Below are 57,671 nucleotides of genomic sequence, written 5' to 3'. Positions count from 1 at the left end.
AGAGCGTGCGCCCGGAGCGATCGGTGATCGTGCCCGAGATCATCACGGGCACGCGCGCACCGAGTTCGTTGAACAGCTCGCTCAGCGCGAACAGCGCGGCCTTGGCGTTGAGCGTGTCGAAGATCGTCTCGACCATGATCGTATCCGCGCCGCCCTCGATCAGGGCACGCGCGGCTTCGACATAGTTCGCCGTCAGTTCCTCGAACGTCACGTTGCGGAAGCCCGGATCGTTCACGTCGGGTGAGATCGAAGCGGTGCGGCTCGTGGGCCCGAGGACACCGATGACGAAACGCGGCTTGTCCGGCGTGCGCCGGGTCATCTCGTCGCAGGCCTCGCGGGCGATGCGAGCGCCTTCGCGATTCAGTTCGGCCACGAGATGCTCGAGGTGGTAATCGGCCTGGCTGACGCGCGTGGCGTTGAAGGTGTTCGTCTCGACGAAATCCGCGCCGGCTTCGAGGTACGCCATGTGCACGCCGCGGATGATGTCCGGCTGGGTCAGCAGGAGCAGGTCGTTGTTGCCCTTCAGGTCGCACTCGCCGGGGTGGTCGTGGCCGTGTTCGTGCGTGCTGTCGTTGCCGCCGGCGAACCGTTCGCCGCGATAGCCGGATTCGTCCAGCTGGTGCCCCTGGAGCATGGTGCCCATGCCGCCGTCGAGGATCATGATGCGTTCGGCGAGGCCCTTCTGGATCAGGGCGACGCGATCGGGATGGAGCCAGGGAAGGTTCTTCATGGGATATGTCTCCGCTCAGGGCTTGCGCGCGAGAAGACTGATGACTTCGAAATGCGGGGCGCGACGCTCGCGGCTCAGGCGCTCGCAGCTGACCACGTCCAGCCCGGCCTTCCGCGCCATGGCCGTGAGGCCGTCGCAGGTGAAACCGAGGTTGCGGTGGTCGAAGGGCTCGACGACGGCGCGGTGGTCGTGTTCGCCGAGCGTGGAAACGAGCAGGCGTCCGCCCGGCTTCAACACCCGGGCCACCTCGGCGAAGACCTGTTGCGGCTGCTCGGAATAGGTGAGGGCGTGCAACAGCAGGACAAGATCGAACTGCCGGCCGCCCAGGTCCAGCGCGTGCATGTCGCCGGTGCGCACGTCCACGTTGGTGAAGCTCGACAGGCGTTGGCGCGCCGCTTCGACGACGCGCTCGGAGCTGTCGATGCAGACGATGGAATGCGCATGCGGGGCCAGCAATTCGGCGGTGACGCCATCGCCCGAGGCGATGTCGAGCACGTCGCCCGTGGCGAGCAACTGCAACAGCGACCGGGCCAGTGTTTCCCACGTGCGTCCGGGTGAGTAATGCCGCTCCATGTCGCCGGCCACCGTGTCCGCCCAGCCTTCGGCGCGGGCGCGCTGGGCCAGTACCGTGGGCAGGCGTTCCGCGTCTTCGCGCAGCAGGGCGTCGCTCAAGGTGTCGCGCAGGGACGCCACCAGGGCGGCGAGGGTGGGGTCCGCCTCGGCGTTGGCGCGATAATAGGCGGATACGCCGGCCCGCCGATCGCGTACCAGTTCCGCCTCTTTCAGCTTCGCCAGGTGCGTCGACACGCGAGGCTGGGCGAGGTGCAGCACGGCCGCCAGTTCGGCGACCGTCAGTTCCTCGCGATCCAGCAGGGCGAGCAGGCGGACGCGGGTGGGATCGGCCAGGAGCCGAAGCACCGTGGAGGCCGTCGACAGGTCCATCCAACATCCTTATATCGCGATACAGAGATACCTAGGATGCGGCCAGTGCGCCCGGGCGTCAAGGCCATGTTGCAGTGCACGGAGGCACCGACTCGAACGACCGTTACAATGGTGGGCTTGTCTCCACCCCAAGACTTTGCCGCCCGTCAGGCCGGCGCGAGGAACACCATGGATTTTCGCTTTACCGACGACCAGCTGTCGATCCAGTCCATCGCCCGCGATTTCGCGCAGAAGCGGATCGCCCCCGTGGCCGCCGAACTGGATGCCAAGGGCGAATTTCCGCTCGAGAACATCCAGGAAATGGGCCAACTGGGCCTGATGGGCATCGAGGTGCCGGAAGCCTACGGTGGCGCGGGCATGGACCCGGTCTCCTACGTGCTGGCCATGGTCGAGATCGCCGCGGCCGACGCGGCCACCTCCACGATCATGTCGGTGAACAATTCCCTGTTCTGCAACGGCATCCTGAAGAACGGTACCGAAGAGCAGAAGCAGAAGTACGTGCGCGCCATCGCCTCGGGCGAAGCCATCGGCGCCTATGCGCTCACCGAGCCGCAGTCGGGTTCGGACGCCTCGAACATGCACACCCGCGCGGTGAAGAACGCCGACAGTGACTGGGTCATCAACGGCAAGAAGAGCTGGATCACCTCCGGCCCCGTCGCCCGCTACATCGTCTTGTTCGCCGTGACCACGCCGGGGATCGGCGCGCGCGGTGTCTCCGCCTTCATCATCGATACCGCGCGCGAGGGATTCCTCGCCGGCAAGACCGAGCCGAAGCTCGGCATCCGCGCGTCGGCCACCTGCGAGATCGAATTCCACGATTACGTGTGCCCGAAGGAAGACATGCTGGGCGAAGAGGGCAAGGGCTTCGCGATCGCCATGGGCGTGCTCGACGCCGGCCGCATCGGTATCGCGTCGCAGGCCGTGGGCATCGCGCGCGCCGCTTATGAGGCCACCTTGCAGTGGTCGCGCGACCGCAAGGCCTTCGGCCACCCGATCGGCACGTTCCAGATGACCCAGGCCAAGATCGCCGACATGAAGTGCAAGCTCGACGCGGCCCTGCTGCTGACGCTGCGCGCGGCGTGGACCAAGGCGCAGACGGATAAGAACGGCGGTCGCTTCGGCACCGAGGCCTCGATGGCCAAGCTGGTCGCCTCCGAGGCCGCGATGTGGATCACCCACCAGGCCGTGCAGATTCACGGTGGGATGGGTTACTCGAAGGAAATGCCGCTGGAGCGCTACTTCCGCGACGCGAAGATCACCGAGATCTACGAAGGCACCAGCGAGATCCAGCGCCTCGTGATCGCGCGCGCCGAAACCGGATTGCGTTAACGCCCGGTCTCCGTCGTCCAGGGATGGACGGCTCAGGCGGAGTGAAAGACCGCCTCGATGTTATGGCCGTCCGGGTCGAGCACGAAACCGCCGTAATATCCCGCGTGATAGTGCGAGCGCGGTCCCGGCGGACCATTGTCCCGGCCGCCGGCGGCGAGCGCTGCCTCGTGGAACGCACGCACCAGCTGTGTCGACGCGACGCGGAAGGCGACATGCACGGGCGGCTGGTTCGGCTCACCTTTGTAGATCCAGAAGTCGGGCTTGCCGCCCTCGCCGAAGCCGGCCACGTCGGTGCGGCCGGTGACGGACGCTGGGAAGATCGCCAGCAACTCGTAGCCGATCGCACCCAATGCCTTCTGGTAGAACGCCTTGCTGCGCTCGAAGTCGCTGACGGTGACGCCGGTGTGATCGATCATCTGGAACTCCTGATGGGGCGGGTGTTGCCGTCCACGCAGCTTATCCGTATTCCCGCCATTTCCTGAAACCGTCCATGGGGGCGGTGTTCGCGCATCGTTGGGATTCGTTCGGGGACGGCTCGGCTTCGCCCTCGCGTTGGGCTTGTGCGGCGAGGGGAGCTGCCGGGCGCCACCCTCGGCGCGACGGTAGTCGCCGTCCCTTGGGCAAGGATGCCGCTGGCGCGGCCGTGTTTGATGGCTGCGCCCCGGCGGGCTCGGACGGTCGGGCGGGGGTTTCCGATTCGCCTTCCTGGCTCAGCGGAAACGGCCGGCCATCCATGGCCGGCCCCCTGACGGGCCTTCTCCGCCCGCCCGTCCTCGGCTCCTAATGTCGCGCCGAGGGTGGCGCCCGGCAGCTCTCTCGACACGGAGGTGGGCTGGTGGGAAGAGCACCGCCCGCCACGTGTCGCGTGCCGCACCCGGGTGGGAAGCGGGCTGGCCCGCGAGTCCTCGATCCCTCCGCTGGCGAAGAAGGCGTTGCACTGATCGGGCGAAGCGTGTCACCGCTCGCTCGGCTGCGATGCACGGCCTCATTCGCTCGAAACAGGGTGGCGCATCGCGGGCCAGCCCGCTTCCCACCCGCGTGGGGGGGGCACACGGAGAGGGCATCCACCCCGGTCGCGGGCGTTGGCTTTTGCCGCACAACACCTCAGTGCTCGGAAGAGCCGTCGGCCGCCACCCTCGTCGCGACGTGTGGAACCGAGGAGCGCCGGGCGAAAAGGCCCGTAGGGGGCCGGCCTGGACGGCCGGCCGTTTTCGCTGAGCCAGGGGTGATCTCAACCGGTCGATGCAACAGTTTGATTGAGTACCTCGGCCGGGGTCTGGAAGTCCAGAGTCTGCCGCGGTCGCTGGTTAAGCTCTTTGGCCACGGCGTTGAGTTGGGCTTGGGTGTAATGGCTCAGATCCTGGCCCTTGGGGAAGTACTGGCGAAGCAAGCCGTTGGTGTTCTCGTTGGAGCCGCGTTGCCACGGGCTGTGCGGGTCGCAGAAGTAGATCTGCAGGTCGGTGGCTAGTTTGAAACGCTGGTGCTGGTACATCTCCGGGCCGCGATCCCAGGTCAGCGAGCGCTTCAACTGGGCAGGCAGACGACGGATGTGCTTGGCAACGGCATCCACGACGGTCGCACTGTCGCGGGCCGGGATTTTGATCAGCATCACGAAGCGCGATCGCCGCTCCACGAGCGTGACGATCTGCGAGTTGATCGTGCCCAGGAGCAAGTCGCCTTCCCAGTGACCGGGTACCGCCCGATCCTCCGCGTCGGCGGGGCGTTCGCTGATCGTCAGGGCCTGGGCGATCACGTTAGCGCCACCCTTGCGGCCCTTGCCGTGACGCCCCTGCGTCTGCGGGTAACGGACCGACCGTCGGGTGCGCAGCTGCGCCAGAAGCTGCTTTTTAAGCACGCCCCGGGTCTGGATGAACAGGCTTCGATAGATGGTTTCGTGGGACACCCGCATACTGTCGTCGTCCGGGTAACGGCGGGCAAGCCATCCGCTGATCTGCTGTGGCGCCCACCTCCGTCTTGATCAGACTACGGTGTTGCATCGACCGGTTGAGATCACCGGAGGGCGAATCGAAAACCCCGCCCGGCGCGACGGGCGCGACGGGCGCCAGCCATAAGACACGGCCGCGTAGCGGCATCCTTTCCCGAGCGACGGTGTAACCGGAGCGACGAGGGTGGCGGCCGACGGCTCTGCCCCACGCCGCCCGCTACCGCGGGATCGCCGACAGGGTCGGCTCCCACCGGGAGTACAAAGAAAAAGCCCGGCTTTCGCCGGGCTTCTCTTGTTACGGTCGGTCGGTTCCGCGTCGCGGGTCCGAGTCGAAGGCGGTGACGTCGCCTACGTTCGGGGCGTGAGGCCCGACGTTGGGCGAGGGGCTTCCGCCGTGGGGACCGTGTCCGTCCGGATCGCCGCCGTGGTGGGGCATCTTGCCGGACACCTCGTCCAGCTTGTCGCCCAGCATGCGGCGGACGCTGACGTAGAACACCGGGATCAGCAGCAGGCCGAGGAAGGTGGCGAACAGCATGCCGCCGATGACGCCCGTGCCGATCGCGTGGCGGGAGTTGGCGCCCGCGCCGGTGGAGATCGCGAGCGGGAACACGCCGAGGATGAAGGCCAGCGAGGTCATCAGGATGGGGCGGAGTCGCAGTCGCGCGGCTTCGATCACGCCTTCGCGCAGCGTCTTGCCGTCCTGTTGCTGTTCCACCGCGAATTCCACGATCAGGATCGCGTTCTTCGCCGCCAGGCCGATGACGGTGATCATGCCGATCTTGAAGTAGATGTCGTTCGGCAGGCCACGCAGCATCGAGAAGACCACGGTGCCGAGGATGCCCAGCGGCACCACCAGCAGCACGGAGACCGGGATCGACCAGCTCTCGTACAACGCGGCGAGGCAGAGGAACACGATCACGACCGATAGCGCCAACAGCAACGTCGACGAGTTGCCGGAGAGGATTTCCTGGTACGACTGGCCCGTCCAGTCGTAGCCGAAGCCCTTGGGCAGCTTGTCGTTGACGATGCCTTCGACGATGGCCATCGCCTGGCCGGTCGAGTACCCCGGCGCCTGGTTACCGACGATTTCCACCGCGGAATAGCCGTTGTAGCGGTTGAGCGTCGGCGCGGCCATCGTCCACTTCGAACTGACCACGCTGGACAGCGGGATCATGGCGTTGTCCAGCGCCGTGGAGGCACTGGCGACCGCCGACGAAGTGCTCGTGCCGGTCGAGGACGTAGCCAGGGTGCTGGGCGTGAAGATGTGCTGGAAAGCGTCGGTGCCCATGCGGTAGGGCGCGTCCGCCTGCAGCATCACGCGCTTCACGCGTCCGCCGTAGGAGAAGTCGTTGACATACACCGGGGCCAGCGTGAGCTGGATCGCCGTATAGATGTCGCTGACCGAGAGGCCCATCGTCTGCGCCTGCGTGCGGTCCACCTGCAACTGAAGCAGCGGCGCGTCCTCGAGCGTATTCGGACGCACGCCCACCAGGGCGGTGTTCTGCGCCGCCGCGCCGAGCAGCATGTTGCGGGCCTGGGTCAGTTCGTCGCGGGACTGACCGGCACGCGCCTGCAGGTACATGTCGATACCGCCGAACTGCGAGAGGCCGCGGATCGTCGGCAGGTTGACGACGAAGATCGTGGCGTCGCGCACGGCCTGCATCTTGCCGTTCGCTTGCTGGATGAACTCGGTGGCCGTGAGGTCACGCTTGTCCCAGTCCTTCAGGCGGATGAAGGTCATGCCGACGTTCTCGCCCTGGCCCACGAAGCTGAAGCCCGAGATCTGGAAGATACCGTCGACGGAGACATCCTTGAGCAGGATGCCGCGCATGTCGGTCATCACCTTCTCGGTACGCGCCAGGCTGGAGCCCGGTGGCAGCTGCACGATGGCCAGTGCGTAGCCCTGGTCCTCGTCCGGCACGAAGCTGGTCGGCAGGCGAGTGAACAGGAAACCGCACAGGACGGCGATCAGCACGAACACCATCATCCAGCGGGGAGCGTGGCGCACCGCACCGCCGATATGGCCGGAGTAGGTGTGCTGCACCCAGTCGAACACCTGGTTGAACTTGCGATAGACGACGTTCTTCTTCTTCTCGCCGTGTTCGTGCCGGAGGATCGTGGCGCACAGCGCCGGCGTGAACGACAGGGCGAGGAAGGCCGAGAAGCCCATCGACACCGCGATGGTCAGCGCGAACTGCTTGTAGATGATGCCCGATGCACCCGGCTGCAGGGCCGAAGGCACGAACACGGCCGCCAGCACCACGGTGATCGCGACGACGGCGCCGGTGATCTGGCCCATCGCCTTGCGAGTGGCTTCCTTCGGCGGCAAGCCTTCCTCGGACATGATGCGTTCGACGTTCTCGATCACGACGATCGCGTCGTCCACCACGATACCGATCGCCAGCACCATGCCGAACAGGGTCAGCTGGTTCACCGTGAAACCGAGCGGCGACAGGCCCAGGAAGGTGCCGAGCAAGGCCACCGGGATGACCAGGGTCGGGATGATCGTGGCGCGGAAGTTCTGCAGGAACAGCAGCATCACGAGGAAGACCAGGATCACCGCTTCGACGAGGGTGTGCACCACTTCCTCGATCGAGATCGTCACGAACTTGGTCGTGTCGTACGGAGCGAACCAGGTCACGCCTTCGGGGAAGCTGCGCGACAGCTCGTCCATCTTGGCGCGCACGGCATTGGCCACGTCCAGCGCGTTGGCGCCGGGCAGCAGCTGCACGCCGAACGAACCGGTGGACGTTCCGTTCCACTGCGCGTTGAAGCCGTAGGTCTGCGGGCCCAGCTCCACGCGGGCGACGTCCTTCAGGCGCACGACGGTACCGTCGTTGTTGGCGCGCAGGATGATGTCCGCGAATTCCTGGGGCGTGGTGAAGCGCCCTTCCGCCGAGACCGTGGCGCTGAAGCCCTGGCCGTTCACGGCCGGGTCGGTACCGATCGAGCCGGCGGCGAACTGCACGTTCTGCGTGCTGAGCGCGTTACGCAGGTCGCTGGCCGAAAGGCCGTAGCCACGCAGCTTGTCCGGGTTCAGCCAGACGCGCATGCCGTACTCGGAACCCAGCTGGCGCGTGCTGCCCACGCCCGGGATGCGGGCGATCTGGTCGAGCACCTGCGAGGAGACGATGTCGGTCAGGCGGTTGCCGTCGATGGCCGGGTTGGTCGATGTCAGCGCGATGAACATCAGGAAGTCGGGGTTGGACTTGGCCACCACGACGCCCTGCTGGGTCACTTCCGAAGGCAGGCGCGGCGTCGCGAGCGACACCTTGTTCTGCACCTGCACCTGGGCGATATCGGGATCGGTGCCGGTCTCGAAGGTCAGCGTCACGGTAGCCGTGCCGCTGGAGCTCGAGGCGGAACTGAAGTAGAGCAGGTGGTCGATACCCGTCAGCTGCTGCTCGATCACCTGGGTCACGGTCTTTTCGGTCGTGTCCGCGCTCGCACCCGGATAGGTCGCCGTGACGACGACCTGTGGCGGGGCGATGTTCGGATACGACTCGATGCCCATGTTCAGCAGGGCGATCGTGCCGCAAAGGCTGATCAGGATCGCCACGACCCACGCGAAGATGGGACGGTCGATGAAGAAACTCGGCATGAGAGAACTCCCTTACTGCTTGCCGGCGGGGGCGGCCGCGGCGGGACCGCCCTCGGCCGGAGCCGGGGTTGCCTGCGCGGGCGATGCCTTCACCGGAGCGTTGTCCCGCGCCTTCGGCAGGCCCTGGACAATGATCTGGTCGCCAGGCTTGAGACCGCCGGTGACCACCCAGTTGGTGCCGCTGAGACGGTCGGTCTTGACCGGACGGCGCACGGCGGCCGAGGGCACGGTGATGTCCTTGCCGGTCTGCGGATCCTTCGCGTGGCCTTCGCCCACGACCATGACGTAGGCGTCGTTCGTGTCGCGCAATACGGCGGCCTGGGGCACCAGGAACACGTTGTGCAGGTCGCCGAGGGTGGCCTTCACCGTCACGAACTGCCCCGGCAGCAGGCGCAGGTCGGTGTTGGCGAGCTGCGCGCGGAGGTTCACCGTGCCGGTCTGCGGATTCACCGTGGCCGAGGAGAAGTCGAGCACGCCCTGTTCACCGAAGTCGGAGCCGTCGGGCAGCTGGATGCGCACGGTGGCCTTGTCCGTGGGCGAGAGCGTGGCGGCGCCATTGGCGGCGGCACGGCGCATGGTGTCGAGGTCCGCCACCGACATGCTGAAGTTCACGTACACCTTGTCGATCTCGTCCACCTGGGTGAGCAGGGTGGTGTCGCTCTGGCCGACGAGGGCGCCTTCGGTCACCTGCTGCTGGCCGGCGCGACCATCGATCGGCGAGACCACGTCGGTGAAACCGAGGTTGATCCGGGCGGTCTGGACGTTGGCCTCGGCCTGCTTCACCGAGGCGAGCGCCGTGCGCTCGTTGGCTTCCGCCGTGTCGAGGTCCTGGCGGGACACGTAGTTCTTGCCGATCAGGCCGCGGGCGCGATCGGCCTGGGCCTTGGCGTTGACCGCCGTGGCGCGGGCGGAGGCGAGCACGGCGAGCTGCGAGTCCAGCTCGGCCTTGAGCGGCTGCGGATCGATCTGGAAGAGCTTCTGCCCGGCCTTGACGTCCGTGCCTTCCTCATAGAGGCGGTGCAGGAGGATGCCGGGCACGCGTGCGCGCACATCGGCGGTGCGGAAGGCCGAGACGCGGCCCACCTGGTCCTGGACCAGCGGAGTGTCCTGGGGCTGGGCGGTGATGACGCCGACTTCCGGCGGAGGCGGCTGCTGGGGAGCTTCCTGCTTGTGGCAGGCGGCAAGCGCCGCGGCGAGGCCGAGGGCCAGCAGGGACGAGCGCAGGGGCAGGGGATTCATGAGAACTCCGTTCCTTTTCCAGGTTTCTTGTTCGTTCGCGCCGGCTCATCCGGCAGGATGTCGTACGCGTGCATAAATACTGTTACCGCGTGCCTGGCCCAGTCGTCCTGTGCCTTTCGGCCTCTTGCGCGGACCCCGAAGAGGCGACGATCCCCTTCGAGCCCGTGCAACATGGACAGGAACAACTCCGCGGCGACGTCCGGGTCCTCGCGGCGCATGTGGCCGTGGTCCATCGCCTCGGCCATGCAGCGCGCGAGCCGTACCGCGACCGTGTCGATCGCGGTACGGAAGAACGTCCTCGCCGCTGCCGGAAAGCGCGGCGCCTCCGCGATCAACATGCGGCCCAGGGCCACGTGCGAATGGTCCATCACGTAGGTCTGGTGCGCCTCGGCCAGGGCATGGAGCATGTAGGCCAGGCCGCGGCTTTCAGGGGCAAGGCTCGCGTGGAGGGGCAAGACGAGTTGTTCGACGGCGGCGTGGAACAGGTTGTCCTTATTATCGAAGTGCGCATACACGGTCTGCTTGGACACACCCGCCTCGCGTGCCACGGCTCCCATGCTGACGCGGTAACCATCGCGCAGGAACAACGAACACGCCGCCTGGAGCACCCGCTGCTGATGGTCCGACGGCGGGCGGGTCTCCAGGTGCGACATTAGCTATACCTGCTGGACTATACCGTCCAGTTTAGAATTACCTTTCCCCAGCGTCAACGGGCATCCCGCACATTCGCGCCCGAATTGTTGCGATGCACGGAACGACCGGGGTGCACGGCAAGCCCGCTTTCTCGAAATGGGGCGACGAGGATGCCGCAACGCGGTGAAAAAACGGCAACGGCCGATGTCATCCGGTGTGGCTACATGACATCGGTGGGAGCTATGCTTTCACGGATTTTCCGACTCCCCACATCGACAATCCGCCCATGAATGCGATTCGCGCTGCCGAAAACGGCCCGTTCCATGCCGTTGTCTTCGATGAACTGAAAAAGCTCGACCACCCCGCGGAGCGCCTCGATGAGGCGCGCTTTTTTATCGAGGCCTTCTTCGACCGGATCGCCCCCGCCGACCATGGCCTGCACGCGCCGGCCCGCTGGGCCGCGCTGATCGCCGATCTGCTGGCCTTCGCCCGCGAGCGGACGCCCGGCAAGGCCAAGGTCAGGGTGTACAACCCCGGGGTCTCCGGTAGCCGCGCCGTGGTCGAGGTCGTCACCGACGACATGCCCTTCCTGGTCGACACCGTCTCCATGGTGGCCGCCGCTCACGCCGACATCCACGCGATCATCCACCCGGTGGTGCCCGTGGTGCGCTCGGCCGCCGGTGTCCTCCAGTCGATGGGAACGGGGGAGAAGACCGAGTCGATCATGCGTTTCGAGATCGATCGCATCGACGATACCGAACTGGACACCCTCAGGGCGAACGTCGAGACCGCCTTGTCCGATGTCCGCGAGGCCGTGGACGACTGGCGCGCGATGCGCGGCAAGATGATCCAGATCGCCGACGAACTCGGCCAGCGCGCGTTGCCGTATACCGCCGAGGAAATCCGCGAGGCGAGCGAGTTCCTGCGCTGGGTGGCGGACGAGCATTTCACCTTCATGGGCTATCGCGAGTACGAAGTGTCGGCCGATGCGGGCGACGAGGTGCTCAAGACCGTCGAAGGGTCGGGGCTTGGCATCCTGCGGGCCGCGGAGCGTTCGCTCGCGCCGCGTTCGCTACGCACCCTGGTCGCCAGCGAACTGCCGCGCTCCGGCTCGACGGACGCGATCATCCTGACCAAGACCAATGCGCGGTCGCCCATGCACCGCGCCGGCTACATGGATTACATCGGCGTCCTCAAGTTCGACGACAAGGGCCGGCCGGTCGCCGAGCAACGTTTCCTGGGCCTGTTCTCGTCCAACGCGTACATGGCCCATCCGCAGCACGTGCCGCTGGTGCGCGAGAAGTGCGAGGCGGTGATGAACCGCTCGGGGCTCAAGCGCGATTCGCACTCGGGCAAGGCCTTGCGCCACATCCTCGACACGCTGCCGCGGGAAGAACTGTTCCAGTGCAGCACCGACGAACTCTACGCCCTCTCAATGGGCCTGCTCGAACTGGCCCAGCGCACGCGCACGCGCCTGTTCATCCGCCGCGACAGCTACGGCCGGTTCTTCTCCTGCCTGGTCTACATCCCGCGCGACCGCTTCAATACCTCCGTGCGCGAGCGCGTGGAGAACGTGTTGCGCGACGCGTTCCATGGCGAGCACGTCGATTCCGCGGTGCTGATGGGCGAAGCCGCCCTGGTGCGCCTGCATGTCGTGGTGCGTCCGCGCATCGGCGACCACCCGGTCTACGATGCGACAGGGATCGAGGCGCAGATCGTCTCGATCGCGCGCAACTGGTACGACGAACTGCGCGACCGGCTGATCGAGACGGCCGGTGAGCAGCAAGGCATCATCCTGGCCAATCGCTACGGAAAGAGCCTGCCCGCCGGCTACGTCGACGAGGTGTCGCCGCAGGTCGCCGCCGCCGACGTGCGCGCCCTGGCGGGCCTCGATGGTCCCGACGCCATCAGCATGTCGTTCTACCACCCGCCGCACCGGCCGGAGGAACTGCGTTTCAAGGTCTACCGTTCCGGCTCCGACATCGCACTTTCCGAAGTGCTGCCGCAGCTGGAGAACCTCGGCCTGCGCGTGCTCACCGAGCATATGTACGAGGTGAAGCAGGCGGATGGCTCGCTCTACATCCAGGATTTCGAGGTGCAGCCGGTCGGCCGCCTCGCCTTCGAGGTGGAGCAGGTCGGCACGATCTTCGAGGACGCCTTCGAACAGATCTGGCGTGGCAACGCCGAGAACGACGGCTTCAACCGCCTCGTCCTCGGCGCCAAGCTCGGCTGGCGCCAGGTGGCCGTGCTGCGCAGCTACTGCAAGTACCTGCTGCAGACGGGCGTGGCGTTCTCCCAGGCGTACATGGAAGACGCGCTCAACCGTTACCCGGCCATCGCCGGCCTCATCGTCGAGTTGTTCAACGCACGCTTCGATCCTCGCCGGGAAAGCCTCGGCGGTGCCGAGCGCGAGCGTGCCGAGAGCCTGCTCTCGCACGAGATGCATGCGTTGATGGACCCGGAAACGCTCGCCGCGCAGCCTGGACTCATCGGCAACCTGGTGGCTTCGCTCAGCCTCCCGCGCGCCGAGCAGGTGACGGCGGTGGAAGAGGCGATCAACGCGCTGCTCGACAACGTGTCCAGCCTCGACGAAGACCGCATCCTGCGCAGCTTCATCTCGCTGGTCCACGCGACGTTGCGCACGAATTTCTTCCAGGCCTGGGACGGCGCGTTCCGCCCGTACATCAGCTTCAAGTTCGATTCGCACAAGGTGCCGGACCTGGCCAAGCCGGTGCCGTTCCGCGAGATCTTCGTTTATGCGCCGCGCGTGGAGGGTATCCACCTGCGCTTCGGTTCCGTCGCCCGTGGCGGCCTGCGCTGGTCCGATCGCCGCGAGGACTTCCGTACCGAAGTCCTCGGCCTGGTCAAGGCGCAGATGGTGAAGAACACCGTCATCGTGCCGGTGGGCTCGAAGGGTGGCTTCTTCGTGAAGCGGCCGCCGGTGGGTGCCGATCGCGATGCACAGCTGGCCGAGGGCATCGCCTGCTACCGCATGTTCATCAACGGCCTGCTCGACATCACCGACAACCTGGTCGAGGGCAAGGTGGTGCCGCCGCACGACGTCGTGCGTCATGACGACGACGACCCGTACCTGGTGGTCGCCGCCGACAAGGGCACCGCGACGTTCTCGGACATCGCCAACGCGATCTCCAGCGAGCATGGCTTCTGGCTCGACGACGCCTTCGCCTCGGGCGGATCGAACGGTTACGACCACAAGGGCATGGGCATCACCGCCAAGGGCGCCTGGGAGTCGGTGAAGCGCCATTTCCGCGCGCTGGGCCGCGATTGCCAGACCGAGGAATTCAGCGTGGTCGGCGTGGGCGACATGTCCGGCGACGTCTTCGGCAACGGCATGCTCCTGTCGGAGAAGATCCGACTGCTCGCCGCGTTCGATCACCGCCACATCTTCCTCGACCCGAACCCGGACGCGGCGAAGTCGTTCGCCGAGCGCCAGCGCATGTTCGCGTTGCCGCGATCCTCGTGGGACGACTACGACAAGTCGCTGATCTCGGCCGGCGGTGGCGTTTACCCGCGCAGTGCCAAGTCGATCCCGGTGTCGCCCGAAACGCGCGCCGCGCTCGGCATCCGTTCCGACGCCACGCACATGGCGCCGACCGACCTGCTTTCGGCGATCCTCAAGGCACCGGTCGACCTGCTCTGGAACGGCGGTATCGGCACCTACGTGAAAGCCACCAGCGAAACGCATGCCGATGTCGGCGACCGTGCCAACAACGCGCTGCGCGTCAACGGCAGCGAACTGCGCTGCAAGATCGTGGGCGAGGGCGGCAACCTGGGCATGACCCAGAAGGGCCGCATCGAAGCGGCGCAATCCGGCGTGCTGCTGAACACCGACTTCATCGACAATTCGGCCGGCGTGGACACCTCCGATCACGAGGTGAACATCAAGATCCTGCTGAACGACGCCGTGCAGCGAGGCGAGCTGAGCTTCGAGGGCCGCAACAAGCAACTGGCGGAGATGACCGACGAGGTCGCCCGCCTCGTCCTGTGGGACAACTACCGGCAGAACCAGGCGATCACCGTGATGGAGCACCAGTCGGTGCGCCGCCTCGGTTCGATGGCTCACTTCATCAGCACGCTGGAAGCCGAAGGCATGCTCGACCGCCAGGTCGAATCGCTGCCGACGGCCGCCGAACTGGCGGAGCGCAAGCAACGTGGCCAGGGCCTTACCCGGCCGGAACTGTCGGTGTTGCTCTCGTACGACAAGATTCGCCTGTTCCAGCAACTGCTGGATTCGGACGTGCCGGAAGACCCGTATCTGTCACGCGAACTGGTCCGTTACTTCCCCGTGCCGCTGCACGAGAAGTACGCCGAGCACATGCAGCGTCATCGCCTGAAACGCGAGATCATCGCCACGGCGGTCACCAACTCGACGATCAACCGCATGGGCGCCACGTTCATGATGCGCATGCAGGAGGACACCGGACACGGTCCGGCCTCCATCGCCAAGGCGTATACGGCGGCGCGTGAAATCCTCGACGCACGCGACCTGTGGGCGGAGATCGAGTCGCTGGACGGCACGGTGGCGGAAGACACGCAGATCGACGCCATCCTGCAGATATGGTCGTTGCTGCGCCACCTCACCCGCTGGCTGCTCAACCGGCCGGGCGGTTCGCTGGATATCGCGGCGAACGTCGATCGCTATGCGAGCGAGGTCACCACCTTGCGCAAGGCGTTGCCGGATGCGCTCACCGATACCGGTCGCGGCGATTTCGCCGCCAGCCAGGAAAAGTGGGAAGGCCTTGGCGTGCCGAACGAGCTGTCCATTCGTCTCGCCCGGGTGCCGGTGTTGCGTGCCGCCCTGGACATGGTCGAGGTGTCGAAGCAGAGCGGCAAGGACATCGCGACCGTGGCCAAGGTGTTCTACGAGTTGGCCGAAGCACTCGACCTTGAGTGGTTGCGTGGCCAGATCGAGGCCTTGCCGGTGGAAGGTGCGTGGCATGCGCAGGCGCGTGGATCGCTGCTGGATGAACTCAATGCCCAGCACCGCGCGCTCGCCTTGCAGGTCCTGGGTGTCGCCGGCGATCGCACGGATGTCAGTCCGGTCAAGGCATGGCTGGAGCGGGACGACGCCACGCTCAAGTACACCCGCGCGATGCTGGCGGAGATCCTCACCCAGAACGCGGATTATCCGATCGCCTCGGTCGCCGTCCGCCGTCTGGCGCAGTTGGCGCAGATTCCGGTCTGAGGCCGGGTCGTCGCCGACAGGGTCGGCTCCCACCAAGGCCCGTGCCCTGGTGGGCGACGACCCTTCGGTGGGAGCCCATCCCGAGGTTGGAGCCAATCCTGACGTTGGAGCCAACCCCGGGTGCCGGGTGGTACCGGGGGGCCGACTGCACCGGTGGGAGCCGACCCTGTCGGCGATACCCGCTGGCGAAAACCTCCACCGTCTTCCCGGCCTATCCGACCGGCCGCCTTAAGGACTAAGCTCCCGGCTGGATCCGCCAAGCCTTCCCTTATGCGCCTAGCCTTCGTCGCCAGCGAAACCGAAGTCGCCCAACGCGCCCGTGCGGCGCTCATCGACCGTTACAAGGGCGTGGAGCCCGGGGACGCCGATATCATCGTGTCGCTGGGTGGTGACGGCTTCATGCTGCGCACCCTGCATGCGCATCGCACGCTCGGCGTGCCGTTCTACGGCATGAAGCTGGGCCGGCTGGGTTTCCTGATGAACCAGCACGAAGTCGACAACCTGCCCGAGCGGATCGAAAAGGCCCACCCGGCCGTGTTGCATCCCCTGGAGATGCACAGCATCTGCTGCGATGGCGCGGAGCATCGCGCCTTGGCTTTCAATGAAGTGGCCCTGCTGCGGCAGACCAACCAGGCCGCGCACCTGCAAGTCAGCCTCAACGGCGAGGTGAAACTCGCCGAGCTGGTCTGCGACGGCATCCTCGTGTGTACGCCCGCCGGGTCCACCGCTTACAACCTGTCCGCGCACGGTCCCATCTTGCCCCTGGACGCCAACGTCCTCGCGCTCACCCCGATCAGCCCGTTCCGCCCGCGCCGCTGGCGGGGGGCGATCCTGCCCCATGCCACCCGGGTGGGCTTCGCCACGCGCGACCCGAACAAGCGCCCGATCAGCGCCACGGCGGACTTCCACGAGGTGCGCGATGTGCGCAGCGTGGAGATCAGGCAATCGCGGCGGAACGCGGTGCGATTGTTGTTCGACCCGGAACACAACCTGCAGCAGCGCATCCTCGACGAGCAGTTCGCGCCGTAGGCCTGGCGCGTCGGGTGCATTAGGATGGGAGCCGGAACGCGCTGGACAGCATGCCCATGACCACCCACGACGATACGCAGAACGCCCACGCCGCATCCTCCGTGCGCGACAACCGCCTGGTCGTCGCGATTTCCTCGCGGGCGCTGTTCGACATGGAGGACAGCCATGAGCTGTTCGAGCGCGAGGGGCTGGATGCCTACCGCGCCTTCCAGATCGAGCACGAGGACGACCTGCTCAAGCCGGGCGTCGCCTTTCCGCTGGTGCAGAAATTGCTCGGACTCAATGCGCTTTCCGGCGACGTACCACCCGTCGAGGTGATCCTGCTCTCGCGCAATTCCGGCGACACCGGGTTGCGTATCTTCAACGCGATCCAGCACTACAAGCTGGGCATATCGAGGGCGGCATTCACCAGCGGCGCACCGACCTCGGACTACATCGCGCCGTTTCGCGCGGACCTGTTCCTCTCCGCGAACGCCGAGGACGTAGGGCGCGCGTTGCGCGCCGGCGTGGCGGCCGCCACGATCCTGCCATCGACCGCGCCCCAGCGATCCAGCGAGCAACTGCGCATCGCCTTCGATGGCGATGCGGTGATCTTCGGTGACGAGGGCGAGCGCGTTTCAAAAGAGCAGGGGCTGGAGGCCTTCCATCTCAACGAATCGGAGTGCTGGGCCGAGCCGCTTTCCGGCGGCCCTTTCCGTGGGTTTCTCGCCGCGCTGCACCGGCTCCAGGCGGCTTTTCCGGCGGAAACCTCGCCGATCCGCACGGCTCTCGTCACCGCTCGCTCCGCGCCCGCGCACAAACGGGTGATCCTCACGCTGCGCCGCTGGGGCGTGCGCATCGACGAGGCGCTTTTCCTCGGCGGCCGTGACAAGGGACCTTTCCTCGAAGCCTTCGGCGCGGACATCTTCTTCGACGATTCCCCGGCCAACGTGGAATCGGCCCGCCGCCATGTGGCGACCGGCCATGTGCCGCACGGGGTCAGCAACACTTAGCAATCAGCTGCCAGCCATCACCTGGCCGGCTGCCGCCGGATCGCCGACAAGTCGGCTCCCACCAGTCCGCTTCAGACGATGTTCGTCCAGCGCCACCAGTCGGTCTTCTTCTCTTCGCGCACGAAGGTGAACAGGCCGGCGCCCAGGATCATCACGATGCCGACCAGCATCGGCCAGTCCAGGTGATCGTGGAACAGCAGGTAGCCGAAGAGAATGGCCCATAGCATCTGGCTGTATTGCGTCGGCGCCACGCGGTTGGCCGGCGCATTCTGCGTGGCGAGCATCAGCAGGACCGCTCCCGCCGCGGCCAGCAGGCCATAGCCCAGCACGAGGAACCACTGGTGCGCGTCCGGCCAGACGAAGTGCGGCAGCATCATGATGAAGCCCGCGATCATCGGCCCGATCACGCCCGCGCCGTACAGCGTGATGCGCTTCTCGGTCGCGCCGGCCATGCGCAGCGCGATGATCGACAGCGCGCCGGTGATCCCGCAGATGATCGCCGCGACGTGTCCCGTGCCCAGGTGGCGAAAGCCCGGCCGCAACACCACCAGCACGCCGAGGAAGCCCACGATCACCGCCGACCAGCGCCGCCAGCCGACGTGTTCGCGCAGGAAGACCACCGAGAGGATGGTCACGAAGATGGGCAGCAGGAAGATCAGCGAGAAGGCCTCGGCCATCGGCAGGGCGGTGAAAGCCATGACCGCGGTCACGTTGCCGATGGCGCCCGCCATGGCGCGAAGCAGCCACAGGCCGGGCATCTTCGATATGACGATCTCGCTCCAGCGGTCGCCGGGCTTCTTCAGGAAGGGAAAGGCGGCCATGGCCAGCACCGCGCCGAAGAACACCGCCTCGTACGCGGGAAGGCTGCCTTCCAGCGACTTGACGAAGGCGTCGCTCCACGCATAGGCGGCGTAACAGGCGAAGCCGAGCAGCACACCTTTGAACATGGCGGTCCGTCAGGGAGCGGGCAGGGTGGTCATTATGGCGCCTCCGGCGTGGAGATTCCGGCAACCGGTCCCACGATTGCTGCGGCCCGCCATGACCCCGCCACCGGCCATGGCTACAATCGTGGGCTTTCCGGCTGCCCAGGCAAGAGTCCCACGTATGGCCCACCGTCTCGATCCGCTCGACCTCTACGATGTCCGCTCGCTGCTCACCGACGAAGAGCGCATGGTCCAGGACACCGTCGGACGCTTCGTCGACGAAAAGGTCCTTCCGATCATCGGCGACTGCTTCGACCAGGGCCGGTTTCCCGCCGAGCTGGTTCCGGAGATCGCCTCGCTGGGCCTCCTGGGCGCCACGCTGCCGGAGGAATACGGCTGCGCCGGCATGAACGGGGTGAGCTACGGCCTGATCTGCCAGGAGCTGGAGCGGGGCGATTCGGGCCTGCGCAGCTTCGCCTCGGTGCAGAGCTCGCTGTGCATGTATCCCATCTTCGCCTACGGTTCCGAAGAGCAGAAGCGCGAGTACCTGCCGCGGATGGCCGCGGGCGAGATCATCGGCTGCTTCGGCCTGACCGAGCCGCACGGCGGCTCCGACCCGGCCAACATGAAGACGGTCGCGCGCAGGGATGGCGGCGACTGGGTGATCAACGGCGCCAAGATGTGGATCACCAATGGCAACCTCGCCCACATCGCGATCGTCTGGGCGCAGACCGACGAAGGCATCCAGGGCTTCATCGTGCCGACGGACACCAAGGGCTTCGCCGCGCAGGAAGTGCACAAGAAGATGAGCCTGCGCGCCTCGGTCACCTCGGGTCTGTTCTTCGACGACGTCCGCGTGCCCGACAGTGCGCGGCTGCCCAACGTGAAGGGCCTGAAGGGACCGCTGGGTTGCCTCAACCAGGCGCGTTACGGCATCACCTGGGGTCCGATCGGCGCCGCGCAGGCCTGCCTGAAGGAAGTGCTCGACTACACCGCGCAGCGCGTGCTGTTCAACCGCCCGCTGGCGGCGAACCAGGCCGTGCAGATCCGGGTGGCCGACATGGCACGCCGCATCACGACCGCCCAGTTGCTCTCCCTGCAACTGGGCCGCCTGAAGGACGCCGGGCGTCTGCAGCCCACCCAGGTGTCCCTGGCGAAATGGAACAACGTCCGCATGGCCCTCGACATCGCGCGCGACTGCCGGGACATCCTCGGTGGCGCGGGCATCACCACGGAACATTCGGCGATCCGCCATGCGTTGAACCTGGAATCGGTCATTACCTACGAGGGCACCGAGACCGTCCACCAGCTGGTGGTCGGCCGCGAACTCACGGGCATCAACGCGTTCTGACGCCGGCATGCACGGGCCCGTCATCGAAACCGACCGGTTGATCCTCCGGCCCACGGCGGCGGAGGATTTCGACGCCTGGGCCGAATGCATGGCCGATCCTGAAGTCAACCGCTTCCTCGGCGGTCCGCAGCCGCGCGCCATCGCCTGGCGCAACTTCATGACCATGGCCGGTTGCTGGAGCATCGAGGGTTTCGGCATGTTCTCGGTGATCGAACGCGCCAGCGGACGCTGGGTGGGCCGACTGGGCCCATGGCAGCCGGAAGGCTGGCCGGGCCATGAGATCGGCTGGGCGCTGCTGCGGGAAACCTGGGGCAAGGGCTACGCGACGGAAGGCGCGGCCGCCTCGATGGACTGGGCATTCGCCAACCTTGGCTGGAGCCAGGTGATCCATTCGATCAACCCGGGGAACCTCGCCTCGATCGGCGTCGCGAAGAAGCTCGGTTCCACCTGGCAAGGGCCGGGTGCCTTGCCGCCACCGTTCGAGGACGACATCGTCGATCTATGGGGGCAGACTCGCGAACAGTGGCTCGCCCGCCGTCGTTGATTCCTTTCTTTCCCTGAGGACATCCCTTGGCCCATTCCAATTCCTCCATGCCGACCATCTATGGCCTGCGCGCATCGGGCAATTGCTACAAGCTGCAACACCTGCTGGACATGCTCGGTCGTCCCTATCGCTGGATCGAGACCGACAGTACCGCCGGCGCCACGCGCACCGCGGAATTCCTCGCGTTGAACCCGAACGGCAAGGTGCCCCTGCTCGTGCTGGAGGACGGCCGCCGCCTCGCCGAGTCCAACGCGATCCTTTGCTATCTCGCCGAAGGTACGGCCTTCCTGCCGTCGGACCCATGGGAGCGTGCGCGCACGCTGCAATGGATGTTCTTCGAGCAATACAGCCACGAGCCGTACGTGGCCGTGGCGCGCTTCGTCTGCAAGTGGCTGCCCGGGGACCATCCGCGTCGCGGGGAGTTGCCGCAGCTGCTCGAGCGCGGCGCGCGGGCGCTGGATGTGATGGAAGACCATCTCGCCAGCGAATCGTTTTTCAGCGGGGGCGGCTTCGGTGTCGCCGACATCGCGCTGTTCGCCTATACGCATTGCGCCGCCGACGGTGGTTTCGACCTCTCCCGTTGGCCGAATGTCACCGACTGGCTGGCCCGCGTTCGTGCGCAGCCCGGTTTCTCGCCGATGCACGCCTGATCCCCACTTCCCCGAGTCTTTCCCATGTCCGCTCCGCAAGCCATCGCCGCCCGTCACAAGGGTTTCAACCGCGCCGAGATCGTCGATCGGAATTTCGTCGAGTTCGTGCAGTCGTGGCGAGGCGACACCGCCCGTGCGCCGCTTGACGACGAGCCGGTGCTGCCCGGAAGCGCATTGGATGCGCGTGGGTTTCGCGAGCTGCTCGAATCGCAGCTGATCAGTCGCCACCTCGACCTGATGGCGCGCGTGCTGCGTGTGCAGAACAAGGTGTTCTATACGATCGGCTCGTCCGGGCACGAAGGCAACGCGATGGTCGCGCGGGCCACCCGGCACACCGATCCCGCCTTCCTGCACTACCGCAGCGGCGGCTTCATGGCCGAGCGTTTCCGCAAGCTGCCCGGCATGGACCCGGTGATGGACTCGGCCTTGTCCTTTGCCGCGAGCAGCGAGGACCCCGCGTCCGGCGGCCGCCACAAGGTTTGGGGAAGCAAGCCGTTGTGGGTGCTCCCGCAGACCTCGACCATCGCCTCGCACCTGCCCAAGGCGCTCGGTACCGCCGTCGCCATCGAGCAGGCCAAGCGTATCGGGCATGCCTTGCCCGTGCCGGGCGACTCGATCGCGATCTGCTCGTTCGGTGATGCGTCGTCGAACCACGCCACGGCGCAGACCGCGTTCAACGCGGCGGCCTGGACCGCATACCAGAAGTTGCCCGCGCCCGTGCTCTTCGTGTGCGAGGACAACGGCATCGGTATCTCGGTGAAGACGCCGGGTGGGTGGGTGGCCAACAACTTCCGCCATCGTGCGGACCTCGACTACTTCCACGCCGACGGCCTCGACCTCGCCGGCGGTTACGCGGACGTCGAACGCGCCGTCGCCCATTGCCGCAACACGCGCCGGCCGACCTTCCTGCACCTGGTCACGACACGGGTGATGGGCCACGCGGGCACCGATTTCGAGATCGAGTGGCGTTCCGTCGAGGAACTGGTGGCGTTGGAAGCCACCGATCCGCTACTGCGCAGCGCGACCATCGCGCTCGCCTCGGGCCTTTACGATTCCGAGAGCCTGCTCGGGCTCTACGAGGGGATTCGCAAGCGCTGTTTCGAAGCGGCCGATGTCGCCGATCGCACCGCCAAGCTCGACAGCCTGGCCGACGTCATGGCGCCACTCGCCCCGTACACGCCCGATGCCGTTCGTGCGGAAGCGGCGCGCATGGGGGAGGCGACGGAGCGCGAGCGCGCGTTCGGCGGCGCCGACAAGCTTCCGGAAAACCAACCGCCACGCCACCTGGCCATCCAGATCGGCCAGGCCCTGCACGACCTCATGGCGAAGTATCCGGAAAGCCTGTTGTTCGGCGAGGACGTGGCGCAGAAGGGTGGCGTGTACACGGTGACCAAGGGCTTGCACAAGGCCTTCCGCAACACCCGCGTGTTCAACACGTTGCTCGACGAGACGATGATCCTCGGCCTTGCGCAGGGCTATGCCAACATGGGCATGCTGCCGTTGCCCGAGATCCAGTATCTCGCGTACTTCCACAACGCCTGCGACCAGATTCGTGGTGAAGCGGCCTCGTTGCAGTTCTTCTCCAACGGGCAGTACCGCAACCCGATGCTGATGCGGGTGGCCTCCCTGGGCTACCAGCGCGGTTTCGGCGGTCATTTCCACAACGACAACTCGATCGCCGCGCTGCGCGACATCCCCGGATTCGTGGTGGGTTGCCCGAGCCGCGGTGACGATGCCGCGACGATGCTGCGAACCCTGGCGGCCCTGGCGAAAGTCGACGGCCGGGTCACCGCTTTCCTCGAGCCGATCGCGCTGTACATGACCAAGGACCTCTACGAGGCTGGCGATGGCCAGTGGCAATTCGCCTATCCGTCACCGGGCGAGGCGATGCCGCTGGGCGAGGGGCGGGTTTACGAGGAGGGTGCGAACGACCTCGTCGTCTTCACCTTCGGCAACGGCGTGCCGATGAGCCTGCGCGCGGCGCGACGTATCGAAGCGGAACATGGATGGAAGGTGCGCGTGGTGGACCTGCGCTGGCTCGTTCCGCTCAACGACGCCTTCATCGCCGCGCAGGCCAGGGGTGCGAAACGTATCCTGGTGGTGGACGAGGGGCGCAAGAGTGCGGGCGTGGGCGAGGGCGTGATCACCGCGATCGTCGAGGCGGGGCTGGGGCACGTGCCGCTGCGCCGTGTCGTGGGCGCCGATACGTTCACGCCGCTGGCGGGTGCGGCGTTCCTGGTGTTGCCGGGCGACGACGATATCGTGGCCGCGGCCGCCGGGCTGGCTTGAGGCGATAGACGGCGAACCTCAGTTCGCGGCTTTTCCGATATCGTTGCGGCGGACCAGCACCGGTCCGGCGTGGCTGGCGCACATCGCCTGGTTGCGCCCGGCGAGCTTCGCCGCGTACATCGCCTTGTCCGCCCGCTCGACCAGTGATTGCACGGTATCCGCGGGCGTGCGCATGGCCACGCCGATCGAGACCGTCAACAGCGAGCCCTGCGCTCCCACGTGCACGTCGAGCCGATGCACGCGCCGGCACAACCGCGTCGCGACCTGCATGGCATCTTCCCTGTCCACGCCTTGCAGCAAGGCCACGAACTCTTCACCCCCGTAGCGGCCGAGCAGGTCGGGCGGCCTGAGTTCATGACGCAGGGCGGCCGCCACCGCCACCAGGGCTCGGTCGCCGGTGGCGTGGCCGTGCCGGTCGTTGAGTTCCTTGAAGTGATCCAGGTCGAAGAACAGCACGGCGATGGGACGCGAGGCCCCCTGTTCCAGCACACCCGTCGCCGCATCGGTCCAGGCGCGACGGTTGAGCAGTCCCGTCAATGGATCGCTGTCCGCAAGCTGGCGGGCGCGGTCGCGATCATGGCGGATGGTGAGCGCACGGTCGGACAAGCCGATCGACAACACGATGGCCTCGAAGGCGCCTACCGCGATCGCCGCATCCGGCAGCCACGGCGCTCCCGCGAACATGCCCTGCTGTTGGGCGCCGCATAGCGCGGTAAGGATGAGCAGTGGTGTCCAGCCCGCCAGGAAAAACCAGGCATGCCGCGAACCGCGCACGGCGGCGATGGCACCGGCCACGAGCAGGAGCAACGCGCCGAGCAACACCAAGGGTTGTAACAGCAGCTGGGCCATGCCCACCAGCATGCCGACGCCGGTCGCGCGAAGCACGATCAGCAAGGGCATCACCACCGCGAAGGCCAGGACGGGTGTGCGCAGCAAGGGCACGTATTCGTCGACCTTGGCGAAGCGCAGCATGAACAGGGCCGCGAAGGTCACCGACAGTGCCGTCACCGCCGCGCCGAGGGTGTCGGCCATGCCGGCCAGCGACTGCAATTCGAGCGGGTGGAAAACGAAGCCCGAGCGCAAGCCCTGGATCAAGGCATAACAAATTAGGTACGCGGCATACCAGCCGAAGGTCATGTCGCGCAGGATCAGCGTGAAGCACAGCGCCATCAGCGCCATGGTCAGCATGACGGCAAAACATCCGGTGGCGAAGACCATCCAGCTGCCGTCGTCCCGGAGGTAGTCCGGCCACGAGTCGATCGCTATCGTCACCGCGCCCGGCGGTTGTGCCGTGGGCTCGAATTTCAGCAGGAGTGGCCGTGACGCCGGAATCGAGGCGGGCACGTTGAAGATCAGCCGGCCGTGACCGTGCAAGGGCGGCCCGAAGTCGTCCAGCGAGGTGGTCGCCACCAACGTGTCGCCGTCGTAGAGCGACACCGCGCCCATGCCCGGATGGCCGACGCTGAGCACGCGTTCGCCCGTCGTCCAGGGGGGCAGGCCGCGTAAGATCACCCAGGTGCCGGTGGGCTCGTTGGGGAGGATCTGCATGCGCGCCGGGTCGAAGGCGGGCAGGGGGCGCTGGGCCGCCTCGCGGAGGATGTCGGCGGGAGTGTCGCCCGGACGCACCTCGCGCCAGTTGGCCGTGAGCGTGGTCGCGGTGGCGGTACCGCCCAGAAGCAGGCCGCACAGCACCGTCGCCTGGAACAGACGGTGGACCCACCCGTGCTGGCGGTTGCCGGTACGCATATACGGCACCATTCTGCCGTGGTCCATGGCCGCTGTCGCGCTGGCCGTTGGGCGTATCCGTTGTGGGTGCTGCTGTCGTGGGAGCCGCCGTTGTGGGAGGTGCTGTTGTGAGAGGTGTCGTTGTGGGAGCCGGCTTGCCGGCGATCTCGCGGCAGCGGGCCAGGGTGAGGCAAGCACCCATCGCCGCTGAAGCGGCTCCCACAGGAGAAGTGGTCCCCACAGGTGAAGTGGTTCCCCACAGGTGAATAAGTTCACACAGGTGAAGCGGTTCACACAGGAGAGGCGGCTCCCCAAAAAAAAGCGGCTCTCACAGAGAAGCGGCTCCGTGGGGGCGTTTCAGCTGGGCTGGGGGGCCGCTATGCCGCCGAAGCGTTCCAGCAACTGGGTCTGCGCGTCGCGGACCGGTTGGCCGGGGGACGGCTGCAGGAGGGCATAGCTCCCGTCGGGCTGCTGGACCCATGCCGAGTGGTTGTCGGTGAGGTAGAACTCCAGTTCCCGCCGCACCCGCTGGCGCAGCTTCTTGCCTTCGATGGGAAAGCAGGTCTCGACGCGGCGGTCGAGATTGCGTTCCATCAGGTCGGCGCTGGCCAGGTAGAGATCCGGTTCGCCGTCGTTGTGGAACCAGTAGACGCGGCTGTGTTCGAGGAAGCGGCCCACCACGGAGCGCACGCGGATATTCTGCGATACCCCCGGGATGCCTGCGCGCAGGCAGCACATGCCGCGAACGATCAATTCGATCTTCACGCCTGCCTGGCTCGCCCGGTAGAGCGCGCGGATCAGCTTGGGATCGGTGATCGCGTTGATCTTGCAGACGATCTCCGCCTTCTTGCCCGCGGCGGCGTGCGCGGCTTCACGCGCGATCAGGTCGAGCAGGCCTTTCTTCAGCGTGAAGGGTGCGTAGAGCATCCGCTTCATCTTCAGCGCCTTGCCCATGCCGGTGAGCAGGCGGAACAGGCGATGCACGTCGTCGCACAGGGCTTCGTCGGACGTGAGCAGGCTGTAGTCGGTGTACAGCCGCGCGTTGCCCGAATGGTAGTTGCCGGTGCCGAGATGGGCGTAGCTGACCAGCTTGCCGTTCTCGCGGCGCTGCACGAGCATCAGCTTCGCGTGCGTCTTCACGCCCACCACGCCATAGGTCACCACGGCGCCTGCCTGCTGCAGGCGCGAGGCCAGGGTCAGGTTGGATTCTTCGTCGAAACGCGCACGCAGTTCGACCACGGCGGTGACTTCCTTGCCCGATCGCGCCGCTTCCACCAGGGCGTCGACGATCTCCGAGTTGGCGCCGCTGCGGTAGAGCGTCTGCTTGATCGTCAGTACCTGGGGGTCCTTGGCCGCCTGGCGCAGGAAGTCGACCACGGGCGAGAACGATTCGAAGGGGTGGTGGAGCAGGATGTCCTGCTTTCCGATCACCGAGAACATGTCCTCCGCGTCGGCCAGCGCCTTTGGCAGGGCGGGTACGAAACCAGGAAACTGCAGGCGCGCGTAGGCCGGTTGCAAGGTCATCTCGAACAGGCGCGCGAGGTTCACCGGGCCGTTCACCTCGTAGAGCGAATCCGCTTCCAGCGAGTACTGCTTGAGCAGGTAGTCCACGAGGGGCTTGGGACAGTTGTCGGCCACCTCCAGGCGCACGGCGTCGCCGTAGCGGCGCGAGAAGAGTTCACCGCGCAAGGTGCGCGCGAGATCTTCGACATCCTCCGGGTCGATGGTCAGGTCCGCGTTGCGGGTGAGGCGGAACTGATACGAGCCCAGCACGCGCATGCCGGGGAAGAGATCGTCGGCATGGGCGTGGATGATCGACGAGAGCAGCACGTAGTTGTCGCCACCTTCGCAGACTTCCCCGGGCAGGCGGATGAGGCGCGGCAGGATGCGCGGCGCCGGTACGATCGCGAGGCCCGAATCGCGGCCGAAGGCATCGGTGCCTTCCAGCTGGACGATGAAGTTCAGGCTCTTGTTCACCAGGCGCGGGAAGGGGTGCGTCGGATCGAGGCCGATCGGCGTGACCAGCGGCGCCACCTCGTGGCGGAAGTAGCGGCGCACCCAGAGCTTCTGTTTATGCGTCCACTGGTTGCGGCGGACGATGCGGATGCCTTCGTCCGCCAGCGCGGGGAGGATTTTCTCGTTGAGGATCGCGTACTGGCGCTCGATCTGGCGGTGCGCCAGTTCCGATATCTCGGCCAGGACGCGGCGCGGTGGAATGCCGTCGGCGCCGATCATTTCATGGTCGAAAGCGATCTGCTGCTTCAGGCCGGCCACGCGGATCTCGAAGAATTCATCCATGTTCGACGAGAAGATCAGCAGGAACTTGAGCCGCTCGATGAGTGGCTTGGACTCATCCAGCGCCTGGTCGAGCACGCGGATGTTGAACTGTAGCTGCGATAGCTCGCGGTGGACGTAGAGACTGGAATCGTTGAGGTCGATCTCCGCGACATCCGGTGGCGGCGCCGTCCTGGCGGTGGCGCTCTTCGCGGGGGCGATCGACTCGTTGGGCGGGGTCATCGTATCCAGGGTGGCGTCCTCGTCGCGGATCGCGACGCCCTCATGGTACGCCGCCCGTGCGAGGGTATGACGGGGCTCTTACACCCGCATGACACGCGCCACGATGCTCAGACCACCAGCGGTTCGGGTTCCAGGGTCACGCCGAACATGCCCTCGACCCCGACGATCACCTTCTGGGCGAAGGCCCAGAGCTGCGGGCCGGTCGCCTTGCCGTGGTTCACCAGCACCAGGGCGTGCCGGTTCGACATGCCCGCGTCGCCGTCGCGCTGGCCCTTGAAGCCGGCCGCCTCGATCAGCCACCCGGCGGAGATCTTCGCCGTGCCTCCGGCGTGTGGCCACACAGGCAGGCCCGGATGGGCGAGGACGAGCGCCTCGGCCTTCGCCGCGCCGACGATCGGGTTCTTGAAGAAGCTGCCGGCGTTTCCGATCACCGCCGGATCGGGCAACTTGCGCGACCGCAGGCGCACGACCGCCTCGGCCACGTGATACGGCGTGGCGCGCTCGATGCCCATCTTCGCCACTTCCTCGCGAATGCCTGCGTAGTCGAGCGAGAGCGGGCGTTCACGCGGAAGGGAGAAGGTCACCGCCACGACGATCCACCGGCCCGGCTGCTGCTTGAAGCTGGAATCGCGGTACGAGAACGCGCAAGCGGCCTTGTCGAGCACGACGAACTCGCCCGCATGCGTGTCCCAGGCTTCCACGGTATCGATGAATTCCGCCACTTCAACACCGTAGGCGCCGATGTTCTGGATCGGCGAGGCGCCGACGGTGCCGGGAATGAGGATCAGGTTTTCCAGGCCCGCGTAGCCCTGGCCGAGCGACCAGCGTACGAAGTCGTCCCAGCGTTCCCCCGCCGCCACGCGTACCAGCACGCGATCGTCGCGCTGGAAGGTCTCGACGCCCCGCGTGGCCATCGCCAGGACGGTACCGTCGAAATCCCCCTTGATGAGCAGGTTGCTGCCTTCGCCGAGTACGAGGACCTTGCCTCCCCTCACGGCGGGATACGCCAGCAATTCGGGAATCTTCGCCGGATCGCGCACCTCCGCGAGCAGTTTCGCGCGTGCATCCACGCGCAGCGTGTTGCGGCCGCCGAGCGGCGCATCGCTGGCGAGGCTGAACCCGCCCATGTCGACAGGCGCGTTGTTCATGCCACGAGCCCCTGGCGCCGGATCTCGGCGACGGCCTCGGCGATCAGTCCGGGGCCGCGATAGACGAGGCCGGAGTAGAGCTGCACCAGCGTGGCGCCGGCCTCGATCTTTTCGGCGGCGCTGTCGCCGTCGAGGATGCCGCCCACGCCCACCAGGGGAAGCTTGCCCCCGAGGCGCGCATGCATGCCGCGCAGCACGGCGGTGGACCGGGCGAACAGCGGCCGGCCGGACAAGCCGCCGGTTTCGTGGGCGTTGGGATCGCCTGCGACCTCGGTGCGTTCGATCGTCGTGTTGGTGCAGATCACGCCGTCGATGCCGGAAGCGAGCAGCACATCCGCCATGGCGTCCAGTTCGGTGTCCGATAGGTCCGGTGCGATCTTGAGCAGCATCGGCTTGCGCTTGCCATGCTGGCTCGCCAACCGCTCCTGTGCATCGCGCAGCGTCCCGATGAAACGGCGCAGGGTTTCCTCTTCCTGGAGATCGCGCAGTCCTTGCGTGTTCGGCGAGGAGATATTCACGGTGATGTAGGTGGCCAGCGGATACGCGCGTTCCAGGCAGGCGAGGTAATCGTCGATGGCACGCTCGTTCGGCGTGTCCTTGTTCTTGCCGATGTTGATGCCGAGCACGCCGCGGAACGACGCCTTGTGCACGTTGCGCACCAGCGCGTCGATACCTTCGTTGTTGAAGCCGAGCCGGTTGATGATCGCCTCGTGCCGCGGCAGGCGGAACATGCGTGGCTTGTCGTTACCCGCCTGCGGGCGCGGCGTGACCGTGCCGATCTCCACGAAGCCGAAGCCCAGCGCGGCGAGGCCGTCGAGGTGCGCGCCATTCTTGTCCAGGCCTGCGGCGAGCCCCACCGGATTGGGGAAATCGATACCGAAGGCGTGTACCGGCAGTTCCGACGGTGGCTTCGCTATCCAGCCCGAGATGCCGCTGCGCTGCGCGACATCGGCGGCGTACAGGGTCAGGCCATGCGCGGTCTCGGCATCCAGTGCGAAGAGCAGGGGGCGGATCAGTTCGTACATCAGGCGTCCGGGTGGCCCGCGAAGACGCGGGTGTCGTAATCGTAGTCGACCGTGCCATCGGCCTGGGTCGCGTCGAACAGCGAGCGCAACGCGAACAGCATCGGTTCGTGGTTGGGATGCCCGGGCTTGGGTGCGTACGACGACGACATCAGGCGGCCCAGGAGTCCATCGTAGTCGAGCTCCTGGCCATGCGGGAACGACGCCATGCCGCGATAGCCATGGGCGAACCAGCGCGCCATGCTCTCGTCGTCGGCGTAGCGCTCCGCGATGCTGATGTAATCGACGCCGTATTCGTGCAGCAGCCGCTCGTAACCTTCCAGGAACGGCGTGCCCGACAGCCGGCGACTGTTCCAGAACACGGCGACCAGGCCGCGCGAAGGCAGGATGCGCGCGAATTCCTCGCGCACCCGTTCCTTGTCGAACCAGTGGAACGCCTGCGCGGCGATGACGAGGTCGACCGAGCCGTCGGGCAAGCCCGTTGCCTCGGCGGTGCCATCCACGGCACGGAACCGTTCTTCGCCACCGAGCCAGCGTTCGGCGGCCGAGCGCATCGCCGCGTTCGGTTCGACGGCGGTCACGCGATGTCCGGCGTCGAGGAACAGCTTGCTCGAGATGCCCGTGCCCGCGCCGATATCGGCGACGGCCCAGTCGGTATGGACGCCGAGGCCATGCAACCACTCGACCAGCGCCGGGGGGTAGTCCGGGCGATAGCGGACGTAGTCCTCTACGCGGTCGGAAAAACGTTCCGTGGAGCGAAGGTCGGTCATGGCCTCATCCGTTCGGTCAGAACTCGAACTTGATGCCCTGGGCCAGCGGCAGCGCGTCCGAGTAGTTGATGGTGTTGGTCTGGCGGCGCATGTACACCTTCCAGGCATCCGAGCCCGATTCGCGACCACCGCCGGTTTCCTTCTCGCCACCGAAGGCGCCGCCGATCTCCGCGCCCGAGGTGCCGATATTGACATTGGCGATGCCGCAATCCGAGCCCGACGCCGAAAGATACTGCTCGGCCGCCTTCAGGTCCTGCGTGAAGATCGCCGAGGACAGGCCTTGCGGCACGGCATTCTGTTCGGCGATGGCCTCGTCGAGGGTGTCGAAGGGCATCACGTAGAGGATCGGCGCGAAGGTTTCCGTTTGCACGACCTCGTCGGAGTTCTTCAGGCCCGTGACGATCGTCGGCAGCACGAAGTTGCCCTTGCGATCGGTGAGCGCCTTGCCGCCCGTGCGCACGGTGCCGCCGGCGGCCTTGGCCTGTTCGATGGCGGCGAGATACGCCTGCACGGCCTCCGGGCTGTTCAGCGGCCCCATCAGTGTGGTGGGAAGCGTGGGATCGCCGATCTTCTGCTCCACCTGCCCGTAGGCCTTGACCAGCGTGTCGACCACGGTGTCGTGGATCGAGGAATGCACCAGCACGCGGCGGGTGCTGGTGCAGCGCTGGCCAGCGGTACCGACGGCGCCGAACACGATGGCCGGGATGGCGAGCTTCAGGTCGGCCGACTTGTCGAGGATGATCGCGTTGTTACCGCCGAGTTCGAGCAGGCTGCGACCCATGCGCTTCGCCACGCGCTCGCCGACGATGCGGCCGACCTTGGTCGAGCCGGTGAAGCTGATCAGCGGGATGCGCTTGTCATCGACGAAGACCTGCGCGAGGTCGGTGCCGGCATCGTTGAAGAGGAAGAAGATGTCCGGGAAGCCGGCCTCCTTCAGCGCCTCGTTGCAGATCTTCATCGTGGCGATGGCCGAGAGCGGCGTCTTCGGCGACGGCTTCCAGATGCAGATGTCGCCACAGATCGCGGCGAGGAAGGCGTTCCACGCCCAGACGGCGACCGGAAAGTTGAACGCGCTGACGATGCCCACGAGGCCGATCGGATGCCACTGCTCGTACATGCGGTGGCCGGGGCGCTCGGAATGCATGGTGTTGCCGTAGAGCATGCGACTCTGGCCGACCGCGAAATCCGCGATGTCGATCATCTCCTGCACTTCGCCGTCGCCCTCGGGCTTGATCTTGCCCATTTCCAGGGCGACCAGCGAACCCAGGGCGTCCTTGTGCCTGCGCAACGCCTCGCCGCACAGGCGGACGGCTTCGCCACGGCGCGGGGCGGGGGTCGTGCGCCAGACCGCGAAGGCTTCCTGGGCGCGCTGCACGATCGTTTCGTAATCGGCGGCGCTGGTGGCCTGCACCGTCGCGATCACCTCGCCCGTGGCCGGATTGGTCGGCGACAGCGTGCCGGCGCCCGTGGTGGCGGCCCATTCGCCACGGCCGAGGTAGGTACCGGATTCGTTGGCGGCGAGGCCGAGCGCTGCGAGGATCTTGCCGGACATGAGGCTCTCCATGGAGAAGGGTAAAACGGCGATTCTAGCAAACGCTCCCTTCACCCCCCGTTGTGCGGCGCGGAAGGATGTCTGCGGGGCGTCGTTGCCCGGCGAGGTTATGAAGACCCTGCGATCACCGGCGCAAGTCCATGCTGGCTTTGACTTTCTTCACCAGGCGGGTGGCCCCATGTCCCGAATCTATGAGATTCCCTACCATCCCGACGAAAGCCACTCATGGACCGTGTGTCTCGACGGGGAGGTGCTATCCCGTTTTGCCAGCCGTTTCGATGCCCTGCTCGCGGCCGTGAACCGGGCGGCCACCGAAGGAGGCGACGCCACCATAGGGATCGAGGGTGCCGACGGTGTCTGGCGTCCTTTCGGGAGCGATGCGAAACGGCCGGCGCGCATCCCGCCCATGCCGGGGCCGGTCGGCAATGACAGCCGATAAGTGGTGGCCCATCGGACATTTTCAGCGGTGGACATATGCGTGCTCAATGTCTCAGATAGACGGGAACCGGATCGGCGCAGAGAAGGTCGAGCATCAGGCGGTCTACCGCGCCGAAGCAGTAGCCATGAAGATGGATGCCTGGTCGCGAGATCTTTTCGATCATTTCATCGAACGTGATGCCACCGATGTCCTCGATGGAGAGATTGCGGCCCGGAAGGTAGCGCTGGAATGCGGAGTGATGACCGACGTCGGCATGGTAGAACGTGCTTTCCGCATGCAACCTTCGTTGATTGGCCCAGTTTTTGCCTTGTTTGCTGCCATGGACGCCGCTGTAGAGATAGACATTTCTACGTCCGTCGACGATGGGCATGCGTCTTATTTTTCGCAGGGGGCTGAAAAGACTCATGGAGTTGACGGGCGTATCCGCGCCCCAGTGGGTATTTCCGGGATCGAGCGGATCGGGCCGCACGATCCAATGTGTCTTCAGTACCGGTTGCCCTGTCCGCGCGGAACGCCGAAATTTATGAGCTGGACGCTGATTGGCCGGAACGACTTCGATGTTGTAGCGCGGTAAATCCGCGTCCTGCGGCCCTCTTTGTCCACGACCCACATAGCGCACCGATGTCGCGGGAGGCTTCGCCGTCAGGGCGACGCCACCGGGAGTGATGCCGGCGGCCACTCCGAGCCAACCAAAGACAGCAGGGGATTTCCTGGCCCCTGCCGAAATCGAAACCGGTGTTCCGATCTCGGCCGCGACGGTGACCACATCGAGTACGGCAGCGGTCGCCGGCATCACCATGGAGATGGCGCCCGTAGGGCTCTGCCGTCTCTCCACCTGCCCGCTGAAACCACCGTTCATGCCCAGGCCTGCGACGACCTGGTCCCACCACGCGTTACCGCTGGGGTCGGTGCGGTTGATCGGGTCGCCGCCACAATAAGCGTAGCGATTCAAGCCGCCGTCATCGAAGGGGCTGATGGGATCGGGATTGAGGAAACGTCGCAGTACCGGGGAATACAGGCGACTACCGAGTGCATAGGCGCCGGTGCCGGACTCCGCGCATGCTCCGGTGTAGGCGCTGTGCGCGTGCTGTCCCGTCGCCGCGCTGTCGCCGAAAGCGCCGTATATGCGACTCATGGGTGGCTTCCAGGCCATGCCGCGCTCCGTTCCTTTTCAGCGGTGGACATGTGCGTGCTCAATGTCTCAGATAGACGGGAACCGGATCGGCGCAGAGAAGGTCGAGCATCAGGTTGTCTATCGCGCCGAAGCAGTAGCCATGAAGATGGATGCCTGGTCGCGAGATCTTTTCGATCATTTCACCGAACGTGATGCCACCGATGTGTTCGATGGATAGATTGCGGCCTGGTAGGTGGCGCTGGAATAAGGAGTAATCATCGACGTCCAATTGGTAGAGCCTGCTATCTGCATGCAATCGTCGTTGATTGGCCCAGTTTTCGCCTTGTATGTCGCCATGGACGCCGCTGTAGAGATAGACATCTCTAGGTCCATCGGCGATGGGTATCCTTCCTATTTTTCGCAAAGGACTGAGAAGACTCCTCGAGGTGACGGGCGTATCCGCGCCCCAGTGGGTATTTCCGGGTTCGAGCGGATCGGTCGTCACGAACCAATGTGTCTTCAATACCAGTTGCCCTGTCGGTCCGGAACGCCGAGACTTATGAGGTGGGCGCTCATCGGCCGGAACGACTTCGATGTTGTAGCGCGGTAAATCCGCGTCCTGCGGCCCTCTTTGTCCCCGACCCACATAGCGCACCGATGTCGCGGGAGGCTTCGCCGTCAGGGCGACGCCACCGGGAGTGATGCTGGCGGCCACTCCGAGCCAACCAGAGACAGCAGGGGATTTCCTGGCCCCTGCCGAAATCGAAACCGGTGCTCCGATCTCGGCCGCGACAGTGACCACATCGAGTACGGCAGCGGTCGCCGGCATCACCGTGGAGACGGCGCCCGTAGGGCTCTGCCGTCTCTCCACTTGCCCGCTGAAACCACCGTTCATGCCCAGGCCTGCGACGACCCGGTCCCACCACGCGTTACCGCTGGGGTCGGTGCGGTTGATCGGGTCGCCGCCACAATAAGCGTAGCGATTCAAGCCGCCGTCGTCGAAGGGGCTGATGGGATCGGGATTGAGGAAACGTCGCAGAACCGGCGAAAACAGGCGATGGCCGAGTACGTAATCGCCGGTGCCTGGTTCGGCGAGCTGTCCCGCGTACGCGGAGCGTGCCATCTGGCCCACCATCCCGATTTCACCGTAGGCGCCATAGATATGGGTGGCGGGCGCGACCTGCTTCACCGACGTTCCTTCCTGCGGGAGTACCAGGATTTAATGCACAGGATGGCGTCCGCGGCTATAGCGACAACGGTGTAGGCGCAGCTGCGGTTTCCGCGATCCGTCATGAGCTTAGGCGTCGGGGCGCCGGAATGTCCCCGGTCTCGTCTTTTGTCTCCCGACCGCCTCCGGTATCCTCACATCCTTGGCCCCGTAGCTCAGCTGGATAGAGCGTCCCCCTCCTAAGGGGAAGGTCGCCCGTTCGAATCGGGCCGGGGTCACCATATGAAGCCATTCTTGGCTTGGCCGGATTCCATATTCCGCCACCGATCACACCCTTCAAGCACAGCAAGCACATATCCTCCCGCCCGACTTCCAGGCGGGTCTTGGCGGAGACGCCCAGGGTATGACCGTTCCTTGCAAAAGTGTCTCCAATTGGAGACACTATGCCCATGAACACGGTGATCCAGACAGACGAGTTTACGGACTGGCTTCGCAGCCTGAAGGATCAGGTTGCGAGGGCGAAAGTGATCGTTCGCATCAAGCGTTTGGTTGCAGGGAATGCAGGTGACGCAAAGCACTTCGACGGGATTTCGGAGATGCGGATCGACCACGGCCCGGGATACCGCGTTTATTACGTCAGGGATGGCGACACGATCTACCTTTTGCTGTGTGGCGGCGATAAATCGACCCAGAAGAAGGACATCGAGAAAGCAAAGAAACTGCTGGCGGACCGATAGCCGCCAGCTACGCAGACACGAAATACCTAGTTACGAAATACCTAGTTACGAAGTAACCAGACCAAGGAACCACCATGCCCACCAAGTTCTCGGCGTTTGACGCTGCCGAGTATCTCGACAGTGAAGAGGCCATCGCTGCATACCTGAACGAAGTTCTAACCGAAGATGATCAAGATCTTCTCCTTTCCGCACTAGATGATGTCGCGCGTGCGCGGGGTATGACTCAGGTAGCGGATGCAGCTGGCCTTACTCGTCCCGGCCTCTACAAGGCACTTAAGCCTGGTGCCAAGACCGGGTTCGTGACCGTTCGCAAAATTGCCGGTGCACTCGGCCTAAAAATTGTTCTTGCCCCCTATGGAAAGAAGGCCGTCACGGCCAGGTCCAGGAAGACGGTCGGTGATGTCGTTCAGCGCACCGCAACAGCTGCACCGAAGAAAAAAAAGCTCCCCTCGCGGCCGGTGAAGACCAAGGCGCGCGCCTGACGGGCGCTAGGAACGTCTGACATCCCATAGCGTTTTTAGTACACCGTAAGCACAATCCACCCGGCAACCCGCATTCCAGAGCGGAGCCTAGCCCCCTCCCAAGGGGAAGGTCGCCCGTTCGAATCGGGCCGGGGTCACCATTCGAGGCCGGAGCCCATGACCCATACCTTCGACGCCATCATCGTAGGAGCCGGGCAGGCTGGGCCGGCGCTGGCCAACCGCCTCACCGGCGCGGGCAAGACCGTCGCCATCATCGAGCGGCATCTGGTCGGCGGCACCTGCGTCAATACCGGCTGCAAGCCGACCAAGACCCTCGTCGCCAGCGCCTATGCGGCCCGTCTCGCGCAGCGAGGCGCGGAATACGGCGTCCGTACCGGGCCGCTGTCCATCGATATGCCGACCATCTCTGCCCGGGCCCGCAAGGTGATCCTCGACTCGCGCAAGGGCAACGAGGACTGGCTGGCATCCATGCCGGGGCTCACGCTCATTCGTGGACATGCGCGATTCACCGGTCCGCGACGGATCGAGGTGAATGGCGAAACGCTGGAAGCGCCCCAGATCTTCCTCAATGTCGGCGGTCGCGCCAACGTGCCGGACTTCCCGGGCGTCGACCAGGTCGATTACCTCACCAACAGCACCATCATTCCACTGCAAGCCGTCCCCGGACATCTGGTGGTGGTCGGCGGCAGCTACATCGGTCTCGAGTTCGCCCAGATGTTCCGGCGCTTCGGCGCCGAGGTGACCATCGTGGAGAAGGGCGCACGGTTGATCGGCCACGAAGACGAGGACGTCTCGGCCGAGATCCGCGCGTTCCTCGAAGCCGAAGGCATCGCCGTTCGCACGGACGCCTGCTGCATCACACTGGCGAAGCACGAGCGCGGCGTGAAGGTCGGCGTGGACTGCACCGAGGGAGCCCCCGAGGTCGTCGGTACGCATGTGCTGCTTGCCGTGGGCCGCCGCCCCAACACGGACGACCTTGGCCTGGACGAGGCAGGTATCGAGACGGACGACAAGGGATACATCAAGGTCGACGATTTCCTCCGGACCAGTGCCGAAGGCGTCTGGGCGATGGGGGACTGCAACGGCAAGGGCGCGTTCACGCACACGGCGTGGAACGACTACGAGATCGTCGCCGCCAACCTGCTCGATGGCGAGGAGCGCAAGGTGAGCGATCGCATCCTCGGCTATGCGCTTTACGTTGACCCGCCGCTGGGGCGAGTCGGCATGACCGAATCGCAGGCACGCAAGTCCGGCCGGCCATTGCTGATATCGAAGCGTCCGATGACACGCGTAGGGCGTGCGGTGGAGAAGGGCGAGACCTGGGGCTTCATGAAGATCGTCGCCGACGCGGAGACGAAGAAGATCCTTGGCGCCGCCATCCTTGGCACAGGCGGGGATGAAGCGATCCACGGCATCCTCGACATGATGAACGCGGATGCGCCGGTCGGGACGCTGCAATGGGCGGTACCGATTCATCCGACGGTGTCGGAGCTCATTCCGACCCTCGTCGGAGATCTGGCGCCACCCCCGAGAAACGGCACCTGATCGCATCGACCGTTCTCAGCTCGTACGTACACGGGTGTGACGGGGCGCCCACCATGGTTCAGAGCCAGGGCGGTGGGCGCAGGTAATACAAGCTCACGTTCGACAGGTTCAGCGCGTCCATGACGACCTCGTCCGCTATGCCGTAACAAGCACCGATAATGTGATCGCCACTCCGTGCCAATTTATCCCGCATGTCCGTTATCAGCATTTCACCCATGTCTTCGATGGCGAGGTCGAGCCCCACGGATTTGGCCGCTGGTTTCGTGAGCAGGAGATCCTGCTCGTAGAAGAGCGGCTCCGGTGTTCCATGAAACCACTTTGTTGTCCAGTTATTGCCATTGGGCTGGCCATCGACCCCTGTATAGAGGGTCGCATTGGTGATGCCGCGGCCCGTCATGTGCGGGAACAGGTTCGGGAGGTCCTTGTAGTTGATGGCTGAGTCCGCTGCCCAGATCCGGCTTTTCGGATTCCTGACGTGCGTGCCATATATCCAGTTTCTTGTCACATCCTTCTTTCCACCCCGATTGAGTGTCGATCGGTGCGCGGGGATGTCGCCATCGATGAATACCGAGATGTTCCGTTCCGGCTGTACTCCTGTGCCTGCGGCCTGTGCGATGACACTGACAGGCCCTACGAAGCGCCGCGTTGGCGAACCGCTTCTGGCGGCTGCGAGATCGGATCCACCCAGGGTGGCCCTTGCCATATACCCGATCCATCCAAAGAGGCCACCGGCCTCCGGCTCGTTCGACACCGTCAGGGCGGCGGCGTCGACAGCCGCAGTGATGGAGATCGAGTCGATCATGGACGCGGCGGTCGAGGCCACCGTGCCGGGCGTCGTGACAGCGTCGTTCGTATGCCGGGAACCCGGCGCCGAACTCGCCGTTCCGGTGTTGTTTCTGGCCAGCCCGAAAGACATCGCCACCCAGCTCAGCCATGAGTGACCTTTCGGATCGATCCGGTTTATGGGATCACCGCTGCAATAGGTATAACGATTGATGCCGCCACGTCCGAACGGGCTGGCCCGGTCCGGGGTGAGGAATCGGCGCAGCGTGGTGCTATAGAAACGCGCACCCAGCAAATAGAAGCCGGTGTCGGCCTCGCCTACCTCACCAGCGAAAGCGGTACGCGCCGCCGCCGCCGGCGCGCGCTCGCCGTAAGCGCCGTACGTCGACGTCAGCGTGCGCATCACGGACTTGCCCGCACGGGGAGCAAATGATCGGAGACCGCGGATGGCATGTTCAGCGATCTCATGACGGATTCGTCGAGGAGACCGTGCCCGGTGACGGCGACATGGATGCCATCCTCCGACAGGCGTCGTCGAATCTGTTCCGTTGTCGCTCTCGTCATGTCCATGGCTTCGACGTTCAGTCCCGCGGAGGCGCCGGCCCGCCGGGCGCTTTCGATATCCGGCCTGTGAAGTCGTTCGCCGGCGATCCGCCTGGTTCCATGGGGGTTCCGGAATGCTCGCCGCGAGATCGGGGTCCCGAAGTACAGGTTGGCTTGCCTGACGCCATCCCTCCTGAGTTCCACGGCTCCCTGCCTCACTTGCGGAAGGCTGCCGCTCGCATCGCTTGCCACCAGGCTGCGGGTCGATCCCCGTGTGTCGCTTCGGGCGGATGCGCTCGATGCCAGGATGGGCATGGTCGTCTTCAGGGCACTCACCGTGGCATGGGTGGTGGCTGTCCTGCTCGCACCACCACCGCCGGCCGGCGCGCCACGGGTGGCGAACGACGCCCTGGCGGACGTCATGGATATCTGTTTGGACGCCACGAGCGTGGCGGCGCCCGAGGCGACCCCCGCGCCCATGGACACCCAGCCCAGGATGGCGTTGGCTTTCTGGTTCTGTGTCGCCATCGAGGCGACCGAACCGATAGCTGCCGCTGTCGATATCACGTCCATCGTGACCGCCGTGGTGGTGGCCACGATCCCGGGGGTCGCGGCCACGACGGTCGCCGCGGCGGATGCGGCTCCCATCACGCCGGCCCCACCCGCGGCGGCGGTCGCCACGGCGGTCGAAGCGGCCGCGAGGGGAGCGGTCAGGGCTCCGGCGCTGATGACCGTGCCCACGACGGAGAGGGCCACCATCAATCCGGCCGCCAGCCAGTCCGTCCACGCGTTGCCGCTCGGGTCGATCCGGTTTACCGGATCGCCGCTGCAATAGGCATAGCGGTTGAATCCTCCCTCGTGGAAAGGGCTTTCCGGGTCGGGCACGAGGAAGCGCCGCAGTACCGGGTTGTATGGACGGCCGCCGAGCAGGTACCACCCGGTCAGCCTTTCCATGATCTCGCCGGCGTACGCCAGCCGTGCGGCGCCTGTCGCGCCGGCGTTTCCGCCGTAGGCGGTATAGATGCGTGCCGCGACGCTCATGACATTCGATCCGGCACGGACTCCGTCACCACGGACCCCTGTGGATCGGTACCGAGCAGGAAGGTCTCCCTGATCGCCCCGGTGAGCCGGGTCTCGGCGACGATGCCACCCTCCGCCCGGATGAATCGCCGTCCCTCCAGCGCATCGACCTCGAAGGCGATGGCGCCGTCTTCGCGGTAGCGGTACCTTGGCACCTCATCGATCGTCACGCTGCTTACGCGCGCGTCCGGGCCGTGGATATAGGTGATCCGCCTGTCGTCGGCAAGCGTCACGTTCGCCAATCGGCCTGCGCCGTCCCAATGCAGTGTCCGGCCCTGGCCATCGTCGATCAGGTTGCCGTTCGCATCGTACGTGAGCTCCAGTGACGTGCCGTAGCCGGGATAGCCATCCAGGCTGTTGCTTACGCTGACCAGTCGGTCGAAGTCCACCGCGTCATACCCGTAACGGGTGACGTTGACCCGTCCGTCGAGCAGTGTCGTCGTCACGGTCCGCAGGTTGTCGAGGCAGTCATGCTCGAACTCCTGTTTCACGTATGGCTGTCCGGTCTCGTCGAGTGGGTGTTCGCCTTCGACCGCGACGATACCATGGAGGATCAGCCGGCCGCGGTCGTCATAGTCCATCGTCTCGGTGCGCAGGAGCGTGGTGTCGTCGCGGTACCAGCGACGCTCGGAAACCTTGTCGTCGGCTCGCCAGTCGAATGCCAGGCTGCGCTTTTGCGTGGTCGATTCGCCGGTGTGTTCCCAGGTCTGCTCGTGCACGCGCCCCAGGGAGTCGTAAGCAAGCCGCTGCGTGACGGAACGGCCATCGGCGGAGCGCGAGATGCGATGGTCCAGGCGCGACAGGCCGTCGTAGAACAGCTCGATCGTCACGTCCTCATCGGTCACGCTCTTCAGGCGTCCCTTGTCGTCGTAGTCGTACGTTTGCGTTATACCGTCGGTGCCTGTCTTCTCCAGGGCGAGGCCCCCCGGCGTGATGGTGACATGGCACCCTCGCGGCAGGTCACCGGTGAGGGCGATCTCCTGGCTGGTCATCCGGCCGAGATAGTCAGGCGCGATCGTCATCGATCCGCCTTCGGCGACGATCCGGGTAGGCAGGCCCATGGCGTTGTCATAGGTAGCCTCGGTCAGTATGGCCTCCACCGCACCCTCCGGACTCGTCAACGTCGAGCCGAGCAGCGCTTCTCGCAGGCGAAGATCGTAAGCCATCCGGAGCATATTGCCGCTCGGCATGGTCTTCGTGTCGGAACTCATCTGGTTCGGTATGTAGGCATGGCTGGTAATCAGGCTGCCCGCCTGTTCCATCTTCAACCTTCCCAGTCCGTCCCAGGTGCGGGTTCCCAGTTCCAGTTCGCCGGCTTTTCCGGCGAGGTCGCGGAGCGCTCCATCGCGCTCGGGCGGTACGATGGCGAGCCGGGCGACGAACTCGTCCTCGTGGCCGGGCGCGTAGGCCCGAAGCACGGCGGTTCCATCGGGAAGGTCGCTGCGAATCAAGCGGTCGTGGCCGTCCCATGCCTGACGGGTCACCTTGCCAAGAGGGTCCACCATCTTCACGCACCTGCCCAGCCCGTCGTATTCCCATGTGGTGGTCGACGCAACCGTGGGCTCGCCGGTCTCGGACCACGTACCGGTTTGCGCGCGCCGTTGCCGATCCGCGGCGTCGAGGTAGGTCGATCGCCAGCCGGTCTTTTCGTCGATTCCGTAGCTCTGCCACTGCATCGTCCGCGTGATCACCTCGTCGCCGAACGAAAGCGGGTCACGAACAAGGGTCGTCTCACTCAGCGTCTTGCTTCCATCCGGCGAGGTCATCTGCGAGCAGCGACCCCAGTCGTCGTATGCGTAGGTCGTCTCCAGTCGCAGTGCGGTGTCCCCGCGCATGCGGTCGATCTGCACCTCTCTGGCGAGTTGCCCGAAGCCGTCATATTCCAGCTCGTGCACGGTCATCAGCGTGCCGTCGGGCAGGGGCTCCTGGCGACGGATGGTGCGGCCTTGCTCGTCCATCCACACGCGATGTGGCAGGCCCGTAATGCCAATGCGCTCGACCCAGCGTTCGCTCATCGACAATTGATAGCGCCAGCGCGTTTCGACGCGGTAGTCGGGATGGTCGGGTGACAGCACTTCGCTGGTGCGGCGGCCCAGGGCGTCATAGGTGAACTCGGCCTTGTTGCCGAGCGCATCCACCGTGGATCGCACCAGGCCACTGATGAGATGGAGGGTTTCGCTTGTCGTGTTCACCACGCCATCGTGCGTGGTGTGCGTGGTGTGCGTGGTTACCGTGCCAGCGACGTCGTCGGTTTCGTAGGTGAACGCGCGGATCTCCGTCAGTCCATCCTGCTCGCGTGTCTCCTGCAGCAGGCTGCCGTGCTGGTTGCGCTGGTCCGTGACGAACGACTGCTCGCTGTGGACGAGAATCGTGTCAACGTCGGCATCGAACACTGTCGACGTTTCCCCCGATGCCTGGATGTAGTAGGTGCGCTCCCGCCGCGAGTTGTTTTCGATGACTCGTGCGGAGTTTCTTACGGGGACCTCAACGTAGCGGTACCGCGTCGAACGAATCGGGTCGCCGTTCCTGCCGGGCGAGGTGGTGCGGCTCCTGAGGCGTCGCACTTTCCCGAGCGGATCGGGCGGGCATAGGCCTTCCTCGCCTTCCGGCGGGTAATAATCGGACGTTTCGGTCGTATCGGTGGCACTGTCGTAACGTGACAGGACATTTCCGTAGTCGTCGTACGAACTCTCGGTGAATGTGACCTGCTTCATGTCGGCAAGGCGAACGTCGTAGCAGGTGGTGGTCACCTTGTGTGGAAGCTGGAAGCTCGCCTTCTGATCCTCGAAGGAGATGTGGTCTTCGATGCCGTACTCGGTAACGACGTCCTGCACGACGTTGCCGCGGGTGGTCTTCTCGTTGGTGACGAGGTGGAAGTGGTTGTAGTTGCGCTCGATCGTGCACAGCAGGGATCCGTCTTGATACTGCTCCTCCATCGACCCATAGGTGTAGGCGTCCGCGCCGGGCATGTGGAGGAGCTGATCATTCCGGTTTTCCCAGGACTGTACCGCCGGGTAACCGTAGAAGTTATGGTCGAGATCGCCGTTTCTATAGGTGTATCGGCTTTCCCGGACCACGGTCGTGGCATCGGTCGCGAGTGACCGTTTCCGTGTCGTCACGGCGGGCATGTGGGAAAGAGGTCCCCCAGGGGGAAGCGTAAGTGCCGCCGTATCGTATTCCACCGAATCGCTCAGGCCATCGGGAGAGGTCACCGACGCGAGCAATATCATGATGCCGCCGACGGAGCGATACCCGAATTCCCACACCGCTTCATCGCCTTCGGTCGTTTCGATTTCATTGAGGTCGGCGATGAGGGGAATGGCGATGCGTTCAAGCTGCCCCCCAGGACGCTGAATTGCATCTCCAGCGGAACAACAGCCTCGCGACGGGCGGCGTCGGCCAGGTGGAGGGTGAGCCGGACGTTGTTCAGGTCGGCGTAGTCGACCTGCAGCAATGCCTCGCCATCGTTATCCATGACGCGTGTCAAACGCGAAATGCCGTTCCCATCCGGTTCCCATATGAGTTGGAGTGCATCGCCGCTGGGGTTGATGATGCGAACGGGTCGTAGCAGGTGGGTGGGGTACGACATCGCCTGGAGATGCTCGACGACGCCAGTCACGTGTTCGACCACGGCGGTCCGATGTTCCGGATCCATCATGACCAGTGAACAGCTGTCGAGCTTGCGATCCGGAAAGCGCGCCGGTGCATCGAGCAAGAGCCTCTCGACCTTGTGACTGTCGCCGCTGGACAGGGTCAGGAGGCTGGCGTCGAGGTCGAGTTCGGTGAGGCCAAGACGCCAACCCTTGCCGAAGCCGTCGTCGATCGTGTCGGCGGCGCTGTAGCTCAGGCGGAAGGGGAGGTGGGGGCCTCGCAAGTGATTGCCTTCACCCGTAGCCAGGTCGACGCTCGCCGAGTACATGCCGGTGCGAGGGTCCACGTCCGCGTTGATATGGCTGTAGAACTGAAATGCGGTGGAGTACATGTCCCCCGGCGCCAGGGGAGCCGGTGCAAGGGTTTCATCGGTCGTCATGGCGTTGCCTTCCCTGGTCCTGTGTCGGTCATGTCGCTATCAGTTCGTCCCGTTCACCCTTGACGAATTCGATGTGGCAGCTTTGCACGCTGCCGTGGGCATCCGTCATGGTCAATTTCATCGGCGCCTCCGGTGCGCCGACCCAGGCCGGGATGTCGACCCTTCCGCACACTACGATGACGCCCGATTCCTCTTCGGGGCTTGCAAGTCGCTCTGGTGGTGGCGTTGAACCGAAGTGGTCGTTCATCGCGCCGTTCCAGTGAATCGTCGTGTCGCCGGGCTCGACATAGCCTGTGAAACAGGGTTGCCTGAAGTACGACACCTTGTCCTTCCAATGGATCAGGCCCGGGGGATCGCAGGTCATGCTGCGGATGCCGAGCGTGGTCTGGTCCACCAGCTGGATCGATACCGTTACGATGTCATCGAAGATACCCTCCGCGTTCGCTCCGTACGGATGCGTGGCCGGATCGAGGGGGCGCCGTTCGAGCATGAAGGAACTGGCTGAATACCTCTCGGGAGGAAGGGGCGTCATCGTGATGCCGACATGCTTGTCCATCGCCGCTATGGGTTGCTCGATGCCATCGAAGGTGCACCTTCCGTTGGTGCGCCAGATCGAAAGATCGTCGCCATGGACCTCGAAGGCGACATCCAGGGTCTCCGTGGCCTCGGTGTTGGCGGACAGGTACAGGAAGTAGGACTGGATGGCTCGTGGCTCGCCTGTCCTGGTGGTCTGGGATACATAGCCACGATAGACGTGTTGGGCCGACCAGCCCTTGTAAGTGGTGGAACCATCGTCCGAGAACGGGATCGCTCCGGAGTTCTGGTTATGGTAATCGAAGAGCCGAATGCTCGCGATTTCACTGGAGGTCAAGTCCGACGGCGTCCCATCGTGCTCTGACGCCAGATCGAGCCTGATCCTGGCCTGCTGAAGTCCATTACGGTAAACCTCCGTCTGCTCGAGGATGACGTCGACTTCAGTCAAATCAAGCGCGGGAGACTCGCGCGGGGAGGCTTTCCTTGCCATCACGTTATCCTTGAATGGAGAGCGACATCACGCGATCGTAAATTCGTCCCTGGTGGCGTCGTACGACAGGGTTAACATATGGTCGTTGCCGTAAGCGTCCAGGATATGCATGACCGTGGAACCCTTTTCCGGGATAACGCCGCCTGCGCTGTTGGTGAACTTCCTGGGGAGATTTCCTTTCAGGATTCCTATGACGATACGGCTCTTGTTCGCTCCCACGATCTGACCGACACAATTCGTGTACATCGCATACGGAAGATCCGCGTCCGGTGACGTGTCGTGTTTTCCATGACTGGAACCGCTTCCGATGTAGTGCACGGTCGTGGTGACCCTGTCGACGCGGGTGCCGGCGTGAACGGTGATCGTGGCCGTCGATGTTTCGCTGTTTCGCGTGGCATCGGAAGGTGCGGACTCCGCGACGAGAGCGTACAGCGGCAGCAGGGGAAGACCGGCCGATTCAGCGCCGGTTTCGCCCGGCTGGCTGTAGTAACTGATTCCCCACTGCACATGAGCGAAGAAGTCGCCATGAACGTAGAACCCGAATGCACCTTCCGGTGGCTTGCCACCGACGGATGCGCTCGCTCCGACGGAATCCAGGGGGATGGCGACTCCATTCAATTTCGGATTGAGGTAGTACTCGGTCGCCCAGTAGAAATAGGTGGTCGAGTCGCCCACCTTTCTCCCCGAGACGAGACCGTTGGAAGCAGCGCCGAAATCCATGGCCGAAAGAAAGGGGGGCTCCGCCAGAAGGACGTCGACTGACGAGTCGAATTCGCCATCCCGTCCCTGGCCTTCGGAATCGTTCACGGACGGGCTGGTCGTGAAGAACAGGTTCTCGGTCACCTGGAAACGTGCCGCGAGCGCTCGTCCCGACGATCCGGGAGTGGCGGAGACGTAGAGCGTGATGACCTGGATGCTCGCGGGGGGCTCGACAGCGGTGGCCCGGGATACTTCCGCTTCACTGCTCCGGCTGGGTTCGTCCTCGTGGGGATGCTTCGCCGGAATGGCGGATTCGGTCCACGTGAATCTGTTCTTGTCGAATGAGGACGCATAGCCGTCACCCAGCGCGCTACCGTCATCGTAGAAGATGAGCGTGAGGGCCTGCCTGATCTCGGCTTGCGTGAGCGTGATGGGGTTTTCGTCGGCATCGGCGGCGATCAGCCCGACCTTGATCGGGCACTGCTGGTTGCCATTGCTGAAGAGCTTGATCGTCCCGTGCTGCTCGCTGGGATTGGTCTTGTAGATCTGGAAGTAAGTGAGCTGCCTGACGTCGGCAAGCGAGGTAGTGGGGCGGGATGGGGTGTTCATGAGGACGGTCCTTGTCTGTTCGTGGTTCGTCTGCTTGGTGTTATCCGCGCGGGTTCCCGCCGACACGCCGTCACTTCACGTCGATGCCGTGAGGTGACGTTAAAGATGTGCCGTGACCGCCGTTGACCTGCTGGGCATATGTGCCATTTGGTCCAGGCACCTGTAGGATGAAACAGGAAAGTTTTCCGGTAAGGCCGTTCTGGTAGTCAGCCTCGACAATGGCCGTATCCCATTTGAAGTCCGTACCGAAGCTTGGAATATTTATCGCCGAGGCTTGCTTCAGTACGGTGACTTTCGTCCAGTCGTCGCTTTTACCGCAGTCCGGATCGTCGAAGAGCCAGAGCAGCGTTCCAGGCGGCATGTTTTCCAGGGTCACGGAGCGCGCCTTGTCGTTCGCGCAGTCAACCTGCCCCTCGGGTTCGTCTTTCAGGTTCAGCCTGAGATAAAAGGGAACCTAAGGAACATCGATGGTGCAGAAATTGTCGTCATGGTTATCCTCCCTATTCCAGAACCTCATGAATGCCACCGCTTTCACGGCGTTGCCCGTCTTGCTCTGCTGTGGGCTGCGTGGAGCGACGTCGTTGCCTGCTGGTTGCGGTGTAGCGCATGAAGCCAGAAGGACGATCGTCAGGAATATCAGGAAAGAGTGCATGCGTCGGGCGGTATTCATTCGAAAGCTCCTTTTGCGAATTCCAGAACCCACGTGCCATTCAACCGGCGTCGAGTTCATGGCGCCATAGTCCTTAAGACGTAGGCCGTCCCTATTCGGCGTGCGGCTTCCGATCGGTCGAACTGCGTGCCAATTTGGTGCACGCACGTCGACTTCGGCCCCTTGAGCCAGGAGCCGAAGCGATTCCTCAACTATCCCGAATGACCATCAGGCGCACATCCGTCATGTCCTCGATGGCATAGCGTACGCCTTCGCGGCCCAGGCCCGATGACTTCACGCCACCATAGGGCATGTTGTCGACGCGGAAGCTGGGCACGTCGTTGACGATCACGCCACCCTGTTCCAGCTCATCCCATGCACGCATGGCGTGGCGCAGGTTGTCCGTGAACACGCCGGCTTGCAGGCCGAAGTCCGAGTCGTTGACCATGCCGAGGGCTTCGTCGAAAGTGCTGAAACGGTGGAGCAGGGCAACCGGGCCGAAGGCTTCCATGCGTTGCAGCTTTTCGCCGCGCGCCACGTTTTCGAGCAAGGTCGCTTCGAGCATGACGCCCTTGCGCCGGCCTCCGCACAGGACCTTCGCGCCCGCCTTCCTCGCCTCGTCGATCCACTCCTCCAGCCGTATGGCGGCGTTCTCGTCGATCATCGGGCCGAGGAAGGTATTTTTCTTCTTCGGATCGCCGGCCTTGAGTGTCTTGACCTTCGTTACGAGTCGACGGCGCAATTCGTCATAAATAGTGTCGTGCGCAAGGATTCGTTGAACACTGATGCAACTCTGCCCTGACTGGTAGAACGCGCCGAAGACCAGCCGGTCGACGATGGCGTCGAGGCGTGGGGCTTGGTCGCCGTCGACGATGCAGGCGGCATTGCCACCGAGTTCAAGGATGACCTTCTTGTGCCCGGCCTTGGCCTTGAGGTCCCAGCCGATGAGGCCGCCGGTGAACGAAAGCATTTTCAGGCGCGGGTCGGTCACCAGTGGCTCCGCATCGCGGCCAAGCATGGGCAGGATGGAGAATGCTCCGCGGGGCAGATCGGTTTCGGCGAGAACCTCGCCGATGATCAGCGCGCCAAGGGGCGTTCGCTCGGCGGGCTTGAGCACGAAGGGGCAACCCGCGGCGATGGCCGGAGCCACCTTGTGTGCCACGAGGTTGAGTGGAAAGTTGAATGGCGTGATGAAAGCCACCGGCCCGAGCGGGACGCGGCGCGTGTAACCATGATAGCCGGCGCTGCGTTCGGAGATTTCGAGGTTGAGCGTTTCGCCGTTGATTCGCACCGCTTCTTCGGCGGCGATCTTGAAGGTTTCGATGAGCCGGGTGACCTCGCCCGCCGCATCGCCGATCGGCTTGCCGGCCTCGACGCAGAGCGCATAGGCCAACTCGTCCCGACGCTCGCGGAAGCGCGTGACACAGTGTTCCAGCACCGCCTGCCGTTGGTACGGCTTGAACCGCTTCATATCGCCGGCCGCGCCGTGCGCCGCCGCGATGGCCTGGTCCAGGGCCGCCGCGTCGGGCAGGGCGACGCGCGTGGCAACCTCGCCGGTGTACTTGTCGATGACGTCGAGCTTCGCCTTGCCCTTCACGGCGACGTTGGCGAGGTAATAGGGGTAGTTCTTCCGAAGCATGTACGTGGCCTCGTGGGTGACGAAACCACGGATCATCCGATCCGAGGTGTTCACGCGTCGTGAGGCATCTCCGCGACGAAAAGCGACCCATCCATGGCACTAGGATGTAGATGGTCCTCGCCTTCGACTATTCCCGCCGAAGCTTCATCTCGCCGTCGCCCAACATCACGCGCACGCGCTCTCCGACGGCGACATCGGCAGCACGACGCACGATCGCCTCGCGTTCGTCGAAGACGATCGCATAGCCGCGTTCGAGCGTGGCGAGTGGGCTCACCGCGTGCAGCGTTCGGCCCTGCTGGAGGACCCGCGCGCGATCGCGTTCCAGCTTGCGTGCGATGGCGCGGTCGAGCCGTTGCCGTAGTTCGGCATTACGCAGGCGAGCCGGTTCGAGGCGCAGGCGAGGATGTCGCGCCGTCAGGCGGGCATCGAGGCGTTCGAGACGCGCTCGGCGCAAGGCGTTCGCCTGGCCGATCGCGAAACGGAGGCGCCGGTGCAGGGCATCGAGGCGCTGCGCATCGCGCGCGAGGCGCGCCTGCGGACGCTGGGTGTTGAGGCGCGCCTGCCAATGGTCGGCGCGTTGCGCCGCGGCCTGAAGGCGGCGCGTCGTCAGCGTCGTCATTCGCTGGCGTAGGCGGTCGAGCTGGCGCGCGAGGTCCGCGCCATCGGGCACCAGCAGTTCGGCGGCGGCTGAAGGTGTCGCCGCGCGCAGGTCGGCCACGAAATCGGCGATGGTGAAATCCACCTCGTGGCCTACGGCGGAGACGACCGGCACGGCGCTGGCATGGATCGCCCGTGCCACGGTTTCATCGTTGAAGGCCCAGAGATCTTCCAGCGAGCCGCCGCCGCGGGTTACTAGGATCACGTCGTAGCGACCGCTGGCCGACGCACGCCTTAGCATGGACACGATCGCGGGCGGCGCCTCGCGACCTTGCACCGGCACGGGCAGCACGTCCACCTCGGCGAGGCCGAGGCGGCGTCCAAGCACGCTCAGCACGTCGCGGATGGCCGCACCGGACGGTGATGTGATGACGCCGATGCGGCGCGGAAACACGGGCAGCGCGCGCTTGCGTTCCGGGGCGAACAGTCCTTCCGCGCCAAGCCGGGCCTTGAGCTGTTCGAACTCGCGCTGCAAGGCGCCTTCGCCCGCCGGCTCCATATGGTCGGCCACCAGCTGGAACTCGCCGCGCGCCTCGTAAAGCCCGACCTTGGCGCGCATGAGCACATGCATGCCGTCGGTGGGCCGGAAACGCAGGCGCGACGCGGCCATGCGGAACATGGCGCAGCGGACCTGGGCGCTGGCATCTTTCAGCGTGAAGTACATATGCCCTGAAGCGGGCCGTGAGACGTTGGAGAGTTCGCCTTCGATCCATACCCCCATCGGGAGGGCATCTTCCAGCAGGTCTCGCACCAACCGGTTCAGGCCGGATGGGGTGAAGATCTCGGTGGCGGGGCGGCTATCGAAGTCGGACATGGACCAGGGAGGTTATCACGCTGCCCCGTAGTGTCGACAGGGCAAGGGCTTACGCGTGCTTCCTAGATTCATGCTTACATGCGGAAGACGCCGAACCGCCCCTGCTCGACAGGCGCGTTCATCGAGGCCGAGATGGCGAGGCCGAGCACGCGCCGCGTGTCCACCGGGTCGATGATGCCGTCGTCCCACAGCCGCGCACTCGCATAGTAGGGATGGCCCTGGCGCTCGTACTGCTCGCGGATCGGTGCCTTGAAGGCCTCTTCGTCCTCGGTGCTCCAGCTCCCGCCACTCGATTCGATACCGTCGCGGCGCACGGTGGCCAATACGGAAGCGGCCTGTTCGCCGCCCATCACGCTGATGCGCGCGTTCGGCCACATCCACAGGAAACGGGCGCCATACGCGCGGCCGCACATCGCGTAGTTGCCGGCGCCGAAGCTGCCTCCGATCACCACCGTGAACTTGGGCACGTGGGAACAGGCCACCGCGGTGACCATCTTGGCGCCGTCTTTCGCGATGCCGCCGTTCTCGTACTTGCGGCCGACCATGAATCCGGTGATGTTCTGCAGGAACACCAGTGGCACGTTGCGCTGGTTGCACAATTCGATGAAATGCGCACCCTTCTGCGCGGATTCGCCGAACAGGATGCCATTGTTGGCGACGATGCCCACCGGGTAGCCGTGGATATGCGCGAAGCCGGTGACGAGGGTCTTGCCGTAGCGCGCCTTGAACTCGTGGAACTCGGAGTCGTCGACGATACGGGCTATCACCTCGCGGATGTCGAAGGGACGGCGCGTGTCTTCGGGGATCACTCCATAGAGTTCCTCCGCGGCGAAGCGGGGCTCCAGGGGAGCCCGAACCGCCAGCGGCACCTTCTTCACCCGGTTGAGCGAACCGACGATATCGCGCGCGATGGCCAGTGCGTGCGCGTCGTTCTCGGCGAAGTGATCGGCCACGCCGGATACCGAGGTATGCACGTCGGCACCGCCCAGCGCTTCGGCATCCACGACTTCGCCCGTGGCGGCCTTCACCAGGGGCGGACCGCCGAGGAAGATCGTGCCCTGTTCGCGGACGATGATCGTCTCGTCGCTCATCGCAGGCACATAGGCGCCGCCCGCGGTGCACGAGCCCATCACCACGGCGATCTGTGCGATGCCCTGGGCGCTCATCCGCGCCTGGTTGTAGAAGATGCGGCCGAAGTGCTCGCGGTCCGGGAAGACCTCGTCCTGCAACGGCAGGAACGCACCGCCGGAATCCACGAGGTAGATGCAGGGCAGGCGGTTTTCCATCGCCACTTCCTGCGCACGCAGGTGTTTCTTCACGGTCATCGGGAAATACGTGCCACCCTTGACCGTGGCGTCGTTCGCGAGCACCACCACTTCCTGGCCCATGACGCGGCCGATGCCGGCGATGACACCCGCCGCCGGCGCGGCATCGTCGTACATGCCATGCGCGGCGAGTGGCGCGATTTCCAGGAAGGGCGAGCCGGGATCGAGCAGGGCGCGGATACGTTCGCGAGGCAACAGCTTGCCGCGCGCGACGTGTTTTTCGCGCGCCTTCGCGCCGCCACCTTCGGCCGTGCGCTTCAACGTCTCGCGCAGGTCGTCGGTCAGCGCGCGCAGGCGCAGGCTGGCCGCCTGGAATTCCGGGGAGCGGGTATCGAGCTGCGATTCGAGAATGGGCATGAGGGCTTCGCGCTGGGACGAAACGAGCATCATAGCCGGGGCGGCCGTCACGCAAACGCTGCATCGCGCCAATACATGGCGTGGAATAAAAACGGCCACCCTGAGGTGGCCGTCTCGTGTTTCACCGAAGAAAGCGAAACGCTTACTTCTTGGTGTCGTCCGTCGCGTTCTTGGCGTTGTCGGCGGCATCCTTCGCCTGGTCAGCCGACTTGTCGGCCTGATCGGCGGCGTTGGAAGCGGCGTCCTTCGCGGCCTCCGGCGCGCCACCGGCGGTCGAGGCCGAAGCGGCGGCCTGGGCCTGCGCGGCGGCATCCTTGGCCTGGTCGGCGGACTGCTGAGCCTGGTCGGCAGCCTGGGAGGTTGCGGCATTCTGCGACTGGTCGGCGGCCTGCTGGGCCTTGTCCGCCTGCTGTTGCGCATCGGCGGCCGACTTCTGGGCGTCCTGCGCGGAATCCTGCGCGCCGTTGCTGCAAGCTGCCAGAAGCGCGACGAGCGCAGAGGCGAGAAGGGTACGCGTCAAATTCATTGTGTTTCTCCTTAACCGTGGAATGCCGTTAGGCGGCGTATTAATAGCTCAGTTATGGGTGCTTAGCTACCGATCGCGCCTTTTCGCTTCAGGGCGCATTAAAGCCCATGGACATGGCGTGATCGTTTCGAAACGACCGCCTCACGTATCGACGCCGGGTTCACGCCAGTTCGATGGCGATCGCCGTTGCCTCGCCGCCACCGATGCACAGCGCGGCGACACCTCTTTTTGCCCCACGCGCCGTCAACGCATTGAGAAGGGTCACGACGATGCGCGCGCCGCTTGCACCGATGGGATGGCCGAGGGCGCACGCGCCGCCGTTGACGTTGATCTTCTCGCGCGACACGCCGAGTTCGCGCATCACCGCCATCGGTACCACCGCGAAGGCCTCGTTGATCTCGAACAGGTCGACATCGTCGGGGGTCCAGCCGGCCTTCGTCAGCACCTTGGAAATGGCACCCACCGGCGCGGTGGTGAACCATTCCGGTTCCTGCGAATGCGTGGCGTGGGCCACGATGCGGGCCAGCGCGGTAACGCCGCGGGCCTTCGCATCGTCCGCCGAAAGCAAGACGAGCGCGGCGGCGCCATCGGAGATGCTCGACGAGCTGGCGGCGGTGATCGTGCCGTTTTCCTTGCGAAACGCCGCGCGCAACGTGGGGATCTTGGCCACGTCCGAACGACCGGGCTGTTCGTCCTCGGCGAAATCCTGCGCGCCCTTGCGACCCTGCACGGTCACCGGCACGATCTCGTTGGCGAAGGCGCCGGATTTCTGCGCGGCCTGCGCGCGCTCGACCGAACCGATCGCGTAGGCATCCTGTTCCTCGCGCGTGAAATGGTACTTGTCGGCGCACTGTTCGCCGAAAACGCCCATGGCCTTGCCGTCGTAGGGATTGGTCAACCCGTCCCAGGCCATGTGATCGACCAGCTGGCCGTCGCCATAGCGGATGCCCGTGCGTGCGTTGACCATGTGCGGCGCATTGGTCATCGACTCCATGCCGCCGGCGACGACGACCGACGCCGAGCCGGCCTTGATCAGGTCATGACCGAGCATCAGGGCCTTCATGCCCGAGCCGCACACCTTGTTGATGGTGGTGCAGCCGGTGGACGTCGGTAGCCCGGCCTCGAGGGAGGCCTGGCGCGCCGGCGCCTGGCCCAGGTTGGCCGGCAGCACGCAGCCCATGATGACTTCGCTGACGTCGGCCGGGGCGATGCCCGCGTGCTCCAGGGCCGCCTTGATGGCGATGGAGCCGAGCTTCGGCGTGGGCACGCCGGTGAACTGGCCGAGGAAGGAACCGATGGCGGTGCGCTTGGCGCCTGCGATGACGATGTCGGACATGGGGACTCCGTGATACTCGGATGGCCGCCCTTTCCGGGCGGAAAACCCATTGAGTATCGCAGTGGGGCCGGGGCGGGGGCAATCTGCGCCGCCGCAGGCGGTTTCACACGGGTGGCACAAGGGGACCGGGGCCCGGGAAACGCCCCCCGGTCCTGCGACCCGACGCACGCTTTCCTGCGCCCGCACCGCGCCTTTCCGCAAGGTCTTGTGGCAACATCTGCCCAGGTGCGCCCACGGATCGCGGGCGCAGACATTGACGTCAGACCAGGGGACAACATGAATACGATGCAGATGCCGCGTCGGCGCGAACTCGCGCTGGCCGTTTGTGTGGGTATCGGCCTGACGGCCTGCGGCGGTGGAGGGAGCGGAGGCGTCAGGAGCTCCAACATCCCTTCCGTGCCGTCGAACAACATCCCCTCGGTGCCGTCGAACAACCTGTCGGACGTACCGTCCTTCAACATCCCCAAGCCGCCCTCCACGGGCGCGACGATCGCCCAGCCGCCGGTGGACGTGCAGCTGACGGCGACCAACGTCAAGCCCGCCCACGACGCGGGATTCACGGGGGCCGGCATCGTCATCGGCATCGCCGACTCCGGCGTGAACGCCTCGAACCCCGCGCTGGCCGGTCGCGTGGGCGCGGAATACATCTACGTCGACCCCGCGACGAACAACGTGGCGGTGGACGATGTCGTCGGGCACGGCACCATCGTGGCGGAGATCGCCGCCGGACGTCCCTATGGTTCCTTCGTCGGTGGCGTGGCGCCGGATGCCTCGATCGTCTCGGCACGCATCATCGCGGACAAGGCACCTGTCGACGACGGCTCGGGCCAGGGCAACAAGGTGACCTCGGCCGATCCGTTGGGCGACGTGAACGACAAGCTCGTCGTCACGTCCGGCGCCCGGATCGTCAACAATTCCTGGGGCGGGTTGTACTGGGATCCCGCGGACAAGGACACCACGGCGAATTTCGCGACGGCGTACTTGCATGCCTCGATGGAACACGCGCTCTTCGTGTTCGCGGCAGGCAACGAGGGCAGGGACAATCCCTCGACCGTCGCCGCGTTGCCGAGTCTTGTCCCCAGCCTGGAGAAAGGCTGGCTGACCGTCGTCGCGCTGGACAGCAACCACGTCGACCAGATCGCTTCGTATTCCAACCGTTGCGGTATCGCGCAAGATTATTGCCTTGCCGCGCCCGGTGCGGTCGTGGTCGTCGCACCGAACGCGACCACGGGCCAGGCGACCTACGTGTATGGAGCCGGCACGTCGTTCGCGGCACCACAGGTTTCCGGTGCCGCCGCGGTGGTGATGTCGGCCATGCCTGGCCTGTCCCTCGACTCGGTCCGGCAGGTTCTGCTGGGCACGGCGGATGATCTGGGTGCGCCAGGTCCGGATGCGGTGTATGGCTATGGACGCCTGAACCTCGGGCGCGCGATCCGCGGCCCGGCGAAGTTCGATTGGGGCGACTTCACCGCCGGTGTCTACGGCCACGACGCCGAGTTCGCCAACGACATATCGGGTGCCGGGGGCCTCCGCGCCTTCGGTGATTCCCATCTCACCCTGAGTGGCAGCAATACCTACCAGGGGATGACGCTGGCGGGATCGAGCATCACCCTCGAAGCCATGCATGGCATTCCAGGCGCATTGACGGTGCAGGACAGCGCCACGGCGATCGTGCATGGCGACATCGGTGGCGACGTGGAGGTATCGGCTACCTTGCAGACAGCCGATACCTCCACGCATGTCACGGGCAACTATGTGCAGACGTCCACGGGACGGCTGTCGCAGCTGCTGGGCGCGCCGCTCATCGTTTCGGGCACCGCCACGCTCGCCGGCGAATTCCACGTCGCCGGCGCGGTCTCCGGCTATGTTCCGACGTCGCACCAGCAGGTGCTCACGGCCAGCGCGATCTCGGGAGGCTTCTCCACGACGACGAAAGCCAACGGCGTCTTTCTCAACGCGACCCTTCAGTACCTGCCCGCCGAAGTCTGGATCGATACCACGACGCTCAGCGTGAGCCAGGTCGCCAGCACGAGCATGAGCCAGTCCGCCGCCGCGCAGTCGTCCGCCCAGCGGCTCGACGGCGCGTTCCAGCAGATCGACCGGAGCCTCACCGGCACGTCGGCCGGGAGCACCTCGTTCGCGACCGGCACGCTGGTCGCGGCGGGCGGCATTCAGCAATCGGCGAACACCCAGGTCGCGCAGGCTTCGCTGGAGTCGCTGTCCGGCCAACTCTACGCGGCGAGCACGGCCGTCACCCTCGCGGGTATCGAGGCGGGTAACGATGCGCTGATGAGCCACCTCGATCACCAGGGTGCGGGCGGCGCGTGGATGCAATCGTTCAATGGGCAGGGCGGCCTGAGCCGCGGCGGTTTCGGCAACGTCGGGTTCAATCTGGATGGCGGCCTTGCCGGTAACGACGTTCGCGTGGGCGCGAACGGTTTCGCCGGCGTGGCGGTGGCGCAGATGCGCAGCACCGGCCAGTTGTCGAACAGTTTCGATCGCCAGCGCAGCCGGTCCACGGAGGGCATGCTGTACGCCGGATCGCGTGGCGCGAACTGGTATGGCGTGGGGCGTCTCGGCTTCGGCAACTTCCGCGGCAATACCCAACGCCTGCTGCGCTTCGGTGACCAGGCATCCTTTGCCGGCGGAGACAACACCGGTCGTTACAACGTCGCCTATGGCGAAGTCGGCTACCGCACGGACGCGGGTGCGTTCTCGCTCACGCCGTTCGCCAACGTGGAGTACGCCAGCATTCGTCGCGACGGCTTCCAGGAGTCCGGCGGCGAAGGCTTCGGACTGAGCGCCAACGGGCAGGTCACGTCGCGCTGGCAGGCGGGGTTCGGCCTGCGCGCCGGGGCATCGTGGCTTACCTCGATGGGCAAGCTGCGGCTCGATGCGAAACTGGGCTGGCAGAATGCGTTCGCGACGAAGGGCGAGGTGTTCTCGGCACGTTATACGGGCATCGCGCAGTGGGCGCCGGTCGACGGTATCGGCCTCTCGCGCCGCGCCGGGACCGCCGGCATGACGCTGGGCTGGGACGTGAGCGAGCGTACGCAGGTGGGCTTCGATATCGACCAGCGCTTCGCCGATCGCGACCATTCACGCTCGGCCAGTGCCACGTTCCGCATGGCCTGGTAAGCGAGGCAAGGAAACGGCGGGAGCCGCCCAAGGTGGCTTCCGATGAAAGGTGGGAGCCGACCTTGTCGGCGATCCCGCGGCAGCGGCCAGGGTACGGCAAGCACCCATCGCCGCTGAAGCGGCTCCCACAAGGGCATCGGGTAGACCGGTTAGGAACGGACCTGGTGGGAGCCGACCTTGTCGGCGATCCCGCGGCAGCGGCCAGGGTACGGCAAGCACCCATCGCCGCTGAAGCGGCTCCCACAAGAGCATCGGGTAGACCGGTTAGGAATGGACCTGGTGGGAGCCGACCTTGTCGGCGATCCCGCGCAGCGGGCCAGGGTACGGCAAGCACCCATCGCCGCTGAAGCGGCTCCCACAAGGGCATCGGGTAGACCGGTTAGGAACGGACCTGGTGGGAGCCGACCTTGTCGGTGATCCCGCGGCAGCGGGCCAGGGTACGGCAAGCACCCATCGCCGACAGGGTCGGCTCCCACCTTAAGCAGGTCCCACCTTAAGCAGGTCCCACCTTAAGCAGTTCCTACTTTAAGCAGGTCCCACCTCAAGCGGTTCGTCTATCTTTACGATTTGCCGTGGAACAGTTCGCGGCCGATCAGCATGCGGCGGATCTCGTTGGTGCCCGCGCCGATCTCGTACAGCTTCGCGTCGCGGAGCAGGCGGCCGGCGGGGAACTCGTTGATATAGCCGTTGCCGCCCAGCGCCTGGATCGCCTCCAGCGCCACCTTCACCGCATTGGTCGATGCATTGAGCAGGCAAGCCGCCGGATCGATGCGCGACTTCACGCCGTTGTCGAATTGCTGCGCCACCATGTACGCGAAACCGCGCGACGATTGCAGCGCC

42 protein-coding genes, 1 tRNA gene and 1 pseudogene (2 of these 44 only partly in view) are annotated in these 57,671 nt (G+C 65.3%); 14 read left to right on the top strand and 30 right to left on the bottom strand.

All coding sequences use genetic code 11. The annotated features are described in order from the left end of the window. Both ACR9Y6_RS09515 and ACR9Y6_RS09510 read right to left on the bottom strand, forming a co-directional pair. Positions 1-730 carry the 5' portion of a homocysteine S-methyltransferase family protein gene (locus tag ACR9Y6_RS09515; RefSeq protein ID WP_481281065.1) on the bottom strand. It extends 353 nt beyond the left edge of the window, so the window shows 730 of its 1,083 coding nt (coding positions 1-730); its start codon is at positions 728-730; its stop codon lies off the left edge, out of view. Between the two features lie 15 nt (positions 731-745). Next, complete coding sequence (locus ACR9Y6_RS09510) at positions 746-1,672, bottom strand: ArsR/SmtB family transcription factor (protein WP_481281064.1); 927 nt, start codon at positions 1,670-1,672, stop codon at positions 746-748. Between the two features lie 168 nt (positions 1,673-1,840). Between ACR9Y6_RS09510 and ACR9Y6_RS09505 the strand changes: the two genes are divergently transcribed. After that, positions 1,841-3,001 (top strand): acyl-CoA dehydrogenase family protein, encoded by a 1,161-nt coding sequence (locus ACR9Y6_RS09505; protein WP_481281063.1) that lies wholly within the window; start codon positions 1,841-1,843, stop codon positions 2,999-3,001. 32 nt (positions 3,002-3,033) lie between these two features. Here the strand turns inward: ACR9Y6_RS09505 and ACR9Y6_RS09500 are convergent, their stop codons facing one another. The 5 genes and pseudogenes from ACR9Y6_RS09500 to ACR9Y6_RS09480 form a co-directional block, all read right to left on the bottom strand. Beyond that, positions 3,034-3,417 carry a VOC family protein gene (locus ACR9Y6_RS09500; protein ID WP_426287165.1) on the bottom strand — a complete coding sequence of 128 codons (384 nt, stop codon included), beginning with the start codon at positions 3,415-3,417 and terminating at the stop codon, positions 3,034-3,036. A gap of 815 nt (positions 3,418-4,232) precedes the next feature. Beyond that, positions 4,233-4,976 (bottom strand): annotated as a pseudogene (locus ACR9Y6_RS09495) (IS30 family transposase); the annotation flags it as partial. A gap of 265 nt (positions 4,977-5,241) precedes the next feature. Next, the gene (locus ACR9Y6_RS09490; RefSeq protein ID WP_481281062.1) at positions 5,242-8,547 is read right to left on the bottom strand and encodes a multidrug efflux RND transporter permease subunit; all 3,306 of its coding nucleotides are present in this window, start codon (positions 8,545-8,547) and stop codon (positions 5,242-5,244) included. Positions 8,548-8,559: 12 nt separating this feature from the next. Further along, entirely contained in the window at positions 8,560-9,786 is a 1,227-nt protein-coding gene (locus ACR9Y6_RS09485; protein ID WP_481281061.1) for an efflux RND transporter periplasmic adaptor subunit, read from the bottom strand. Then, positions 9,783-10,439 (bottom strand): TetR/AcrR family transcriptional regulator, encoded by a 657-nt coding sequence (locus ACR9Y6_RS09480; protein ID WP_481281060.1) that lies wholly within the window; start codon positions 10,437-10,439, stop codon positions 9,783-9,785. The genes ACR9Y6_RS09485 and ACR9Y6_RS09480 overlap by 4 nt, the downstream gene beginning before the upstream one ends. 266 nt (positions 10,440-10,705) lie before the next feature. On the opposite strand from ACR9Y6_RS09480, the gene ACR9Y6_RS09475 reads away from it, so the two are divergent. From ACR9Y6_RS09475 to ACR9Y6_RS09465, 3 genes are all read left to right on the top strand, one after another. After that, a complete protein-coding gene (locus ACR9Y6_RS09475) occupies positions 10,706-15,625 on the top strand; it encodes an NAD-glutamate dehydrogenase (protein ID WP_481281059.1) in 4,920 nt (1,639 codons plus the stop codon). Between the two features lie 270 nt (positions 15,626-15,895). Further along, the gene (locus ACR9Y6_RS09470) at positions 15,896-16,654 is read left to right on the top strand and encodes an NAD kinase (protein WP_481281058.1); all 759 of its coding nucleotides are present in this window, start codon (positions 15,896-15,898) and stop codon (positions 16,652-16,654) included. 56 nt (positions 16,655-16,710) lie between these two features. Then, positions 16,711-17,646 carry a 5'-nucleotidase gene (locus tag ACR9Y6_RS09465; RefSeq protein ID WP_481281057.1) on the top strand — a complete coding sequence of 312 codons (936 nt, stop codon included), beginning with the start codon at positions 16,711-16,713 and terminating at the stop codon, positions 17,644-17,646. Positions 17,647-17,717: 71 nt separating this feature from the next. Here ACR9Y6_RS09465 and ACR9Y6_RS09460 read toward each other — a convergent pair whose 3' ends face one another. Next, complete coding sequence (locus tag ACR9Y6_RS09460) at positions 17,718-18,593, bottom strand: DMT family transporter (RefSeq protein WP_371022032.1); 876 nt, start codon at positions 18,591-18,593, stop codon at positions 17,718-17,720. 157 nt (positions 18,594-18,750) lie between these two features. On the opposite strand from ACR9Y6_RS09460, the gene ACR9Y6_RS09455 reads away from it, so the two are divergent. Genes ACR9Y6_RS09455 through ACR9Y6_RS09440 form a run of 4 tightly spaced genes read left to right on the top strand, consistent with a single transcriptional unit; the run spans position 18,751 to position 23,403 of the window. Beyond that, on the top strand, positions 18,751-19,920 hold the full coding sequence (locus tag ACR9Y6_RS09455; protein WP_481281056.1) for an acyl-CoA dehydrogenase family protein: 1,170 nt from the start codon (positions 18,751-18,753) through the stop codon (positions 19,918-19,920). A 7-nt stretch (positions 19,921-19,927) separates the two neighbouring features. Beyond that, on the top strand, positions 19,928-20,464 hold the full coding sequence (locus tag ACR9Y6_RS09450; protein WP_481281055.1) for a GNAT family N-acetyltransferase: 537 nt from the start codon (positions 19,928-19,930) through the stop codon (positions 20,462-20,464). A gap of 47 nt (positions 20,465-20,511) precedes the next feature. After that, on the top strand, positions 20,512-21,114 hold the full coding sequence (locus ACR9Y6_RS09445) for a glutathione S-transferase family protein (protein WP_481282715.1): 603 nt from the start codon (positions 20,512-20,514) through the stop codon (positions 21,112-21,114). A gap of 24 nt (positions 21,115-21,138) precedes the next feature. After that, positions 21,139-23,403, top strand: a complete 2,265-nt coding sequence (locus tag ACR9Y6_RS09440) for a thiamine pyrophosphate-dependent enzyme (protein ID WP_481281054.1) — start codon at positions 21,139-21,141, stop codon at positions 23,401-23,403. Positions 23,404-23,421: 18 nt separating this feature from the next. Here the strand turns inward: ACR9Y6_RS09440 and ACR9Y6_RS09435 are convergent, their stop codons facing one another. The 6 genes from ACR9Y6_RS09435 to amaB all read right to left on the bottom strand — a co-directional run bounded on the left by ACR9Y6_RS09435 (position 23,422) and on the right by amaB (position 32,137). Further along, complete coding sequence (locus ACR9Y6_RS09435) at positions 23,422-25,149, bottom strand: sensor domain-containing diguanylate cyclase (protein ID WP_481281053.1); 1,728 nt, start codon at positions 25,147-25,149, stop codon at positions 23,422-23,424. 336 nt (positions 25,150-25,485) lie between these two features. Further along, positions 25,486-27,645, bottom strand: coding sequence for a polyphosphate kinase 1 (gene ppk1 / locus ACR9Y6_RS09430; RefSeq protein WP_481281052.1), 2,160 nt, complete (start codon positions 27,643-27,645; stop codon positions 25,486-25,488). 107 nt (positions 27,646-27,752) lie between these two features. After that, complete coding sequence (gene murB / locus ACR9Y6_RS09425) at positions 27,753-28,772, bottom strand: UDP-N-acetylmuramate dehydrogenase (protein ID WP_481282714.1); 1,020 nt, start codon at positions 28,770-28,772, stop codon at positions 27,753-27,755. Positions 28,773-28,789: 17 nt separating this feature from the next. Continuing rightward, entirely contained in the window at positions 28,790-29,818 is a 1,029-nt protein-coding gene (locus ACR9Y6_RS09420; protein ID WP_481281051.1) for a quinone-dependent dihydroorotate dehydrogenase, read from the bottom strand. Continuing rightward, the gene (locus tag ACR9Y6_RS09415; protein WP_481281050.1) at positions 29,818-30,585 is read right to left on the bottom strand and encodes a class I SAM-dependent methyltransferase; all 768 of its coding nucleotides are present in this window, start codon (positions 30,583-30,585) and stop codon (positions 29,818-29,820) included. Before ACR9Y6_RS09415 ends, ACR9Y6_RS09420 begins: the two co-directional genes overlap by 1 nt. Before the next feature lie 16 nt (positions 30,586-30,601). Further along, positions 30,602-32,137: an L-piperidine-6-carboxylate dehydrogenase gene (gene amaB / locus ACR9Y6_RS09410; protein WP_481281049.1), complete on the bottom strand. Its 1,536-nt coding sequence runs from the start codon at positions 32,135-32,137 to the stop codon at positions 30,602-30,604. Positions 32,138-32,147: 10 nt separating this feature from the next. On the opposite strand from amaB, the gene ACR9Y6_RS09405 reads away from it, so the two are divergent. After that, complete coding sequence (locus ACR9Y6_RS09405) at positions 32,148-32,576, top strand: hypothetical protein (RefSeq protein ID WP_481281048.1); 429 nt, start codon at positions 32,148-32,150, stop codon at positions 32,574-32,576. Positions 32,577-32,619: 43 nt separating this feature from the next. Here ACR9Y6_RS09405 and ACR9Y6_RS09400 read toward each other — a convergent pair whose 3' ends face one another. Together ACR9Y6_RS09400 and ACR9Y6_RS09395 are read right to left on the bottom strand one after the other, a co-directional pair. After that, positions 32,620-33,729, bottom strand: a complete 1,110-nt coding sequence (locus ACR9Y6_RS09400; RefSeq protein ID WP_481281047.1) for an RHS repeat-associated core domain-containing protein — start codon at positions 33,727-33,729, stop codon at positions 32,620-32,622. Between the two features lie 40 nt (positions 33,730-33,769). After that, positions 33,770-34,879: an RHS repeat-associated core domain-containing protein gene (locus ACR9Y6_RS09395; RefSeq protein WP_481281046.1), complete on the bottom strand. Its 1,110-nt coding sequence runs from the start codon at positions 34,877-34,879 to the stop codon at positions 33,770-33,772. 183 nt (positions 34,880-35,062) lie between these two features. Here ACR9Y6_RS09395 and ACR9Y6_RS09390 point away from each other — a divergent pair. The 4 genes from ACR9Y6_RS09390 (at position 35,063) to ACR9Y6_RS09375 (ending at position 37,622) form a co-directional block, all read left to right on the top strand. Then, positions 35,063-35,139: transfer RNA gene (locus ACR9Y6_RS09390), tRNA-Arg, on the top strand. A gap of 168 nt (positions 35,140-35,307) precedes the next feature. Then, on the top strand, positions 35,308-35,595 hold the full coding sequence (locus ACR9Y6_RS09385) for a type II toxin-antitoxin system RelE/ParE family toxin (RefSeq protein ID WP_481281045.1): 288 nt from the start codon (positions 35,308-35,310) through the stop codon (positions 35,593-35,595). A gap of 74 nt (positions 35,596-35,669) precedes the next feature. Beyond that, the gene (locus tag ACR9Y6_RS09380) at positions 35,670-36,077 is read left to right on the top strand and encodes an addiction module antidote protein (protein ID WP_481281044.1); all 408 of its coding nucleotides are present in this window, start codon (positions 35,670-35,672) and stop codon (positions 36,075-36,077) included. A 156-nt stretch (positions 36,078-36,233) separates the two neighbouring features. After that, a complete protein-coding gene (locus tag ACR9Y6_RS09375) occupies positions 36,234-37,622 on the top strand; it encodes an FAD-containing oxidoreductase (RefSeq protein WP_481281043.1) in 1,389 nt (462 codons plus the stop codon). Positions 37,623-37,680: 58 nt separating this feature from the next. Here the strand turns inward: ACR9Y6_RS09375 and ACR9Y6_RS09370 are convergent, their stop codons facing one another. The 13 genes from ACR9Y6_RS09370 to ACR9Y6_RS09310 form a co-directional block, all read right to left on the bottom strand. Beyond that, positions 37,681-38,808: an RHS repeat-associated core domain-containing protein gene (locus tag ACR9Y6_RS09370; protein WP_481281042.1), complete on the bottom strand. Its 1,128-nt coding sequence runs from the start codon at positions 38,806-38,808 to the stop codon at positions 37,681-37,683. Further along, entirely contained in the window at positions 38,808-39,989 is a 1,182-nt protein-coding gene (locus tag ACR9Y6_RS09365; RefSeq protein WP_481281041.1) for an RHS repeat-associated core domain-containing protein, read from the bottom strand. Before ACR9Y6_RS09365 ends, ACR9Y6_RS09370 begins: the two co-directional genes overlap by 1 nt. Continuing rightward, positions 39,986-43,156 carry an RHS repeat domain-containing protein gene (locus ACR9Y6_RS09360; protein WP_481281040.1) on the bottom strand — a complete coding sequence of 1,057 codons (3,171 nt, stop codon included), beginning with the start codon at positions 43,154-43,156 and terminating at the stop codon, positions 39,986-39,988. Before ACR9Y6_RS09360 ends, ACR9Y6_RS09365 begins: the two co-directional genes overlap by 4 nt. Positions 43,157-43,254: 98 nt before the next feature. Beyond that, positions 43,255-44,058, bottom strand: a complete 804-nt coding sequence (locus ACR9Y6_RS09355; protein WP_481281039.1) for a hypothetical protein — start codon at positions 44,056-44,058, stop codon at positions 43,255-43,257. A 28-nt stretch (positions 44,059-44,086) separates the two neighbouring features. Further along, a complete protein-coding gene (locus tag ACR9Y6_RS09350; protein ID WP_481281038.1) occupies positions 44,087-45,082 on the bottom strand; it encodes a hypothetical protein in 996 nt (331 codons plus the stop codon). A gap of 27 nt (positions 45,083-45,109) precedes the next feature. Beyond that, complete coding sequence (locus ACR9Y6_RS09345) at positions 45,110-46,456, bottom strand: hypothetical protein (RefSeq protein WP_481281037.1); 1,347 nt, start codon at positions 46,454-46,456, stop codon at positions 45,110-45,112. A 4-nt stretch (positions 46,457-46,460) separates the two neighbouring features. After that, entirely contained in the window at positions 46,461-46,766 is a 306-nt protein-coding gene (locus ACR9Y6_RS09340) for a hypothetical protein (RefSeq protein ID WP_481281036.1), read from the bottom strand. A 78-nt stretch (positions 46,767-46,844) separates the two neighbouring features. Continuing rightward, positions 46,845-47,060 carry a hypothetical protein gene (locus ACR9Y6_RS09335; RefSeq protein WP_481281035.1) on the bottom strand — a complete coding sequence of 72 codons (216 nt, stop codon included), beginning with the start codon at positions 47,058-47,060 and terminating at the stop codon, positions 46,845-46,847. A gap of 187 nt (positions 47,061-47,247) precedes the next feature. Further along, positions 47,248-48,678, bottom strand: coding sequence for an aldehyde dehydrogenase family protein (locus ACR9Y6_RS09330; RefSeq protein WP_481282713.1), 1,431 nt, complete (start codon positions 48,676-48,678; stop codon positions 47,248-47,250). 127 nt (positions 48,679-48,805) lie between these two features. Next, positions 48,806-50,149 (bottom strand): exodeoxyribonuclease VII large subunit, encoded by a 1,344-nt coding sequence (gene xseA / locus ACR9Y6_RS09325; RefSeq protein ID WP_481281034.1) that lies wholly within the window; start codon positions 50,147-50,149, stop codon positions 48,806-48,808. A 74-nt stretch (positions 50,150-50,223) separates the two neighbouring features. Further along, complete coding sequence (locus ACR9Y6_RS09320) at positions 50,224-51,831, bottom strand: carboxyl transferase domain-containing protein (protein ID WP_481281033.1); 1,608 nt, start codon at positions 51,829-51,831, stop codon at positions 50,224-50,226. Between the two features lie 142 nt (positions 51,832-51,973). Beyond that, complete coding sequence (locus ACR9Y6_RS09315; RefSeq protein ID WP_481281032.1) at positions 51,974-52,357, bottom strand: hypothetical protein; 384 nt, start codon at positions 52,355-52,357, stop codon at positions 51,974-51,976. Between the two features lie 160 nt (positions 52,358-52,517). Continuing rightward, positions 52,518-53,693 carry a thiolase family protein gene (locus tag ACR9Y6_RS09310; RefSeq protein ID WP_481281031.1) on the bottom strand — a complete coding sequence of 392 codons (1,176 nt, stop codon included), beginning with the start codon at positions 53,691-53,693 and terminating at the stop codon, positions 52,518-52,520. 276 nt (positions 53,694-53,969) lie between these two features. On the opposite strand from ACR9Y6_RS09310, the gene ACR9Y6_RS09305 reads away from it, so the two are divergent. Next, positions 53,970-56,831, top strand: a complete 2,862-nt coding sequence (locus ACR9Y6_RS09305) for a S8 family serine peptidase (RefSeq protein WP_481281030.1) — start codon at positions 53,970-53,972, stop codon at positions 56,829-56,831. A gap of 560 nt (positions 56,832-57,391) precedes the next feature. Here the strand turns inward: ACR9Y6_RS09305 and ACR9Y6_RS09300 are convergent. Further along, a protein-coding gene (locus ACR9Y6_RS09300) for an isovaleryl-CoA dehydrogenase (protein WP_481281029.1) crosses the window boundary here: on the bottom strand, positions 57,392-57,671 show its end. Its footprint extends 878 nt past the window's final position; the window shows 280 of its 1,158 coding nt (coding positions 879-1,158); the start codon falls outside the window, past its right edge; the stop codon is at positions 57,392-57,394.

The sequence above is a fragment of the Luteibacter sp. TLI7-4A genome (genome assembly GCF_056754745.1).
Note: the sequence above shows the minus strand (reverse complement) of the source record. Positions and strands in the feature narration are given on the sequence as shown.

Coding starts and splice junctions, on each gene's coding strand:
- ACR9Y6_RS09375 (WP_481281043.1), top strand. CDS start 36,234: ATGACCCATACCTTCGACGCCATCATCGTAGGAGCCGGGCAGGCTGGG.
- ACR9Y6_RS09510 (WP_481281064.1), bottom strand. CDS start 1,672: ATGGACCTGTCGACGGCCTCCACGGTGCTTCGGCTCCTGGCCGATCCC.
- ACR9Y6_RS09415 (WP_481281050.1), bottom strand. CDS start 30,585: ATGACCGACCTTCGCTCCACGGAACGTTTTTCCGACCGCGTAGAGGAC.
- ACR9Y6_RS09365 (WP_481281041.1), bottom strand. CDS start 39,989: ATGAGCGTCGCGGCACGCATCTATACCGCCTACGGCGGAAACGCCGGC.
- ACR9Y6_RS09360 (WP_481281040.1), bottom strand. CDS start 43,156: ATGCCCGCCGTGACGACACGGAAACGGTCACTCGCGACCGATGCCACG.
- ACR9Y6_RS09435 (WP_481281053.1), bottom strand. CDS start 25,149: ATGCGTACCGGCAACCGCCAGCACGGGTGGGTCCACCGTCTGTTCCAG.
- ACR9Y6_RS09490 (WP_481281062.1), bottom strand. CDS start 8,547: ATGCCGAGTTTCTTCATCGACCGTCCCATCTTCGCGTGGGTCGTGGCG.
- ACR9Y6_RS09455 (WP_481281056.1), top strand. CDS start 18,751: ATGGCCCACCGTCTCGATCCGCTCGACCTCTACGATGTCCGCTCGCTG.
- ACR9Y6_RS09335 (WP_481281035.1), bottom strand. CDS start 47,060: ATGAATACCGCCCGACGCATGCACTCTTTCCTGATATTCCTGACGATC.
- ACR9Y6_RS09470 (WP_481281058.1), top strand. CDS start 15,896: ATGCGCCTAGCCTTCGTCGCCAGCGAAACCGAAGTCGCCCAACGCGCC.
- ACR9Y6_RS09475 (WP_481281059.1), top strand. CDS start 10,706: ATGAATGCGATTCGCGCTGCCGAAAACGGCCCGTTCCATGCCGTTGTC.
- amaB (WP_481281049.1), bottom strand. CDS start 32,137: ATGTCCGGCAAGATCCTCGCAGCGCTCGGCCTCGCCGCCAACGAATCC.
- ACR9Y6_RS09460 (WP_371022032.1), bottom strand. CDS start 18,593: ATGTTCAAAGGTGTGCTGCTCGGCTTCGCCTGTTACGCCGCCTATGCG.
- ACR9Y6_RS09355 (WP_481281039.1), bottom strand. CDS start 44,058: ATGACGACCGATGAAACCCTTGCACCGGCTCCCCTGGCGCCGGGGGAC.
- ppk1 (WP_481281052.1), bottom strand. CDS start 27,645: ATGACCCCGCCCAACGAGTCGATCGCCCCCGCGAAGAGCGCCACCGCC.
- ACR9Y6_RS09330 (WP_481282713.1), bottom strand. CDS start 48,678: ATGCTTCGGAAGAACTACCCCTATTACCTCGCCAACGTCGCCGTGAAG.
- ACR9Y6_RS09380 (WP_481281044.1), top strand. CDS start 35,670: ATGCCCACCAAGTTCTCGGCGTTTGACGCTGCCGAGTATCTCGACAGT.
- ACR9Y6_RS09445 (WP_481282715.1), top strand. CDS start 20,512: ATGCCGACCATCTATGGCCTGCGCGCATCGGGCAATTGCTACAAGCTG.
- ACR9Y6_RS09500 (WP_426287165.1), bottom strand. CDS start 3,417: ATGATCGATCACACCGGCGTCACCGTCAGCGACTTCGAGCGCAGCAAG.
- xseA (WP_481281034.1), bottom strand. CDS start 50,149: ATGTCCGACTTCGATAGCCGCCCCGCCACCGAGATCTTCACCCCATCC.
- ACR9Y6_RS09400 (WP_481281047.1), bottom strand. CDS start 33,729: ATGGCCTGGAAGCCACCCATGAGTCGCATATACGGCGCTTTCGGCGAC.
- ACR9Y6_RS09350 (WP_481281038.1), bottom strand. CDS start 45,082: ATGGCAAGGAAAGCCTCCCCGCGCGAGTCTCCCGCGCTTGATTTGACT.
- ACR9Y6_RS09315 (WP_481281032.1), bottom strand. CDS start 52,357: ATGAATTTGACGCGTACCCTTCTCGCCTCTGCGCTCGTCGCGCTTCTG.
- ACR9Y6_RS09465 (WP_481281057.1), top strand. CDS start 16,711: ATGACCACCCACGACGATACGCAGAACGCCCACGCCGCATCCTCCGTG.
- ACR9Y6_RS09370 (WP_481281042.1), bottom strand. CDS start 38,808: ATGCGCACGCTGACGTCGACGTACGGCGCTTACGGCGAGCGCGCGCCG.
- murB (WP_481282714.1), bottom strand. CDS start 28,772: ATGGGCGGGTTCAGCCTCGCCAGCGATGCGCCGCTCGGCGGCCGCAAC.
- ACR9Y6_RS09450 (WP_481281055.1), top strand. CDS start 19,928: ATGCACGGGCCCGTCATCGAAACCGACCGGTTGATCCTCCGGCCCACG.
- ACR9Y6_RS09480 (WP_481281060.1), bottom strand. CDS start 10,439: ATGTCGCACCTGGAGACCCGCCCGCCGTCGGACCATCAGCAGCGGGTG.
- ACR9Y6_RS09310 (WP_481281031.1), bottom strand. CDS start 53,693: ATGTCCGACATCGTCATCGCAGGCGCCAAGCGCACCGCCATCGGTTCC.
- ACR9Y6_RS09320 (WP_481281033.1), bottom strand. CDS start 51,831: ATGCCCATTCTCGAATCGCAGCTCGATACCCGCTCCCCGGAATTCCAG.
- ACR9Y6_RS09440 (WP_481281054.1), top strand. CDS start 21,139: ATGTCCGCTCCGCAAGCCATCGCCGCCCGTCACAAGGGTTTCAACCGC.
- ACR9Y6_RS09405 (WP_481281048.1), top strand. CDS start 32,148: ATGGAGAAGGGTAAAACGGCGATTCTAGCAAACGCTCCCTTCACCCCC.
- ACR9Y6_RS09385 (WP_481281045.1), top strand. CDS start 35,308: ATGAACACGGTGATCCAGACAGACGAGTTTACGGACTGGCTTCGCAGC.
- ACR9Y6_RS09305 (WP_481281030.1), top strand. CDS start 53,970: ATGAATACGATGCAGATGCCGCGTCGGCGCGAACTCGCGCTGGCCGTT.
- ACR9Y6_RS09420 (WP_481281051.1), bottom strand. CDS start 29,818: ATGTACGAACTGATCCGCCCCCTGCTCTTCGCACTGGATGCCGAGACC.
- ACR9Y6_RS09485 (WP_481281061.1), bottom strand. CDS start 9,786: ATGAATCCCCTGCCCCTGCGCTCGTCCCTGCTGGCCCTCGGCCTCGCC.
- ACR9Y6_RS09505 (WP_481281063.1), top strand. CDS start 1,841: ATGGATTTTCGCTTTACCGACGACCAGCTGTCGATCCAGTCCATCGCC.